Genomic DNA, 57,671 nt, shown 5'->3' with positions numbered 1-57,671 from the left:
TGGACCTGCTCGCAGACCTCGGCGATGACCTGCCGCGTTTCGAAGCTGTCGCTGCCATCGACGACCACATCCGCATCCGCCAGAAGGTCAGTCGCATTATCGCGTGACATTCGATTCGCGACCGGAACAATCTGAACTGTGTCGTTGATCGAGGAGAGTACTGAAGCGGCACTATGTACTTTGGGCTGACCGATAGCTTCACCATTGTGAATAATCTGGCGCTGCAGGTTGGATAGGGAGACCACATCATCGTCGACGATCACAATCGTCCCAACGCCTGCAGCGGCGAGGTACAGGAGACAGGGTGCCCCAAGACCGCCCGCACCGACCACCACGACCCGCGCGGCTCTCAGTTTCATCTGGCCCGGGCCGCCGATTTCCTTAATCACCAGGTGCCGCGCATACCGCTCTACCTCTTGAGGGCTGAAACTCACCCGCACCGCTCCTTGTTGTTGGGCGAACCCCATACGCTGACGCATCGCCGCACGAACAAACCTGAGGTTGCCGTGCAGCGCCCGCCCGTCTAGAGCATCGCCATGGATCGCCTGTCTGTCAAAATCTGTGGTTTATCGACACCCGAGACCGTTACAGCCGCGTTGAACGCAGGTGCTGACATGGTGGGGTTTGTCTATTTCCCAAAAAGCCCTCGGCACATTGACCTTGAGACCATGGCAGCGCTTGCAGATCAAGCGCGTAGCCGATCCTCAATCGTCGTCCTCACAGTCAATGCAGACCACGCCTTGATGAGGTCACTTGTAACGCGGGTGCGCCCCGACTGGGTCCAGATGCATGGCCATGAGGACGCTGGGCGGATCGAGGTGGTGAGAGCCCGTTTCGGCACGAAAATTATGAAGGCCGTGGGTATCGGCAGTGAAAGTGACGTGACACTGGCGAACTCGCTGGGACGGGTCGCAGACCGCTTATTGGTCGATGCGAAACCGGCAGAAGATGCAACACGCCCGGGCGGGTTGGGCGAAGTTTTCGATTGGGGGCTCCTGGACTCGCTTGACCGGACGCAACCCTTCATGCTTTCGGGTGGATTGACGGCAGCAAACGTTGCCCAGGCGATCGAACGGACGCGCGCACATGGCGTCGATGTATCATCAGGCGTCGAAAGCGCTCCAGGGATCAAAGACGCACTCGCGATAGAAGCATTCATCAAGGCTGCGCGCGGCGGGCAAAAGGTTTCGCCCCCAGACCCATCGTTTGCCGCATCCTAAGGGAGAACATCTGCGTGGACACACCGGTCAATTCCTATCGCACGGGCCCTGATGAGGGCGGGAATTTCGGCATATTTGGCGGCCGTTACGTTGCCGAAACACTTATGCCGCTCATCCTGGATCTGGAAAAGGCCTATGCGGATGCCCAGGCTGACCCGGCTTTTCAAGCCGAGCTCGACGCACTGAATGCGACCTACGCTGGCCGCCCGTCACCACTGTATTTCGCAGAGCGACTTACAGAGGAACTTGGCGGCGCGAAAATCTACTTCAAACGTGACGAGCTGAACCACACAGGCAGCCATAAGATCAACAATTGCCTGGGGCAGATCCTCCTGGCGCGGCGCATGGGCAAAACCCGAATTATCGCTGAAACCGGTGCTGGACAGCATGGCGTGGCAACAGCGACGGTTTGTGCGCGCTTTGGCCTGAAAGCGGTCATCTACATGGGCGCGACAGACGTCGAACGGCAGGCGCCGAACGTGTTCCGCATGAAGCTTCTGGGAGCAGAAGTCATCCCGGTTACCTCCGGTGCAGGCACGTTGAAGGACGCGATGAACGAGGCGCTGCGCGACTGGGTGGCGACGGTTGACGAGACGTATTACCTGATCGGTACCGCTGCAGGTCCCCATCCTTACCCAATGCTGGTGCGTGATTTCCAATCGGTCATCGGGCGTGAGTGCCGCGAACAGTTGCTCGAGGTGGAAGGTCGCCTGCCTAATAAAGCAGTGGCTTGCGTGGGCGGCGGATCAAATGCCATCGGGCTGTTTCACCCATTTCTCGACGATACCGACGTCGAGCTGATCGGTGTCGAGGCCGGTGGCCATGGTGTGTCCGTCGAGAATGGCCATGCGGCTTCGCTTTCAGGCGGCAAACCCGGCGTTCTACACGGTAACCGAACGTTCCTGCTGCAAGATGATGATGGTCAGATCCTTGAAGGCCACTCGATCTCAGCAGGGCTCGATTACCCGGGGATCGGTCCAGAGCATTCGTGGCTTAAAGACATTGGCCGTGTGCAGTACGTGCCCGTGACCGATACCGAAGCGCTTGAAGGGTTCAAACTCCTTGCGCGGACGGAGGGGATCCTGCCGGCACTGGAACCTGCCCACGCGTTGGCGCATGTGGCACTGATCGCGCCAGAGATGTCCCGCGACAGCATAATCGTCATGAACTTGTGTGGGCGTGGGGATAAGGATGTGCACACGGTCTCGCAAGCCCTAGAGGCGCAAGGAGCGGCGAGACAGTGACCGTCACCATCTACCACAACCCCAAATGCGGGACCTCGCGCAATGCGTTGGCGATGATCCGCCAGAGCGGGGTCGAACCGACGGTGATAGAATACCTCAAAACACCACCTTCACGGCGAGAGCTGGTCGATTTGCTTCGGGCTGCTGGCATGACGGTCCGCGACGTACTGCGCGAGAAGGGAACACCCTATCAGGAGCTCGGCCTTCACGATAAGACGCTCACCGAAGACGCCCTACTCGATGAGATTGAAAACCACCCGATCCTGATAAACCGGCCTATCGTCAAAGGACCAAAGGGGGTGGTGCTAGCACGGCCCTCAGAAAAGGTTCTGACAGTTCTTTCCGTACCCGGAACGACTTTCGCCTACACCAAAGAAGACGGCGAGATCGTCGAGTACAAGGTGCCCGTATGACCACGCGGATCGAGACACGTTTCGCCGCTCTGCGCGCAGAAGGGCGCCCAGCGCTCATGACCTACGTGATGGGTGGCGACCCTGATTACGAGGCATCGCTTGAGATCATGAAGGCACTTTCGAGCAACGGTGCCGATCTGATCGAACTCGGTATGCCCTTCTCCGACCCTATGGCCGATGGGCCGGCCATACAGGCGGCCGCTCGCCGCTCCTTGCAGGGCGGACAAACACTGCGCAAGACGCTGGACCTGATAACGGCCTTCCGTGAGCACGATGCCGACACACCCATCATCATGATGGGCTACTACAATCCGATCTACATTTATGGCGTGGACCGGTTCCTGAGCGATGCCCTTGCTGCCGGGGTCGATGGTTTAATTGTGGTCGACCTTCCGCCAGAGACAGACGCGGAGCTCTGCCTGCCCGCTCTTGAAGCAGGGTTAAATTTTATACGCCTTGCCACCCCGACAACCGACGCGGCCCGCCTGCCGGCGGTTTTGGGGAACACGTCCGGTTTTGTCTATTACGTCGCGATCAAGGGCATTACCGGCACGCGTAGCGCCGATCCGGCGGCCGTAGGTGAAGCCGTGGCGGCCATCCGCCGCTCGACAGGCCTGCCGGTAGCGGTCGGCTTCGGCATCAAAACGCCCGGTGATGCGGCGAGCATCGGTGCCGTGGCGGATGGCGTCGTGGTTGGCTCTGCCCTTGTCGGTGCGATCGAGGCAAGCCTTGATCGGGATGGCCGGGCGACAGATATGACGGTAAAACAGGTCGCAGCACTTACCGCTGACCTCGCCGCCGGGGTTCGCCGGGCTCGCAAGGCGGCCTGAACTATCGCGCCCACTACAGGGCTTTCAGAAAAAGGAGCGCGCGCCTCGTGAATTGGATCGACAATGTCGTGCGGCCAAGAATCCGTACGCTCTTCTCCTCCAGTCAAACCCCTGAGAACCTTTGGATCAAGTGTCCTGAGACGGGCGAGATGGTTTTCCATCGTGATCTCGAAAAGAATGACTGGGTGGTGCCGAATTCCGGCCATCATATGCGCATGCCGATCCGCGAGCGGTTGCACCGGCTGTTCGATGGCGGCCAGTTCGAGACGATCGGCACCCCCGACGTTGCCGCAGACCCGCTCCGGTTTCGCGATGAACGCCGCTACACTGATCGTATCAAGGATGCCCGCGCCAAGACCGGCGAACAAGATGCTTTCATCGTTGCGGCAGGAACCGTTGAAGGTCAAAGCGTCGTGGTCGCCGCACAAAACTTCGCTTTCATGGGCGGATCCTTGGGCATGGCGGCTGGCGAGGCGTTTATTAAGGCCTGCGAGGTTGCGGTTGACCGGGGACGGCCCTTGATCCTGTTTGCGGCCTCGGGTGGCGCACGCATGCAGGAGGGTATCCTCTCGCTTATGCAGTTGCCACGCACGACCGTCGCCGTGCAGCAGGTCAAGGAAGCCGGACTGCCCTACATCGTGGTCCTGACCAACCCGACCACCGGTGGCGTAACCGCATCCTACGCTATGCTGGGAGACATTCACATCGCCGAGCCGGGCGCGCTGATCGGCTTTGCCGGCCCGCGCGTCATTGAGCAGACGATCCGTGAAAAGCTGCCTGAAGGCTTTCAGCGCGCGGAATACCTGCTTGAACATGGCATGCTGGACATGGTGGTAGCGCGCAAAGACATGCGAACGACGCTTGCGCGGCTTGTCGATCTGATGACGAACCCGATCGCCCTGCCTATGAGCGATGGGCAGCCCGCCCCCATCCAGAACGAAGAGGACACAGTCGACCCGCCAGCAGATGCAGCCAATGGTTTTGACGAAGGGGCGGCTGCACAGGGCGACGCCGACCAACAGTCCAACGAACAGCCCATACCGCTCGCTGAGCCGGTCGCTGCGGGACAAACATCACATTCATGAACGATCCCCTGCATCCCCAGGTCCCGGCACCAGCGGTCGGCAAGAACGACGCGATTGCGCTCCTGGAGCGCTTCACAATGCTTCACCCGCGCGCGTGGGATTTGGGGCTTGAACGACTCAACCGCTTACTTGCTGAGATGGGCGATCCGCATCGGCGTTTGCCCCCGACGATCCACGTCGCAGGCACCAACGGCAAAGGCTCTACTATCGCGTTCGCCAGGGCGTTTCTCGAGGCCCAGGGCAAGTCGGTTCACGCCTACACATCGCCGCATCTCGTCCGCTTCAACGAACGCATCCGCATCGCGGGCAAGCTCGTTGATGATGAGGCTTTGGCCGACGCATTAGTCCGTTGCGAGCGCGTCAATGGCGGCCAGGCGATCACCTTTTTCGAAGCCACCACAGCGGTCGCGATGATGCTGTTTTCCGAAACACCCGCAGATGCATGTCTGCTTGAGGTTGGGTTGGGTGGGCGGCTCGACGCGACGAACGTGATCGAGGCACCTCACATCAGTGCGATCACGCCTATCTCAATGGATCATATGGGATTTCTCGGCGATACCATCGAGAAGATTGCCGCTGAGAAAGCTGGCATTCTCAAGCGGGATGTCCCATGTGTTGTCGCGCCTCAGGACCCCCGCGCCCTGCATGTCCTGCGGGCAGTTGCTGAGCGGGTCGGGGCACCATTGATCGAACACGGTCAGGACTTCATGGCCTATGAAGAACATGGCCGGCTCGTCTATCAAGACGGCTTTGGGCTTATGGACCTGCCGTTGCCCAAGCTGACAGGGCGGCATCAGATCATCAACGCCGGCACCGCCATTGCCTGCCTGCGCCACTGTGACCTCAACGGCTCGGACGAGAACTACGCGCGAGGCGTCACAGCTGCTTTTTGGCCCGGCCGGCTGCAAAAGCTCACTGGTGCGCTCGCGCAGCGTGCGCCATCGTGTGACGTGTGGCTCGACGGCGGCCACAACGCCGGCGGCGGACAGGCGTTAGCTGAAGCGATGGCTGATCTTGAGGATCGCGTGCAGCGACCACTCTACCTGGTCACGGGCATGATGCGCACAAAAGAAGCCACCGATTTCTTTCGCCCTTTCGAAGGGCTCGCCCGGCAGGTGATCGCTGTACCGATCCCCGATCATGTTAAGGCGCTCGACACGGTTGCTGTCGCGGCGTCTGCGTCAGAAACCGGCACCTTCGCCTCGGTTGCATCGAGTGTCGAGCAAGCGCTCGCGGAAATCGAAGAGAGTGCCCAGGAGCCTGCCCGGATACTGATTTGTGGCTCGCTATACCTTGCCGGTCATGCATTGCAGGCCGATGGCTTCAAACCCGTGTAGGGGCGCGCTGATAAACGTTGACGGACGAAGGTAATCGGGGGCCACATCCACCGCAAACTGGTGCACCGCTTAGCCCGCTTGCGAAATTGGTGCGGAGCTGTGCTGCAGGAGTTCACCCTGGGCCCAGCGGGCCGCTTCACGAACAATTCCGTTAGGATCGTTGAGCAGGTCTTCGACAGGCGCCAGAAGGTCGAGCCGATCGCTATTGCCGGCCGCAATCAAGCAATTGCGGATGAAGCGATCACGGCCAATCCGTTTGATCGGCGAGCCTGAGAACAAAGACCTGAACTGCTGATCATCAAGGCGCAGCAGCTGTTCAAGCTTTGGCGCGTTCAGCTCAGTTCGCGCGCGGAACTTAGCCTCGGACGAGGTTTGCGCAAACTTGTTCCAGGGGCAGACCGCCAGGCAATCATCGCAGCCATAGATGCGGTTTCCTATTGCCTTGCGAAACTCGACCGGGATCGGACCTTTGTGTTCGATCGTCAGGTAGGAGATGCAGCGCCGGGCATCGAGTTGGTAGGGCGCAGGAAAGGCATCTGTTGGACAGATATCAAGACAGCGGGTGCAGTTGCCGCAATGGTCGGTCTCAGCTTGTTGAGCGGCAATATCAAACGTTGTGAAAATCGCACCCAGGAACAACCACGACCCGTGCTCACGCGAAACCAGATTGGTATGCTTGCCCTGCCAACCCAGGCCAGCTGCCTGAGCGAGCGGCTTTTCCATGACAGGCGCTGTGTCAACAAACACCTTCACGGCGCCGCCGAGCCTGGAAACCAGCTTTGACGCTAGCGTCTTCAGCCGCCCCTTGATGACATCATGGTAGTCACGATTGCGCGCGTAGACGGAAATCGTTCCAACATCGGATTGCTCAAGCGTCACGGTGGGATCGCTGGGCGGCGCGTAGGACGCTCCCACCATGATGATCGCTTTAGCATCTGGCCATAAACGCCGGGGATGGCTCCGCCGGCTCGCGGTCTCGGCCATCCAACCCATCGAACCGTGCCGACCGAGCGCCACGAAGCGATTCAATCTCTCCCGCAGATCGTCAGCCTCATCGGCACGGGTTACGGCCCAGACATCAAAGCCGGTTTCGCGCGCCGCCTTGCCGATCAATCCGTGCGGGTCAGAAGTCGGGGTCTTCATAATGATCGGGCGGGATGACGCCCGTGACCCGTTCCGACAAGATCGGAGCGAATGAAGGCCTGGATTTGAGCTGTGCGTACCAGTCTTTGAGCGGTGGATGATCGGACCATGGCACTTCACCGAGATAGTCGAGCGAGGACATCGCAGCGCCAAACGCGAGATCAGCGAGGCTGAGACGCTCTGCCACCAGCCAATCATGGCTAGCCAACAAATGTGTCATGTAGCGCAGATGCCAGCCGAGGTTACCCCGGGCAATTCTCATTGCCTTGGTATCTGGGGCACCTCCACCGTGTTCATGTGGAATTTGCCGCTTTAGTGCTTTTTCCAGGACCAGTACCGAGGAGACATCGCTTTCAAGCAGAAGCAGCGCCCAATCGACTAACCGACGGACCTCGGCGCGATCGGCAGGGTCGGTGGGAAGCAGCGGTGCCCCTTGATCGTCGCGCGTTTCACAAACAAAACCCGTAATGGGTCCGGCGCCCACCAGATTGGCTTGGTCGACCACCAGCACGGGAACAGTCGCAGCTGGATTAAGCGACAGGAACTCCTTTCGCCGCGCCCAGACCTTCTCCACCTGCATTTCGGCCTGAACACCGTACTCGGCTAAAGTGAGACGAACATATCGGCTGGCGACGTCTAGCGATTGGTGGAAGAGCGTGGGCATTGAGACTTTCAAGCTTATGGTGCGGAACGCAAAAGACGTTGCACAGATGACCTTACTGGCTGTGCCTGCATACAGCCATTGTCAGGCTGGTGGGTATAGGCGCACACCCGTTGAGCGACAATGGGGCGGGGTGCAGGAAATCTTTACGCAATGCTGGTTTATCGAGCGCAGCTTAGGTGGAGCGATTAACGCTGCATCGGGAGCGGTCATATTTATTCCTCGTCCCGCGTTCAAAGGCCTGTCTAATGACCCTTGAGACATTTCTTGAGGCCCTTTTTCTGGGCCTGCTGGAAGGCCTGACCGAGTTCATCCCGGTTTCTTCGACCGGGCATATTCTGCTGGCGGGGCATTTCCTGGGCTTCGAGAACGAGGGGAAAATCTTCGAAGTTCTTATTCAGCTGGGCGCCATTTTGGCGGTCCTATCGGTCTACACTGTGAAGCTCCTGCAGATCGCCAAGGAGCTTCCGACAAATCCACGAGCGCGACGGTTCGTGGCAGGTATAGTCCTTGCGTTCTTGCCGGCAGCGTTTGCAGGCGTACTGATGCATGAATTCATCAAGACGATCTTGTTCGAAACGCCGGCACTGATCTGCACGACGCTGATTGTGGGCGGCATCATCTTGCTGCTGGTGGACAGGATGGAGCTCTCGCCTCGCTACAATGATGTGATGGATTACCCGCTTAAGCTTTGCTTGGGAATCGGCCTTTTCCAATGCTTGGCCCTGATACCTGGCGTATCACGCTCCGGCTCGACGATCGTCGGCTCACTGTTGATGGGGACCGACAAACGCTCAGCGGCGGAGTTCACCTTTTTCTTGGCCATGCCCACAATGTCCGGCGCCTTCGTTTATGATCTTTACGCTAACCGCGACATCGTCACGACGGATGGACTGATGGTGGTCGCCGTCGGGTTTGTTGCCGCGTTTTTCATGGCCGTGATCGTGGTGCGCTGGCTCCTCGATTATGTATCCAAGCATGGCTTTGCTCTATTCGCCTGGTGGCGAATTATTGTCGGCAGCTTGGGCTTTGTTGGGCTTGCGTTGCTGGGTTGAGGAAGCCCGAAGACGAAAGAGGAACATCATGCGCCAAGGCGCATGCCTTCGGCCCGTGGTCAGGGCTTGGAACCCAACGCGGCGTACTGACCATGCTTGCGATAACGCCAAAGATAGGTCGGCAGTATTGCATCCATCGCCGAAGCGGTGAGGCCTAGACCTTCAAGCGTACGGCTGTCATCAAGAGCCGCTTGCGAAACGACGTTGTCCTTCGCAAGGAGCTTGACCTGATCGACCGTCAGGACCGGTTTAGGCAGGAGCTCGAAAACGCGCGCCTGGAGCATCGCAACATTTCTAGGAAGCGCAATGATGGGCCGCCGACGTTCAATGACCTTGAGCATGCGCTCCATCAAGCCTTCGAAGGTGTCGATCTCCGGACCGCCCAGCTCGTAGATGGTTCCAGGCTTCGCGGCCCCATCGATTGCCAAGGCAACAGCATCGCCAACATCGCCCACATAGACGGGCTGAAACTTTGTTGTTGGCCCGACGACAGGGAGTATCGGCGAGAACCGCGCCATGTTGGCAAAGCGATTGAAGAATTCATCTTCCGGGCCAAACACGATTGAGGGACGCATGATTATGGCGTCAGGAACCGCCAGCAGGACTGCGTGCTCGCCGAGCGCTTTCGTTCGGGCATATCCGGCGTCCGAGGTCGCATCCGCGCCGATTGCTGACATGTGAACAAAGTTGGAGATGCCCGCCTTTGCGCATGCTTGCGCAATCAATGCAGGGCCGTCGGCTTGAATGGAACTGAAGCTCTGCTTACCGCTTTCAAACAGTATGCCGACCAGATTTACGACCGCATCGGCGCCTTCAATTGCCCGATCGACCGACCAGTCAAACCGCAGGTTTGCTTGCACCGCGTGAACCTGACCGACAGCGCCCATAGGCTGTAGATGCCCCGCGAGGTCCGGCCGGCGCACCGCGACGCGTACCCGGTAACCTTTCTTGGCCAGCTCACGGACGACATACCGCCCGAGAAATCCGGATCCACCAAAGACAGTCACCAACTTGCCGTTAAGGCCCGCATTGCCAGGCGCATCAATCATTTCCGAAGACCCTTTTCCGATCGTGGTCACGGTCTCACCTAGGGCGTAAACACCGCCATGTGAAGCGGCTGGCAGCACGGTATTAGGATGCTGGTTGATTAACGCCTGGCCACGTTGCTGTGAGCGTTGACAAGCGAACAGGGGCACCCTAAGCCGTGGTCGCTTTCTGCATGCCTTGCCCAGGTGGCGGAATTGGTAGACGCGCTGGCTTCAGGTGCCAGTGGCCGCAAGGCCGTGGAAGTTCGAGTCTTCTCCTGGGCACCATTTGGACGGTGTGAGGCAATCAAACTCGAAACCGAAGATGGGCCAGCGGAAGTTGCACGAGCTCGGCGTTGCCGGTCCAATTCCGATCAGCGTGATGCAGTACTTGTAGCTGTTTCGGCTATGCGGCAGTTGCTACTCACCACCTCTTCGACGCTAAAGACCACCGATCGTGCGAACAGCTCTTCAAAGTTGTTGGCTGCCCCTTCAACGCGAGGCGGCAAGACGTCGGACATCCAACCAGATCGAGCCCTGGTCATCTCGCCAAAGCTATTGAAGTGTCTGTACCGCCCAAAAACAGGTCCCAAATCATAGCTCCTCGATACGTCAACTTTGGAGCCAAACGTTTCTGCCAAGTCCATCAGCGGTTGAATCGCACGGACATACTGGTCAAGTGATACCGGATCACTGGATGGACGAGTAGCGACCAAAACCTTGTCAAGAACGCTGTTCGCGTTCGGAATCTCTTGCAAGGCGGCGGCCAAAGCCAGCAAAATCGCGGCTCTACGACCCTCGCCAAGGTGCCAGTTTAACTCATCGTCCGTTTCGCCCATTGGCGGGACTTGCCAGGATTCGCTCGCGTAACCACGAACCGCAATCTTGATCTCACCGCCGGTTTCTATGCAGGCGTGCAGCCCCCGCGCGACGTAATCAAAGTATGTTTCGGCTCCGTCAATGACCGGTGGCACGAGGCTGACCATCCCCCAAAAAAAAGCCTCGTTAGGATTATCGACCCCTGAATTCTCCATCGGTCGGGGAAAGAACGGCATAACAAGCGCGTTCAAGATTGCTTCGGGCTGAACCGCAACGCCGGGCACACTTATGTGCGTGAAGAAGGTGTTGGTAACGTTGGTCGTCGATCCGGCGCTTTCCGCAGGGAGGTTGACGATGGGCGAGACTGATACGGCAGAAAGCTGTGATCCCATCACGTCGATGGCGACAGGCGTCACGATCGCTGGGCTCGAGGGGGCAACGCCTTCGGTTTCGCGCTCCAAAGCGCTTGCGACGTTTTCGTTTGACGCCGCCACCAAAGCGACGATTTCGGCAAGCCTTGCTCGCAACTCTTCCAGCCGCTCGGTGTTATCCCCTTGGTCAATCTGCTCCTGGAGCGTACGCGAAAGGGAAGTCATCGCGCTTATGAATTGATCAACGGGAGCATGCAGTTCGGCAGGTAAATCGAGTTGAATATCTATGTCACCGATCCCGCCAAGGCCCGGACGTGGTGCTGAAAAGGGAGAGACGATCAGCTTTACGAGATCAGTTGTTGTCAGCACGCCGCCCACAGCGACCCCCAGCGCATCAACCGACTGCTGGAAGGCCGTCGTCTGATCTTGAGAGACCTCGGAATAATCAAGCAGGTTAACCAGAACACTCCGCGATTGGTCCACAACCGCAGTCCAAGCTTCGTCTCCATCAAATTGCGGCGGACGGTCAGCAATTGTCATGAATGCATCTGCAATTGTCTCCAGTTCATCCCCCTCATGGGTTACGCGCAGCGGTTGAGTATCGAGCGGTGTATCGCATGCCTCATCGGGCTTCCGCTTGTTTGGCGCAATCAGGAGAATTCTGTCGCGCGGTACCGGTGTCGCTGCCATCTCAGGGAGCACCGTATCGATAAGTCTGGCGGAGCCCCTTTCCGCCTGGTGGGGAGTAGGGTCAACATAGAAATTATCGGCATCCGAGTAGACGAGGCGACCGGACGCATAAACACAGAGACTTCCGTTATTGTGCGTTGCCACAAAGGCCTGATGCTCAGCATCAATCGGGGTGTAAACCATGAAAAATGTAGCTGCGGGAAGCGCGAGAGCAAGGAGGTTCCAACCTGCCAAACGCCAAGTGTGCGCGTCCAAGGCATGAGGTTGCGTTAAACCTAAGCCAGCGCCAAGGTACCGGAAGCTGGAGATATCCTCGCGGGTTTCACCGCTATGGTCGATGTCTGACAAACGCCTCGATGAAAATTGTATGTCCTCGCGATTGACGCCGAAGAGCCTATTAACGAGGCCCCATGCGGATGTGTCGACCGTCAGACCGAGCGTCCGCCTAAACGTGCTCCGCGCATGCTCCTCCAAACGCTCCATTCTGCGCTTGCGTTGACCACGTCCAATGAAAACAGAGATTGCGTATACGGTTACGAATGTGACACTGAGGATCTCTGTGGTGAACAGATGTATGATCTCCGACGTGCTGGTGGCCAGTGCCCCCTTCGTGAGAACTGTCACAAACACCGCCCAAAGCAGTGCGATCGGCCGGAGAAATTCAAGGCCCCGGGCCTGGCGCGCAACGCCCAGCGCTTCCGCCTTCTCTGCTTTAATGCGCGGTTCAATGCAGTATTTTCGATGGATGTCGCGCAGGACTGCCTCGCCATCTCCAAGGAAAGTCTCCACCTTTCGCGCGTAATCACGATATGCGGTTAGGCGTCTCTTGAACGCTGTAAGCTCGTCGTGGACGCACTGAACCTCTGCCTTCAGTTTCTCGCTTTCGAGGTCTTGGTTGATGACCGGAAGCAAGATCTCTTCGAGGGTCGCTGCCGCGTTGATCCCCATCTCGAAGATGGAAACAGCATCGGCGCTCTGACCATGAACTTCGTGGACCTTTTTCTCCTGCGTTTCAGCTTCCTGGCGCAGGCGGTTATAGGCTTGTTGAAAGCGCTGGATGTAAGTGTCGGGATCTCGCTCTTCGGTCACACTTCCGATCGTCATGCGCTCGAAGACTGACGCGGCTTTAGTTTCCACGTCTTTCTTGTTCATCCGCACATGGCGACTGAGCCACTCTGCGCCGTCATCCGCTTTAAGCGCCTCAATGAACTCGTCTTTTTTGAGCAAACGCCCAGTTTCGGTCTCAATAACGAACTGCCGGGGTTGCTGCGAGTCTTCATCGGGAACAATAGCGGCAAGCTCTTGATTGAACGGCTGCTCAAGGCTTTTCACGATTTCCTGCATCGTTGCCAGAAGCTTCTTCAGCGCGCCGTTGCGGTTCCTGATCGCTCTGGCTCTCCGGCCTTCAATTGCCCTCCGTTCGGCAGCACGCTGCGCCATGATGACGTCGGGTTCTTGGGAATTACCTTCACCGAAACCGCGTTGATTGATCAGATTGTCCTGCGCCATCTCCGAGCGAGAAGGAACGTCTGGCGCGCCGGTGCCTCCGCTACCGGCTGAGCCAGGCAGGTCTGAATCTCGGCTCCCGCTTTGGGCCGTATCCCCCGCTCGCTCTGTCGCCTGATCAGTAAGTGCAGGCTCACCGCTGTCCGGTTGTATCGTTTGCTGAAGAAGGCTTATCTCGGCGGAGAGCCTCGCCAGCTCGCCATCCAGTTCCTTTCGCTTCTTGTCGGCACGATCGAATTGGGCAGGGCTGTTGCCGAATTGCTTTTGGATGAAACCTCTGACTTTGGAGCTATCGAGCTTCGCATCACTGGTACGCGAAACTTTAGATGGCTTTTGGCTGCTTTGAGCCGAAGCGGATCGCCAATCCGTGTCGCGTCCGACCGCTTCCGTAAGCTCTTGAAAAAGATTCGCACTATCCTCAGGCATAGGACTTCCTTTCCCGTTTGGCATCGAGTTGATCGATCTTTTTGAAGAATCTCAGCGCAGCTTCGAGGCCGTGATTGAACAGCTTCTGCTTTTCACTGTCGTTCATAACGAAGTCGAGCCAATTGGCATCGCCTGGATCGACCGGCGCAATCTGGGTGGGGTAAATGCGCGGCTGCGGCCAGTGCCGCTCTTTGGCAAGGTTCGCCTCGACCAAGTTAAACTCCGCCTCTAAGTCGTCGTTCTGGGCGAGGACCTCTCGATCGCGTTGTCCGCGCACCGCTGTGAAGGCGGCAAACGCATCACTGAGCAAGTTTGCGTAGGTTCGGCGTCCACCTATCCTTTTTGGTTTGCTGCGGCTGACCAACGGAACGACAATGGTTGGAACCTCAGGCATCAAGGACCGATAGGAATCGCTTGGCAGGTTGGACATCATCCCGCCGTCAAGGAACCAAAGGTCTGCAAGATCGGCCAGAGAGTTGGCCTCTTTGTCGGACAGGACAGGTCCGAGCGAATTTTGGATGTGACGACCCCAACGCACACTGTTCGTCCGCATGACCACCGGTTCGAAGAAACCCGGTATAGACATGGACGTGCGGACCAATCGCGCCGGAGAGGCGTGTTGATACTCCGCCTGAAGCAGCGTCAGATCCTCCGGTAGGCTCAACTTCAGCCCTGCTGGCATTGCCATCGTCATCAACTTCAGGAGCGCAGCACCGGGCCTCGCCCCGTCTTTCCCATTGCCGGCATGGGGTTCGGTACGAAAGATCTCACGCGGCAGGCCATCAATGATGTTTTTGGCCTCGGCGCCGCGAAGCCCTTCCACATCGTGATAGATTGCATCGAGAGCATCGTAGAGCTGGTCGATTGTGCGGAAGCCGAGGCCCGCCAGAGCTGTCTCCAGCCACTCCTCGAACGCGTCTCCTTGATTGAGTCCCCGTTTATCCCGTAAGCGGCGCAACGCTGCGAGCGCCTGGACCCAGTAACTTGGGCTTGTGAGCGGCGCGCTGACTAAGGAACGCTTGAGGAACTTACGAACTGGGCGCGGGCCGTCGATGAACTCATCCATCGGAATGGATGCGACAAACGTTGATAATGCTGTGTGGGTCTCGGCGGTTAGGTCCTTTCCTCGAATAGCCGCCATGCCCATCGCAAGGATAGCGCCTGCGGATGTGCCCGCCAGACCGAGAAATCTGACGCCAGCCTTTTCGAGGCCGGTGATGAAGCCGACATGGGCGAGGCCCAGTGTGCCGCCTCCCTGAAGAACCAAGTTTGCCAATCGGTACTCGCCACGAGTTGAACATTCCGGTCGTTCCACCGTCGCGAAGAACTTTCGAGCGTGACCACCGACACCGTCTTTGGTCACACTGGTTCTCAGCCAGAAATATCGATCCACCGGAGATGGGGCGACGGCTTTATCGACCGGGAGCTCGCGGACACCATAGTTTTCGACGATGTCAGTTATGCTTTTCTTGGCTTCGTCGGCTCTATGAAGTTCCACAGCCATTCCTCCAAGTGCCGCGCAACAGCGCTGGATCACACAACATCGAACCTTTAAACGCCGTCAGCGCAGCTGGGCCCGTTTGAGGCGGTAATCGTTGGCGTCGTGCCCCGCGTTGTTGCGAGCCAGTCGTCGGGCACCCTGCCTTAATTGCTGGCTCGCTGGGGGTTGCTGAAACTGCCGTTTTGAGAGGCCTATCAACTCATCAGCATGCGCGCGTGCAGCTAGCGGAGCGGCAACGCTGGTGCCGTTGAGAACCCTCATGGAGCCGCTGACCGTCCCTGACGCGTAAAGACCTGGCATGGATGCACCGTGATCCACGACGGCAGATAAGTTCGGATCGGAGGACAATCCTTCAGCGGCGGCGGCCGTGTAATGGGCAGGCTGAGGCTGGACCGCCAGAACATCTTTGGCGGTAGCGCCAACAAGATCTGGAACGATTGCACCGTCATCGCTCGCTCCCACCACCCGAGGCTCCTTGCCTCCTGTCAGGGCTGAAAGCGTGTTTTCGCCGTTTATTGGAGAGCCTTCACGATCAAGGTATGCGCCCGTCCTTCTGGATTTTCGGTACCGCGACTGATGATCCAGAACAGATTGCCGGCCACCAGCTGCGTCGCCAGCCAAGGTATCATCGCGCTGCACCATCACCTGAATTGATACCGAATGGGTCGAGCGGTTTTGGATTTCGATAACCCAGCGGCCAGGCCGCAGTGGAGCGAGATGAGCAAGCCCAGAGTCGCGTGAATTGGTGCGGTTACAAGCGACCAAAAAGGATTGTCCTTGCTCCCCTCGTGGACCGCTGTCTTCGGAGGAAGAGGACGTGAAAGGGAATTCCTCAATGTAAACAGCCGCTAGCGGGAAACCACCTTTTGGATCAGTTGGGTCCGCAAATAGGACCTGAACATCCTGCTGGTCATGACCAAGCACAGTGTGGCGTGGCAAGTCATGCGGAGGCTTAAGAACAATAGCGACGTTTGGAGCAACACCTTCGGAACCGCGGGCGACAATCTGGAGAAAGCTTTCAGTGCGATCATCGGGCTGTATTTCCCATTCGACGGACATACCGAACCGACCAGTATCAGTCGGCAAGTCGAAACGGGCGTTTGTATCGGCAGCAAACGAGTTTCCTGCTGGCAAATACAGATAGGTCTCTTCGCCTTTGCGTTTCCGTTCATCGACAAGCCGATCGATTTCACGCTCAAGAAAGCTGCTGCCGTCCTTCAGACCAGCCTGAAACCCATAGCTCAGGTTGACGATCAGCGGAGCGCCCGGCTTAAGCGCGCTGGCTTGCTCGAATACAAACTCCAGGGCGTCAAGTGCGTAGTGTGCGAAGGCGCGCCCGGATGTTTCTTCCGTGATAACCGATGGAAGTTGCACACCGATAATGGGTCGATCAGACCGCTCATGCTCCGGATCGTATCCGCAGGCGACGTCAGCGACATGGGCGCCATGGGTTGCGCTTCGGTAGACGTTCATGGCCCTATGCGAACGGGCGTTAATTCCGGCACTTCGGTAAACCGCTCGCTCATTAACAGCCCCCGTGACGTCGTCCGAATGGGCTAAAAGCCAGCCGTCCAATTGCGCCTTGGTTACAAGGTAACCGTAGTCAACATCGCCGCTCGAGGCCGGACGCTGTTCCAAATCCTGCAGCCAGACTGCAAGGAAACGCGTCCTCCACAACTGGCCACCTTGGTGCTTGGTGCAGAACCGTGCGTTCGCAAACGCAATCCCGTCATCAATGACCGCAGTGATCACAGACCTTTCTTGACCATCGGCCGTTTCCCGGTCGCCTACGGCCTCGTCGAGCGGCCGCTGGGAAGACGAGGCTTGTCTTTGATCAGCACCCGTGCCGATCCAAAATGGCTGAAGAGCCTCGGGCGCCGCGAAGCGAAGCTCGAAGGGATAGTCCTCGCGATAGGCTCCCTGATCGAAGATATCATCCAGCCGCATCTGGCCCTTGATGAAATAGCCCTGGCTGAGGCTTGAAAGCGCATCCTCTTCGGTAGTGCTCTCAGGAAACGAAGAACTGAAACGATCCAAACCTTTTCGGCTTAGGAGCAGCTTGGGAAGAGTTATAGAGCGGGGTGGTTGGGGAACGATCATATCGCGAACGCGACCAAGGACCTCGCGCGCCGTACCTTCCCCGTCACCAAATTGCCTTGGGTGCTTAACGCGCAACCGAACAGCCACCCAATTGGCACCACTATCGGTTATGCCTTCGATCTCGTCGCCATCCCCGCCCTGCTCCTTGGAACGGGCGTTAAGCTTCAATCGCCAGTCTTCGTATGGATCGAGGTGCTTTCTAGCTCGAGCCTGCCATTCATGAGTAGCCATCGCGCATCACTCCCCTTCCCGGCTCTTCACGGACGAGCCCATTCGGAGACCGCATTGGCCCAAAGCCATTTGAGTGCCTTGGGCGCAGCAGCGCTGTCTATGGTTTGGCTGAAGGGAGATTCCGTCAGGACCTTTGGCCATCCTGGCCCGCCATTGTTGTTGATGATCTCGTAATCGAAGTCATCGTTCGCACCGAACTTCCCGGGCGAGCCTGTCTTATCGCTGATCTCAAGCCTGCGCTTTGTTATCGCGCTGCCGACGCCGAACATTGCCAGGAAGTACTCGCTTAGCGACTTGCCCAAGATCATGCCGGCAACATTATCGATCGGGAAATGGACCCCAGCCACCACCCGATTGGTGGCTATCCGCTCCGCATGCCGCAGCATTTGCTGTTCCACGTTCGGACCAACTTGAGAACTGCCGCTGACAAGTGCGCTGAGGACATAGGCGATCGCAAAGGACTCGGTGGCGTGGCCACTGGGATACGCAGAATGCCCAGGGACGTCGATCATGGGCTGGATTTGTTCCGAGAATTCGGACGGACGCCGGCATGCAAGTTCGTACTTGACCCGCATCTCGACGGAAACGGTTGCTGAGTGAATGAGGTCAATCAACTCATACGTATGCCTGTGCCTGTCGGGGTGCAGACCGATTGGGCTGCCGATGAAAGAGGTGATGTCATCAAGCTGGAGTTCGATTTCATCGAGGCGCTCGAGCCGCAGTGCTGAATAACCATGGACGTAATCAAGCTGCGTTTTGAACTGATCAGCGGTTGGCCTGACGAGTTCAACCAAGTCCGCGGCAGATGCTACGCCGGGCGCCTCAACCTTCACTTTTGCCGAATTCGCCGTGGTATCTGTACCCTCAAATCGGACGCCATCCAGCAGGAGCGTCAACAGCGTCGCGTGGCGAACGTTCAGGTCCCAGCGATCGAGATTGCTGTGCACGTCTTCGCCAGTGGGTAGAGCGACCGGCGCGCTGGTTGGCAGCGTCCAGTGACCGCTCACGCCGTCGCGAGCCGTTGTCAGCGCCGCTGCAAGCGCTGACGAAGAAACCGAACCGCCCGCACCGGAACGCGCTCCGCGTGCTCCTCGCGCTCCGCGAGCGCCCCTTGCACCACGAGCACCCCGTGCTCCACGCGCACCTTCCAAGACCAAGCCAGCCATCTTCGCCTCTGCATTTGATTGAACTTCAGCGAAGCAAACAAAGCACCGCAAATAAGGTCAATAAGCCGTCGGCTCGATCTGTCTTTTTTGACGCGTTTCTAACACCGTCCTCACAAATACGGAGTAAAACTTGACTTAACGGCATTGTATGGGTGTCTAATGCTTTGAATAATAGGCGAGCACACGTCATTCTGGGTGGGGGCGAATGTGACGACGCCAATGCGCATAAACATGTTCGGGCCCTTCCGCATAACGCTTGCGGACGGCACCGATGTCACGCCCGTATCGAAGCGATGTGCCGGCTTGTTCGGCCTGTTGTGCCGCGCGCCTGATTTTCGCCGCTCGCGGAGTTGGCTGGCAAGTAAACTGTGGTGTGCCAAAGACGAAGAGTCTGTTGATCGGAGCTTCCGACAGGAGCTGTATGTGATCCGGGAACGGCATGACGTTTTTCGTCAGCTGTTCGTTGCGACGCGCGGCTCACTGGAATTGGACAGCACTCTGTTTGAGATCGTCGAACCGGGAGCCGACGCGCACAAGCTGGAATTTCTTGAAGGCTTGCATATCAATGGAGAGATCGAGTTCCAAAACTGGTTGAGGGACGAGCGAGCTGAAATCGCCAAAGAGCAGGCGATGCGGCCCTGTCTTATCGATACGCCGATCGTCTCAGGTCAAAATGAGCGTCGACCCCGGCTGGTCATCTCAAGCCTGCGATCAGATGCAAATGGCGCGAGCGGGTTGCTCGCGGACGGCCTGGCCGGATTAATCAGTCGCACCATCAGCGATGGTGTGAAGGTCGATGTTCTGATGGGTTCACCGGCCGATGATGATAGCTCCTATGCGGACCCGGTGCGGACGGACATCGACTTGATCGCCACTACAAATCCGGAACGAACGCTTACGCATATCACTTTGCAAGAACGCACCACCAAACTGCAGATTTGGTCCGAGCTGGTTCACGTTACTCCGGAGATGCTGACCGACGACCTGCCTGAGGGTATCCTGAGGACCGTCAGCACGTCTTCGAACGTTGCACTTGGGTGGATGATCAACGAGCTCAGCACGCAGGGTTCTGAGATGGCAGCCTATCGGAGAGGCTTGGCCCATATGCGCCGGCACACCATGGCTGATTTCCGTAAAGCGGATGCGGAATTTGAGCGCGCTTTCATCATAGCCCCAAAAGCAGTGTACCTCGCATGGCGCGCCTACCTTCGTTCATTCCTCGCCGCGGAACTGGTGCCCACAAACCTTGATATCATCGAGGAAGAGGCCCGCAGTCTCATTATCCAAGCGCTTGAGGCGGAGCCAACCAATTCGCTGGTGCTTAGTCTATGCGCCCAGTGTGAGGCGTTTGTCTTCCTTTCGTTCGTCAATGCCCACGAACTTGCTCAACAGAGCGTTGACATCAATCCAGCCAATGCTCTGGGATGGGCTTGCCTTGGTGTGGCCGCAAGCCACCTTGGGGATCACCGGGCAGGCTTGGACCATTGCCGGAAGGCACGAGCGATAGCTGGGGCATCACCGTTTCGTGGACACATCGATCTGCTTTGCTGCGTTGTTGCAATCATGGCGGGCGACCTAAAAGACGCTCGCTATTTTGGTGAAGCAGCCCATGGACGGCTTCCACATCTCGCCGCTCCCCTGCGGTTTCTGACGGCGCTGTTGTTCCATCAGCGCGATGAAGATGCGGCTCAATCGGCGATGAACAAGCTGCAGGTCTTGGAACCTGGCTTCGAGATTTCGCATTTGCGCGATCCATCCTACCCGAGCCAGAGCCTTCAGAAATCGGCGATCATTGCGTCGCTGCCAGGCAAAATAATCTGACCCGACGAACGATTTAACGAACACTTGACGCTGATCTGACGCGCGGCTGACGCCGCTTCTGGCACCGTGCGAGCACAATCCCGATGGAGGCTCGCATGTGAACCGTGACCAGAAACCCGGCCGCCTTTGGCCACTCCACAAAGCCTGCAGAAACCTACTAGCCCACAGTCACTTGGCTGCGGTTTGCGATGAGGTTTTGCCCCAACCGTCTTTTCCGAGGTGTCACCATGACCCACACCCAAAACCCGCACGACGTGAAGCCCTTTCCCGACCCCGGCCGCAAGGAAAAAGCTGCGAAAGTGCGCGACGCGGCAACGCAATTATCAACTGCCGCAGACCACCCACAGCACAGAGCCAATCGGGTCCCTGTTCCACCTTACATATTCAATTTTACCAAGGGTCAGCAGCACACCAAACAAGGCTTGCTGGCCGACCCTGCAGATTATGACGCGTTTATCGAAGGCACCGAGCTTCACGATCCGCAAGCCTTCGCTTGCGTGCCCATCTACCAAGGGCCGTACCACACCGAAGATGAGGATCAGCTCAAGAACCCAGACGACCCGGAGTGTGGGCTGGGTGGTGTCTATCGCCAATGGGAGAGCCCGACGGCGGGCCATACGTACGTACTTCAAGGGCCAGATCCGTTCGCCATAACGATGCCGCCTGCCCCGCTGGAGGGATCAAACGAATTCGCCGCCGAGATGGCGGAAGTCTATCAGATGGCCCTCAGCCGCGATTGGCCCATCGCATCATTTATGGACGAGAGTCTGGTCACCGGTCTTACCAAAGTGGATGGGTCCGATGTCAGCAACAACCGAAAAAACCAAATCAGACAAGGCAACACGCATGTCGCGGCCGCCGCCGGGCGCCTGGGTGATATGCAATGGTTCCAGGGCATCGCAAGCGACGATACCGCGGTGCCCGAGGAACGGGAACGACGTCGCTTCGGATATGCCGTTCGGCCTGACAAAGGGATCAATCCTTCGACCCTATTCCGAGGCGTCGGTGAAGACGGATGGCATACTCCATTCCTGTCCCAGTTCATGGTGATGGGCACTGCCAAACGGACAAACAAATGCGATCCCGGTGCCAAGCTCCAGGATCGCGCCAGCGGCCAAATCGACTATGGCAGTCAACGCATCAGCCAAGAGGTGCGAGTCGCGGTACCTGAGAAAGACTACATGACGGCCTGGAAGGACTATATCGAAGTTCAGAATGGCCTGAATAAACGGCTGTTCGTTCGGGATGTCAGAGGTGAAGAATTCATCCCCGATGCCTACCGCTTCATGGCTCGCCTGCGCGACATGGCGACCTACGTTCACGATGATCAGCTTTACCAGGCCTACCTCAATGCAGCCTTGTTGATGTTGGGCGAAGAATTCGCGTTTGATCCGGGTATCCCGTACCATGATCGGACCGAAAACCCGGTGGAGAAATCCAACCGAGAGCCCTTTGCCCTCTTCGGCGGACCTCATCTCCTAACGCTGGTTACCGAAGTCTCAAGCCGGGCGCTTAAAGCCGTCAGGCTACAGAAGTTTGCCGTACATCGACGTCTGCGTCCCGAGGCAGCGGGCGCGCTCTTCCACATGATCTACAGTGGCTACAGGCCAGATCGGCAAGATAATCCAGAGGTCGTAGCGTTTGCAGCAACCGGCAACACGCCCGATGCGCAGGCGCGGCGGAAGCTCGGAGGCACCCTTGCAAAATACACCTTCCCTCAAGACCCGACCGTCCGTGGATCAGACCCGACCCTCGAGGCAATTCTAACAGATATCCGGCTGCACAACGCAAAGCAGAACGGAGAAGACGAAAACGACCTCGACATCGCCAAGTGGCTTCTCCCTATGGCGTTCCCTGAAGGGTCACCTATGCATCCGGCTTACGGAGCCGGGCACGCGACAGTGGCGGGAGCCTGCGTCACGTTGCTGAAGGCATTTTTCGCGATGTCGCGCTTCAACCCGAAAACGGGTCTGGTCGAACCGGTCTACTTGGTCAAACCGACTGAAGGAGCTCTTGTTCCCGATTGCGGCACCAATCTGGACGATACGGACATCGACTTGCTCAGCGTCGCTATTCCTGAAGGTCTGACCCTCGAAGGTGAGCTGAACAAGCTGATGTGGAACATCTCGAACGCTCGCAACATTGCCGGCGTCCATTACTACACCGACTACATCGAATCGGCCTTGCTTGGTGAGGCGATCACCATCGGGCTGCTGCGCGAACAAATGCTCACTTACCATGAAGACGAGCAGGTCACCATGACGGTGCCTTTGCTCGTAGAGCGAACGCTGCCGGCAGCGCTTCGGAATGGAAGCGTCATCGGTAAGCACCAAAAGGTCAGTGCGGTCGTGATCCGGTCAGACGGAACGCTTGAGGCCACTGGCCCGACCCCGGGCCGGTCTGCGGCCTGATCCTCCCGGCGGCAAACCGGTTCCAAGAGAATTTGTGGTCTTTTTCACATCAACTGGGATCGGTTTGTCCGCTGAAAGATCTGATCCCGCGCCCTTTTCTTATTCATCTGCAAAGCATCTGGAGACGACCATGCTCATCGCTAAAGGCTCCTTCAAGGGAGACTCAGGACACACTCTTGAAGGCACCTTCACCCTTATCCGCCAGGCAGATGGGACCATCGCCTTCGAGACAGACGAGGGCTTCAAGTTCGATGGTTCCCCAAATCCCGGATGGGCACTTTATACCGGTGTCCCGGGTAACGATCAGGACCCAGCCGTTCACGCTGACATGGTTCGTACCAGGTTCGGAAGCCTTCCAGGCGGAGCACTTGACGAACAGAACGAGGTCACTGGCAAGCAGTTCGCGACCATTCCGGCGGAGGCCGATCTAAGCGCCTACGACACAATCATCCTTTGGTGTTTCACTTTCCCTACGACCTTAGGACACGGAAAGATCGAGGCGGTCTGACCGATGGACGTGAAGCAGGATGAAGAGCTCTTTGTTGAACTTGGGAAAGAGCTTGCAACGCGGTTCATCGAAGCAATGGCCAGAATACTTCACGAGAGCCAACTCGTGGATTTCGACCTGGATGCGATCAGCCAGAGACAAAAAGATCTGCTGCAAGACTTGAGCTTTTTCGGCATCATCGAGTTCGAAGCTCGCGATGGGCTGTTCGTCGGACCACGTCGTTTCGATCCACAGCCTGCGTTCAAATCGCGATTAGCAAACGGCGCCGAGACCCTGTGCATCGGGAACGCCCAAATCCATGCTTTCGAGGATGATCAGCTTTGGGCGGCGATAGAACGCGCCCGCCGCAGCACCCGCGCGAGCGAACCATCGAACTGACAACGGCTAAGCTCGAAGCGTTGTCGTAGCGCTATCCACGGCCCAAAGAAGTTAAGGGAAAACCAGATGCCAATCTTTATTGAAATCGCACTTGGACTTGTCTTTTTCTATCTTTTGATGAGCCTGACTTGCACAACCTTCAACGAACTACTCGCCAATGTCCTGCGCTTACGCGCCAAGGTTTTGTACGAGGAGCTTCAGCGTTTGCTTGACGATCCTTCTGTTCGCACACGGTTTTGGAACAACGGGTTGATCCGTTCTTTGTGTCGCGAATGCGACACGGTCACCGGCCGACAAGCGCCAAGCTATCTGAGTGGAGAAACCTTCGCGCAAGCGTTAATTCAGGCATCCTCAAATGGGTCCCAGGCAGAAGGTGGCTCCGACCGCATCAGCGACACAATCGAAGAGGGTTCCCTTCTGAAAGAGGCAGTCACAAGCCTGGAAAACGCAGTCGTTTCCCAAGCACAGTCTTTGGAAAGCGCCATTGCAAATTGGTTTGACACCGTGATGGAACGAACCTCTGGGATCTATGTGCGACGCATGCAATGGGTTTCGTTTGGTGTCGCACTCACCATTGCGCTGGCGACAAACGCCAACACGTTCTCTGTGGCGCAGGCGCTTTGGCAAGACGACGCACTTCGTGCACAAGTCTCGCAGGCAGCTGAGCAGTACGTCGCGGCAGTGCCGCCCTTGGTTGAGGAACGCCTTGAGGAAAGCACCCTTACCGAGCTTGCTGCGGCTGTTGAGGCGGAGTTGGAGACAATCTCTGAGGACTTGCGACCGTTTCCCCTGGGGTGGACTGGAATTTGGGATGAGGACGATGGGTTCGGGACAAAGATTGGCAAGGTCATTGTGCAGGTTCCTGGCATTGTCATCACAGCATTGGCGATGACGCTCGGAGCGCCCTTTTGGTTCGACCTTCTCCAGAGGTTTATGCACCTGCGCTCTGCGGGACGTAAGCCGCAGAGCAGCGCCACTGGGACCTGACGCACGAGGTCTGCTTCCGTGACATCGTGGGCGCGCGGCCGCTCACCTTTGCGCCGCAACGGTTTCGGTCAACATCGCTGGGATCGGAGGCTAAGGCCCCGTTTACACTCTGGCACCACACAAGAGGCTGGTTACTGGGCCAAGTGGCATGGGGTCAGCCTGTCGACAGTTTGCGGCTCTCGCGACGGCCGTTTCTGCCCTGGTACCACCAAGTTGCGAAGCCTTCCGTGGTGGCTTTGTGAGGCCCACTACGCATAGAGACCAGCCGCACCATTCTGGGCAACGATCGCGTTATTATGGTCCGGTTTTACTCTAACGAAAGGTCACGGCGCTAAGATGAGAAAAAGTCTCGTCAGTGTGAGTAACCGATGTCACCCGCCAACACCGCCGCCCTTGATATTGTCAGCCTTCGCAAGAGTTTCAGCGAACCAGCCGTGAACGATCTATCGCTGAGGGTGCATGCGGGTGAATTTTACGCCCTGCTCGGGCCGAACGGCGCTGGAAAGACAACGACCCTGCGCATGGTCGCCGGCTTACTCGAGGCCGATGCTGGGTCAGTGACAATCTGCGGCATTACTGCTTTTGCCGAACCCATTGCGGCAAAGAAGATTCTGGCCTGGGTGCCTGATGAACCCATGGTCTATGACAAGCTCACACCGCTAGAGTACCTTGAGTTCGTAGCCGGCCTTTGGAGCATGGATGGGGATTTCGCCCGCTTCAAAGCTGATAGCCTGCTCGACGCCTTTGGTCTCAGCGCTCACGCGAACGATCGCTGTGGCGGCTTCTCGAAAGGCATGCGTCAGAAAGTGGCGCTTGCAGGTGCCTTGATCCATGAACCGCGCCTGATCATCCTCGACGAGCCACTCACCGGACTTGATGCAGGCTCAGCGCGACAGGTGAAGCAGGTGCTCTCCGGCCTGGTTGCTGACGGCGTGACGGTCATCATGACGACGCATATCCTTGAGGTTGCGGAGCGCATGGCCGACCGGATTGGAATTATCGCTCAAGGACAACTGATTGCGGAAGGAACACTGGAAGAGTTACGCGCGCGCGCGAGCGCTGATGGCAACTCGTTAGAAGATATATTTCTTGAGATCGTCGGCGGCGGGCACGACAACACGATAACATCCACAGATGCATTCCGCGGCGATGAGAAAGCGGCATGAGCGCGGCAACAGCACCCTGGGCGTTGAGCCGCTTTTCGCAGCATGAGTTGCGACTGGCTTGGCGTGACTGGGCCTGGATGTTTTCAGGCTGGCGGAACACCAGTTTAAGGCGGGCGCTTATCGGAATGGGCGTCTTCTACGCGGTTCTGCATGGGATCGCGTATGTTGTCCTCTCACCGCACATGGCCGAAGGGATCGTGCTTGACCAAACCGCGTTGGCGGTGATCTCGGTCACCGTTCTCCTTAGCTTTACCATGATGCTGTCGCAGGCCATGGAATCGGTGACGCGGGCATTCTACGCCCGTGATGACCTTGACCTAATCCTATCGTCACCCGCGCCCTCCCGTGACCTGTTTTTGGTCCGCATCTCCATGATGGCCGTGACCAGTTGGGCAATGTCGGCGTTGGTCATTTCACCGTTCTTGAATGTCGCAGCCGCCCTCGGCGGGGAACGTTGGCTTGCAGGCTATTTGGTACTTCTCGCGGTCTCTTTGACCGCGACCGGGGCAGGCGTGCTCATCACTCTCGCGCTTTTCAGAACGGTGGGGGCCCAGCGCACCAGGCTCATGGCGCAGGTTCTGGCGGCCGTCGTCGGCGCAGCTTTTCTTATTGGGATGCAGGTGGTTGCGATCCTATCCTTCGGGTCCATGTCCCGGTTCACACTTTTCGACGCCGAGTTCCTTGCTGACTATGCACCAGTTTCTGCATCTGCGTGGTGGCTCCCCGCTCATGCGGTGGCCGGACAAACATGGGCAGTTCTTGTGTTCGTAACTGTTGCATTGGCCTTTTTCGCCGGTGGCGCTTGGTGTGGGTCCGTTCAGTTTCGCCGTATTGCCGTGATGGCCCTCGGCGTCGCCGAAAAGACCCCACGTGGACGACAGCTGGAGCGGACGTTTCGCAGCTATACGGCACTTGGCGCACTTGTTCACAAAGAGTTGAAGCTTGTCGGCCGCGATCCGTGGCTCGTCTCCCAAACCCTGATGCAGGTGCTTTATCTGATTCCGCCCGCCGTGATGCTTTGGATCAGCTTTGGCCAGAACGCTGAGATATCGGTATTGGTAGCACCGGTCATTGTCATGGCCGTCGGGCAGCTTGCGGGCGGGTTGGCTTGGCTGACGATCAGCGGAGAAGATGCCCCCGATCTGATTGCGACAGCTCCCGTCTCTACCCTCACCAGATTGTGGGCAAAGGTTTTAGCAGTGCTGACGCTTATCGCCGCCGTACTGCTGCCAATTAGTATCGCACTATCAGTGATATCGATATGGGGCGCAGTGGTTACCTTCATCGGCGGTATGCTGGCTGCCGGCAGCGCGATCCTTATTCAGCTATGGTTCCGTGCACAGGCAAAACGCACAACCTTTCGCAGGCGGCAGGTCGCCTCGAAGGCCTCGACGCTCGCAGAAGCTGCAGCTTCTATAGCCTGCGCTGGTGGTACGGCACTCGTCGCGGCGGGGAGCCCACTGGTGCTTATTCCTACTGTCCTGCTCCTGCTTGTGCTCGGTGTGTCATGGAGCATGAGACCCAAGCGCGGCGCGAACGTGTAACAGGTTTGCGCGGCCGTCTAGTAGACACCCGAGTTCCACCGCATCGGGCATGAAGCATGCTGATGGCGAAATCCTTTGCACTGGACGCAATCCATTAAGCGCATGCTAATGCTAAGTTTATTCTGGCTCACCCGATAAACCAATCCTTGTCGCGAACGCACCTATGACCCTGCCATAATTCACGGGAGGACCTGATGTGCGTTTTGCGTGTACGGCGAAAAATAACCTTCGCCCTAGCAGCTTTGAGCCTCTGGTTGATACCAGCGGCTGCGACAGCCGAAACACTGGTGCTTGGCTCGGTCAACGAAAACATCCGTAAGCATCTGGAGCACTTCGCGCCACTTGCTGTCTATTTGGAAGAGGTCCTCGCTGAAGACGGGATCACGGATGTCGAGGTGTCGGTGCTTCCAGACTCCGATAGCATGGCCCTTGCGCTACAAAGCGGAGACGTTGACCTCTACTTCGATAGTCCGCTCGTTGCCGCACGCGTGGCAAGGCTTTCGGGTGCCGAGCCCTTCTTGCGGCGCTGGAAGGACGGCGTCGCCGAGTACCATGCGATGTTTGTGGTCCGAGCCGACAGTCCCTTCGAAACGCTCGATGATCTTCAAGGGGCGGTCGTTGGTTTTCAAGAGCCTGATTCAACGTCTGGATTCATGCTTCCAGCGGCGATGTTAAAGACCACAGGCTTACACATTCGCGATGTATCTGCCGATGAACACAGCGTCGACGAATCCGAGGTTGGTTACATCTTCACCGGACATGACCGTAACACCGTGGCCTCGCTAGCGCGCGGTACGATCGATGCAGGTGCCACTGACCCTCGGGGATTGGAATGGCTCGAAGCGGCCCGCCCTGGCGAGTACCGTGTTCTCGCACGCAGCATCAACGTGCCCCGGCAGATTGTCGTCCGTCGGGGAGACCTCAATCTAGTGATTGCGGGACGCGTCTCGTTCGTCCTGCAAGATATGGCCAACTCGGTCGCCGGCAAACAAACGATGATGCTGTTCAATGAAACCACGCGATTTGATCCGTTCCCGCTCGGCGTCGAGGCAACTTTTGGCCCAATCTATGAACGGCTCGACCAGCTTGAACAGCTGGGCGTCATGTGACCCTTCGAAGAGTCTGAGCTTAAGCCATGTCTAGTTATCGCTCGCAGTTCACCCGCGAGGCCAATTTTGGCCTTGCTCGCCGCCTCATGGTGGTTCTTTCGTCAGTCATTTTGCTCGGGGCGATTGCAGTTCTATCGATCAGCGTTTTCGTTCAAAAGCAGATGATCGAAGATCGGCTTAATATGAATGCGATCCATCTGGCATCTCTTATCAAGGAAGTCTCGATCCCTGCTATCTTACGGAACGACCCAGCCTCCCTCGATGTCTTTTTCGAAGAGCTCGAATCTCGCTCGGATATCGTATCGGTATCGATCGTCGATCCGGAGGGTTGGCTTTGGAAATCTGGAGGTGCCGAGGCCGCTGCATGGCTTGCACCCGTGGACGATCCGTTCCTGCGCGAAGCGATTGTGGCGCAAGAACCGCGGCAAACGCTTGGGGAAAACTACCTCCATCGCGCAGGACCGATCGCCGTAGCAGGCGACGTTATTGGCTTCCTCAACCTTCGCGTTGCGCGCGCGCCCATCGAACAGGAGCTTCGGGGTCTTTGGGTAAGTACGGCAGCCATCAGCATTGCTTGCGTCATAGTTGGTCCGCTCATCGCCTGGGTAATAGCGCGACGCCTGAGCGAACCTCTTCTCAGGCTTCAAGAGGCGAGTCGACGTGTTGCTAGTGGAGACTTTTCTCACCGTATAGAGAGCCACTCCAATGATGAGTTTGGCCTCGTCGCTCAATCGTTCAACAATATGCTCGACGAACTACATAGCTCGTTCCTTGAGACAAAACGTGTGGCTTACGAGGACAAGCTAACGGGGGTGCCCAACCGCAGCTGGCTAAGTTTGCAGATCGAGAACCTGACCAAAAGGACCGATCCAGAGGATCAGTTTGCCGCCCTTTTTCTCGATGTCGATAGGTTTAAGGAGGTTAACGACACGCACGGCCACCACGTGGGTGACATGCTCCTGCGGGCCTTTACCGAACGATTGCGCAATCAAATGCAGGAGCTAGGGCTGAAACCTACCGGCGTCCGAGTTCACAAGAAGCAAGGACTTCTTTTCGAGCAGGGTGAGGCGCTCCTTTCCCGGTTAGGTGGCGATGAGTTCACGATTCTGGTCGATGGTGGAAAATCTCAAGATCTTGCCAGGTCCATCGTTGCAGCAATGGAAAAGCCCTTCGCGCTTGATGGGCTAAACTTGAAGGTCTCAACAAGCATCGGGATCGCGCTGTTCCCCGACCACGCGACTTCGCGTGAACACCTGCTGAAGTGCGCGGATGTCGCAATGTACCAGGCAAAGAACGATGTGCGTGGCACGTTCGCTGTCTATGACCGCGATAAGCACAAAGAACTGCTCGCGCGAAGCCAGATGGAAAAGGACATTGACCGCGCCGTTGCCAACGATGAGTTCGAATTGTTTCTGCAGCCGAAGTTTGACGTTGCCAGCGAAGAACTGGTGGGTGTGGAGGCGTTGATCCGCTGGAACCATCCTGAGAGAGGGTTTGTGCGTCCGGACGACTTTCTACCAGTTACAGCTGCTATGGGTTTGATGCCGAGGGTCGGCCAAATAATGGTTGGCAAAGCAATTCGCGTTGCAGCAGAAATCAATCAAGGGCGCGGCAAACCCATCACAATGGCCGTCAACATTGCCAGCGAGGAGTTGCTTGCGCCAGGTTTTGCCGATCGCCTGAAGAGCCAACTGGAAGACAACAGCCTCGATCCAAGATTGCTCGAAGTGGAGATCACCGAGGGCACTGCCATGGAGCAGAACGACCTGGTTGAGCACAATATCGACCTGCTTCGGGAACTGGGTGTGAAGCTGGCCGTCGACGATTTTGGTGTGGGCTATTCCAACCTAGGCCGGCTCAAGACGCTCGCCTTCGATACGTTGAAGATCGATCGGGGCTTGATTATGGACGTCGCCACCGACGACGCTGCCCGAGGTCTGTTCCAGACGGTTGTCGATATGGCGAAGGTACTGCACGCAGACGTGGTCTCCGAAGGGGTTGAGACACCCGAGCAACTCGCTTTCCTTCAAGAGCGAGGGGTGCAGACCTATCAAGGGTACTATGGCGGAAGGCCCATGCCGCTTGGCGAATTCAAACAGCTGGTGGTGGAATCTGACTCGCAGAACAGGCCAGCCGAGGTGCTAAAACTGGTATCGTAAGCGCTCGCGTCTCACTACGTCGCCTTGGGCTGATCATGTTTGTTATGACGAGGTGACCGCACCAAGCGCGGATCATGCGTTAGTCGGTAGAACTTCCATAAGAATAGATCATCGTTTGCAGGTACTGGTTTGCCTAAGGATCTGGTTCCATGCGTCCTGGCCGATAATTTGCGGCTTCTCTAGCGCTGTTTCGGGAACCGGCGCCCACATGCCCAGCGCATGATACGAGCTGATCTGATTGTATTGGCGCAACCTAACGTTGATGACGATCTGGGCCTGTCTTAAGCCGGGTCCACGCACCAGATTTGGTTGGGTTATCGTGGCCTGAGACGGATCACTGAAGCATCAAGCTGATAGCGGCGTGGGCGTTCGCCATACAATCGATCCACTGGATCGATTACTTGCCTGTCTCATTATGCCGACGCGAAAGCTGCGAACGGCCTATCCTGAAAAAATTTTTGCGCCAGTTGTAGTAGGCCGTGTCGCCGACCCCAGCGCACTGACACGTCGATGGCACAGTTTTAGGGGGCCAAGACACGATTGGCCGTTGCGCAATGCAGCTGCGCCTATCGCCATTTCAAACTGGTCAAATTGGTCAGGTTCATTATTGTGCCGACTTAGGCTAGCTACCTCATTTATACTCAACAGCCTGAAGGCCCGGACCATCCCATGGAGGCAGCAAAGAGCCCCGAAAAAACGCCTGTCGAAATGATGGACGATTACCTTTGGCGCCGGATCAGGCGTACACATGGCAGTACCAAGGGCCATGCCTGGGAGTTGTATTTTGCAGCTGTAGATGCGGTGAAGGCAGAGACCGAAGCGCGCGGTCTGCAGTTTCTGAGTTTCTCCAGCTACGATTATCTTGGCTTGTCGCAGGACGCGTCGGTTCAGGCTGCCTCAGTCCACGCCATAGCCGATCACGGAACCGGCGTACTCGGTTCGCGTATTGTTGGTGGCGAGCGGTTGCTTCATCGCCAACTCGAAAGTTCGCTCGCCAACTTTGTTGGTAAAGAAGCCGCACTGGTCTTTGTCAGCGGCTACGTAACCAATGAAACGCTTTTAAGTACGCTGCTGCAAACCAAGGATCTCATCCTGTACGATGAACTGAGCCACGCCAGTATCATGGCGGGCATCAACGGCTCGCGGGCAACGTGCATGGCGTTCAGACACAATGACAATGCGCATTTGCGCAGCCTTCTGCGAACTGAGCGGGCGAGTTACAGGCGCTGTCTAATCGTCACCGAGGGCTTGTTCAGCATGGACGGCGACATCCCAGACTTGCCAGACATGATTGCTCTCAAGAGCGAATACGATGCGTGGTTGATGCTTGATGAATCCCACTCACATGGTGTTTTGGGGAATGCTGGGCGGGGAATCTGCGACCACTTTGGCATTCCAACCGATGACATCGATCTGGTGGTGGGTACACTTTCCAAGGCATTTGGATCATGCGGGGGTTTTATCGCAGCCGACCGGAGCGTCTGCGAGGCTCTGCGGCTTCTGCTTCCAGGGTTTGTCTACTCGGTTGGCCTACCGCCAGCCGTCGCTGCATCGGCAGATGCCGCCGTACGGAAAGCGATACAAGAACCCCATCGCGTTTGCCGTCTTGCCGAACTTACAAAGCGGCTGAAAAACGGCTTGCAAGAAAATGGGTTCGATACCGGCTCATCGTTTGGGCGTGGAATTGTCCCGGTGTATTTTCGGAACGATGCGGACACCATAGATGCATCTCGATACCTGATGAAGCACGGTATTTTTGCGCCGCCGGTTGTTCGCGTTTCGGTGCCGAACTCCCGTCCACGCATACGGTTCTTTGTGACAGCGCATCACACAGAGGCCGAGATTGATAGGGCGGTGCAGGCCCTTGCCAGTTCCGGGTTGGTGCCGAACCGGGCAAAGGTCGAGGCCATCTAAAGCTCGAAGCCATATCGCTGGGCATACTCGGCCCAATGGTCGCGGACGGCTTTCTTCTCATCGGGCGACAGACCATGGTCTGTTGGTGTGTATCCGCAAATACTCTCCAAAACCGCAGAATGTTTCGGATCGGCGGTGCGCGACCTTTCAAGCGAGAAGCAATCATACAACGTCCGCAACACGCCTTCCGGATCCCTTGCCAAATCGTGGTGCTTGACGATGTGCAGCCTGTCTTCCGCGATATGATGGCTTTCACTGTCGTAACGCCGGTAGAGCTCGGGCAGCGTGTGCAGAATTATCTGATCAATCTGCTGCTGATTTAGGGAATCTGATTGAAAGGCCTGAAAGCTCAACATGTGCGCCATCATGGTGCGCATTGAGCCAAATATCTCGTAAGGATGCCGCACCATGTGGACGAAGCGGGCCTTGGGAAACAGCGAGACAAGTGTCTTGATACGAGCCATATGCGTTGGGTTCTTGAGAACTAGGTTGCCGTCTTTCTGATCGGCCTGAACCTTCATCAATAATCTCAGCCAGGGCTGCACCCAACGGTTTTCACCCTCAGCAAACGCCCTCGAAAAGACATGCCTTCCATCACGTTTGTAGGCCTGCAGGGGAAAGCCAAAGAAAGCGTATGGAGATCCATCGCCAAGCGCGTTGATCGCAAACTCATCTTCTTGAGGTGCCTCAAGGTCAAACCGCATGGCGTCAAAGCCTCGGGTATCGGGGAATAAAGTTGCTAGCGGGGAGCGCAGCAGCCTGTACGACAGCCAAAAGTGGTTCGGCGCCATCACCTGATAGGTCGTTGCGCTGGAGTGCCGAGGGTCGGCTAAAAGTAGCTCGTGCATGGCTGTGGTCCCCGTCCGCCAGTGACCGATAACGAAAATGGGGTCTTGGGGCAGATTGGCAGCGTCAGAAATCGCGTCACCCGAAGACTTTGCGAGAAGCGTAAGGAGCGAGTTCATCGTTGCTATGGGGAACAGCAAAAGGGCACGGGGCAAACGATTTGCCGAAATGGCCCATTGGTTCTGTGAAAGCAGGCCCAACCAACGCCCCAGCGTTATGCCGTGCCATATCGTCGGCGTCGAAACCTTCCACGCTTTGTGCGGTTGATCATCAGATGGTGCGAGATGGCGGGACACTCAGGATCTATTGGCGCTGAACAAAAATTGTAGCTGACCTACCACAGTACAACAGAAATACACGCAACGAAGGCAGGGTCATACCCGCACCGCCGATGGCGCTACGCTTTTGTTTAATCATGCTAAAAGTCTCGTCGCCGCCACATATTGAGGGAAACTGAAGCCTGTGAACACACCGCTTCGCGTTTGATCTGGGAAGTCTATGGGAGTAGCAATCCTTGATTGAGTGTTAAGGAATCGAAGGGTGCCAATACAATGTCAATAAGCAGATTTTCAGCGGCTGCAGTCATCGCTCTTGGCACAGCCACCAGCGCTTACGCAGCCGACCCGGTTGTCGGGTTTGCACCTACCGGCTTCAGTTGGGAAGGCTTTTACGTCGGTGCTTTCGTCGGTCACACTTTCGGTAGTGACCTGGACGCAAATCCTCTTCATATCGCAGCGGAAGTCGATCGCGACATTGAGGGCTTCATCGCCGGTATCGGCGGCGGATATCGCTGGCATTTTGCCAATGACGTCGTGTTTGGTTTGGGGCTATCCATTCCTCTTTACGCGGAAGAGGGAACCCTTAGAACTGCGGCAGCAGGCGGCTTGAGTTATGCTGACCCGGAATTCGCTTACACCGTGAATGCGCACCTCGGCCTCGCCTATGGGCAGTTTCTTCCCTACATTCACGCTGGTATCGGGCAAACATTCGTCGAAGGTGGAAGCCGGACTTTGAACCAATCGACGGATGAAGCCCATCTGGTCGCAACGGTCGGTGCGGGACTTGGCTATAAATTCACGCAAAATTGGAACGCTCGTATCCAATACAACTACATTTTTGCATCTGATGAAGATTATACAATACCCGCCAGTGTCGGGTTCCCCGGCGGGAATGAGTTTGGATGGGACGGTAGCTCTGTTTTCGTGATGATTGAGTATCAATTCCCTACCGGAGGTCTGTTCTGACGGTCATTATCGGGCGCGCTCGTGCGCCCTTTATGACCGCTCTGCCTCAAGCATGTTCTGCTTGAGGTTCTCGTAGCACTTGGACCTGTGGCGCTCGGTTCTCTCAATCGGTATCCGCTTCAATACCCTCGTTCTGTTTTGGCGGCCGCACTGATCATCATGGTCGGTGCGGCCGTCTTGATTCCCAGGCTCGAATTTCGCAGCGAGTTGGTCGATTTCGTCGAGACGTCGGTGGGCGACAACAGTGATTACGCTTTCCGCCAGACTTTTGCCACGCTCGAAATCACTATCAGTTCTGACAGCTATGAAGCAGTTCCGATCGAACCCGCACGGCAGCTGCACACCGCGATGCTGCGCATGGATGGCGTCGTACAGATCATCTCGCCGTTTCGCTTTTTTTTCCCGACGCTTGATGGACAGTGGAAGCCCGTCCTGCCGCTCAACGTCGATGCGTCCAATCTAACCGGGGGTATGACCGAGGGTCAGCGAGCGTTGTTGGGGCCTCTTCTGCAGCCCGACCGCAACCTTGTTCGCCTGCTCGCCGTTATCGATCAGACAAACTACCAATCCATCGCAGATGCGGTCTCTGATCTCTCAAGCCAGCTTCGCGCCGACGGACCAGTTGAGATCTTCGTTGGCGGCCTCGCACCTGCATTTGAAGATCTTCCTGACCTTATTGCACGCGATCAGACCAAAACCCTCCTTCTCAGTCTGTTGTTTGGCTTCACGGCGGCGCTTTGTTTGCTGCGCGATATCCGTATTGCAGCACTCATCGTTGCCCCACCCCTATTCACTCTCACGGTGGTTCTCGGGGTCTTGGCGCTTTTTCAAGTCCCCATCACTGTTCTGACCATCTCCGTCACCACTCTGTTGCTTGTCGTAGGGGTAGCCGATGCGCTGCACCTGTATGTGAGTTGGGTCCGCGATTCATATGACCGCACCGATCCGGTTTCAGCAATGACACAAACCTTGTCGACAATGACGCCGGTTATTGCGCTTACGACGGGCACGACTGGTGTCTGCTTCCTTGCAGTTGGTTTTGTCGGCTCCGACGAGTTATCGCGACTTGGCTTTATCGGCGCGCTAGGATGCTTGCTGCAGTTTTTTTCACTGTCCACACTCTGGCCCGCGATCCTGTTAACCGTTGGGAAACGCTCCCGGGGCCAGCAAAATCTGAGCGCACTTTTCCATAACTACTCGCCATTTCTGTTCGGACGCGGCCGATCAATGGTATTCGTTATGGTAAGCCTCTTGATCTTGGCTGGCTTGGTACTCGGACAGTCTCAGCTGCACGCGCGGCTCGCATTTTCCGATATCCTGCCGCAAAATGATGGAACTTCTTTTTTGCCTTCGGGTTCCGATGATCATATCGAACCGCTGATACCGATCCAATTGGCGTTGGAGTTTGATCATGAAGTGACGTTGCTCAACGCTTCAGGTTGGGAAGCATTAGTGGCACTCGAGCGCCGAGTTCGGACTGCAGGACTTGTTGTCCTGTCGCCCAATCTTTCTTTAGATGCCCTATCCGAAAGCCAGAGGAACAGTGCGCTAACGTTGGCTGGCCGCGCGAACCCCTTCTCTGGTTCAGACGCCTTAATCAATGTGAACCGGCCAGCACTGGTATTGATGGTACCGTCAACCACCGACATCGTGAGCCTGACCGATCAGCTGTTCGAAATTGCGGAGACCTTAAAGTCGACCCATCCGATCGCCGGTATAGATTTCAATCCGTTCATCTTAAGCCTATCCGAACGCACGCAAGCTGTGGTGTTTGATCTTCGCAACAACGCCGTTCTCGCGATGTTGTTCGCTGTCCTTACCTTGACCATGCGGCTGAAAAGTTGGCGATTTGGCTTGTGCCTCCTGGTGTGTAATGCCTTGCCGGTCATGGCCGTATTGGCCCTTGCACATTGGTGTTTCGACGGGGTTGGGATCGAAGTCGCAATGGCCGCGACGATCGCGTTCGGCGTGGCTCTCGATGACTCCATTCACACGGTAAGTGCCCTCAAGCGCATTGAAGGTACCTGGGACGAACGGAACTTGAAAGCGGCACTTAAACAGGTCGGCCCGGTTTTGATAACAACAACGGGCATCCTAACAGCGGGGATGTGTGCAATGTTCTTCAGCGACTTCCCGCCGGTTGAGCGCTACGGTCTTGCAATCATCGGTGCTCTTTTGATCGCACTGTTTTGCGACCTGATCCTCTTTCCGGCGCTGGTGCGTAGCGTCTTCTGGTTGCGGAAGCGAGATCATGAACGAGCTTGAGATCCGCCCGGTTCGTTCGGATCGCGAGTTCCGGACTTTTCTCCAGCTTCCAAGGCGTTTGTACAAAAAGTTCCCTCACTACTGTCCGCCGCTGGATTATGATCGGCGGCAAATTTTCGACCGGAGGCACAATCCATTTTTCACGCATGGGACCGCCGAGTATTGGATCGCCTACAGGGGGAGAAATGCGGTGGGCCGAATAAGTGCACAGATAGATGACCTACACGCCCAGGTTGGCGAAGCTGATCTTGGTATGTTTGGTGCCTTCGATGCGACCGACGACACCACCGCGACAGCATCCTTGCTTGATGCAGCTTGCAGGTGGCTAGCACAGCAGGGCAAAACGAGAGTTCGCGGTCCGTTTAATCTGTCGATCTCCGCAGAGAGCGGCTTGTTGGTGGAGGGCCAATCTGAACCGGCGATGGTTCTGTATCCATGGCACCCACCCTATTTACGCGACCATCTTGTCGCCGCGGGTTGGGAGGTTGAGCGACAGTTGCTTTCCTACTGTTTGGATCGCAGCGACGAAGCACGACAGAAGAAGAAAATGGTTCGGCAACAAGCCTCTCTTCCGGCAGGCTTCAAGATGCGCCCACTGAACCCGTCTCGGGGCCTCGATGAGTTCTTGGAACTCGGCACCATTTACAACAGCGCGTGGCGTGGCAATTGGGGGTTCGTGCCGATGAACGAAGCGGACATTGCGGGCCTAAGGGATGCCATGCGGCCTGTACTCAGGCCCGATAATGGCATCGTCGTTGAGAAAGATGGGCGCCCTGTTGCGTTCACCATCATTCTTCCAAACATCATGGAATACGTTACGAGCTTTGGCGGCCAACTATCTGTTCTTAAAGCGCTTAAACTGCTGTGGCGTATCAAGCTTGGGCAGCCTCAATATGGTCGAACCGTATTGGCCGGTATAGAGCCAGAGTTTCAAGGTGGGTCTACCGGTGCGGCCATCGTGATGTCGATGATGGGAGAGTTCTTGCGGCTCGCTAAAAAATATAACGGCAGCGGAATTGAGTTTGGATGGATTGTGGAGGACAACCGACGGACCTTGGCGGCCATGTCCTATTTCGGAGGGCGCCTTACGAGACGTTTTGAAGTCTTTCAGCGGGAGATCGGCGAGGCCGTTCCGCGGCAACATCCAAATGCTCAGGTTCCGACATGACTAAGACCGACAAGGCCGACGCATCTTCGCAATTATCGCGTGAGGACGTACAGTCGGCTGTGGTGGAAACCATCATCTCTGAGGGTATGGTCGAAGCCAGCAAGGTCACACCCGACGCAACAATTGAGAGCCTGGAGATCGAATCGATCGAGTTCGTTATGATCCTCAATGGGCTCGAAGAGCGCTTCGATATCTATGTTCCGGTCGATGAAGACCTTACCGCGATCAAAACCGTGGAGGGCCTTGCCGCCGAAATTCATCGCCGTCTGAATGAAAACGATGCCTCAGAAACCTGAGCCGATTGCGGTTCTAGGCTTCGGATGCATAAGCGCTCTAGGGCTTGAAATCGATCAGATGCGCGCTGCGCTCCGTGCAGGTCGCGACGGTGTGTCTGAGGTTGATTTCAAGTTGCTGAGGGGTGGCCACGTTTCAATAGCGGCACAAATCACTGACTTCTTACCTGATGAACATTTCAGCAAAAGAGAGCTCAATACACTCGACAGGTTTGCAGCACTTGCGCTGGTTGCAGCACAGCAGGCCGTTGAAGACGCGAATATCGACGCAGGTCAGCTAAAGGGGCCAAAGACCGCGGTTATAGTCGGCTCAGGCATTGGGGGACAAACAGCCCTGGATCAGGGCTATGAGGCTGCTTTTTCCGACAAGCCACAGCGGTTTGATCCGACATTGGTTCCAAGGATCATGGTCAACGCCGCCGCGTCGAACATCGGTATGCGGTATGGCTGCACCGGACCGGTCTTGGCGCTCTCAACCGCGTGCGCCTCGGCAACCCAATGTGTTGGTCTCGGTCTTGAGATGCTCCGGTCTGGCCAGGTAGATTTGGCTGTCGTGGGTGGGGCAGAGGCGATGGCAACGGCCTACAGCTTGCGCACCTGGGAAGCATTACGTGTCCTCACTCCAGACCGATGCCGTCCATTTTCCCGCAAGCGCAATGGAATGGTCCTCGGCGAGGGAGCAGGCATTTTCGTCCTGCAACGCCTGAGCAACGCTGTCGAACAAGGCTTCGAGCCAAAAGCCCTTTTGACCGGCTACGGCACATCAAGTGATGCAGTTGATTTGCTGCGCCCCGATGCTGAAGGAGCAGCTCGCGCAATGACATCGGCTCTGACGTCGGCCGCGTGCAAGGCTGAGCAGATTGATTATATCAATGCTCACGGAACCGGGACGCTGGCGAACGATGCCAACGAGACCTCGGCGATCAAGTTGGCGTTTGGTGACCATGCGGCGAAGCTTGCTGTGTCGTCCACCAAAGCGATGCATGGGCATGCGATCGGCGCAGCGGGGGCCATCGAACTTGCTGCGACCCTCATCGCGTTGCAGGACCAGTTCGCGCCCCCTACCATCAACTGGGTTGAACGGGACCCGACCTGCGATCTCGACTACGTCCCCAATCAAAGTCGCGACATGTCTATAGAGCGCGCTCTATCGAACAGTTTCGCATTCGGCGGCATCAACGCCTGTCTCGTCGCCGAACGCTGGAAAGCGTAGGCTGTGTCCGGCCACGTTATCCCGGCGCACATGCCAAACGGTCAGTCGGAAGTCACGATAACCGCTGACGATCGCAAGGCCCTCGAGATCATCTGTGCAAGTGGAGACGACACCTCATCATTGACCGTGATTGTCCTTTCGCGCGCTCTTGCCCCGGCACTTCACGCCTATGCCCGGGCAAGCGGCGCATTCGTGTACCTAAGCGGATACGCGTTTCAGTTTGACGGCGGAGCAATTGAAGACCGTCTGAGCATTCTATGGAAAGCTGAACCAACAACCCGTTCTGACGAACTAAACCTCAAGGTCAGTGGCAAGCTAAAAAATGGACAACCGTTTGTCAGGGGTAAGATGACATTCGGCTTTTTCTCAACGGAACGTCCAGCCGAACGATGAACCTTGGGTCGACTTTACGCCAGACGTTGGAAGTCACCGGAGATCAGGTGGAAGCCTACTTGGCGCTATCGGACGATCAGAACCCTATCCACATTGATCAGGGCCTGGCCGAGAGGTTCGGATTTTCAGGCATCGTTGTTCCCGGTGGCTTGATTGCGATACTGGTTGGGGACTTTGTGCATGCCGCGTTCAAACCAACGGCGATACAGGCCTTCAAAGCCCGATTTGTTCATCCACTGGTTCTGGGAACAGCGATCGAAGTCTACAGTCGGGTGGTTAAACAGAGCAAACAGGCTGACGGCTGCAACCTTACGATAGTACGCCTGAAAGTTTTGTCGGACGGCAGAGTCATACATGCTTTGTTCGATGCCGAACTGTCGGTGCGGGCTTGAGAGACCGCTCATCGGTATTTGAGACCAATTAAGGCACCAACGGAGCCATATTTTACTCATGCTGCAGTCAACTCGCGTTGCGTTTTCGGTCGCTAGGGGCCGGCTCGGTTCTTTCTCGGAAAGCGCTTATCGCTCTGACCTGCAGATATTCTCAGCTTTCGGAAATCACCAGGTCACAGTTTTTCGCCCAAACCTGATAAAACGTGTCTTAAGCGAACACGCCGAGCATTATGCCAAGCATGATAGCTACCTTGAGCCAATCCGAATGCTTGTTGGCGAGGGGCTGCTCGTTTCGAGTGGAGAGCACTGGGCCAACTCAAGGCGCGCATTCCATGCCTGGCTAGACGGGCCGGCCCTCCGCGCGATCTACTCCCAAATGCAAGCTGCAACGCGTGACTTTCTGGCGAGGCTCGAGGGCACTTCGCTCAATGCCGTTGATGTTGGGAACCAGATGAATGCGGTGACGGCTGACATCATCTATCGAAGTCTGTTCGACGAACCCCTTGATGCTGACTTTCGAAGAACCTTGGAAGCCGAATTTCCGATATTTCGACACGGCGCCCAAGCGCACGCAGTGTTCCAAACCTTTGGCCTACCAAGACTTCTTTCACATGGTCTGCGCCGGAAGCTTGCGGCGACATGCGCATCTATGCGGGGCCCTGCGAGGGAGGCGATCCGACGGCGCACTCAATCGACCAGTAAGAAGCATCATTTGATCTGGCTTTTGCAGCAGGAACGTCAACGAGCGCACAAGCCACTTTTGACCGAAGAGCAACTGCTTGATGAGGTTATGACGGTTTTGCTCGCTGGCCATGAGACGACCTCCGCGTCTCTATCGTGGGCACTTAACCTGCTGGCGGCGAACCCCGAATGGCAGGCGGTGGTTCGAAACGAAATCACGACGACCTTGACGTCCAGCGAGGTTCCTCTGAGCGCACTCGTGAAGCTAACGGCAACCCGAGATACTTTCCGCGAGACAATGCGGCTTTATCCTGCCGTTCCCGTCATTCCCAGACTTGCTTCGCGAGCGAGCCGATGGGCCGGTCGATCATTCCCTGCCGGCATAGCGGTTGTCACGTGCCCTTGGGTTATGCATCGCAGGGAGCAGCTATGGGCCGATGCACATCAATTTAGACCTACACGCTTCTCTGACGGAAGCCATCGCCCGGCAATTTCAAGTGCTTACATGCCGTTCGGTAGCGGACCCCGGGCCTGCCCCGGCGCGGGCTTTGCCATGCAGGAAGCCACGTTGATACTGGCAGAGATTTTGCGACGATACGAGATCCTGCCAACAAGCTCTGCCGACCTCGAACCGCGTGTCCACATAACGCTCCGACCGCCACAGAACTTCCGGCTTCGCTTTCGTCCGTTGTGAACGATTGATCGTGCCGCCCGCATAATCGTCGTTAGCAGTGATAGCGCTGTACCCAATTTACCGCATCATCAAGGGTCTGAGCCAACGGCCTGTTGGTGTAACCGAGTTCCGTTTTCGCTCGCGTGCTGTCGTACCAATGGAACTGGGTGCCCATGGTGCAAGAGGCGCTATTGATGAACGGTTCGTGACCTCGGACGTGGCCGGTGAGATTGCCGAACTGTCCCACCATGCGTTGTGCCCACAGCGGCGCAACTCCAATCGGAGGCTTTCTCCCAAGGCGGTCGGCAATCGCAACGAGCAGCGCAAGGTAGGTTACATTGAACCCCGCCAAAACGAAGGAGCGTCCCGGCTCAACGTCTGCGTCCAACGCACCAACAATCGCTTTCGCGACATCGCGACTATCGCATACGCTGCACCCCCCAGATGGTGCGAGCAGAAGGCTCCGTCTCGCGATTTCATGGATCATTTGGCCGCTACTTGGCCGCCAATCCCATGGCCCGAGCATAAATCCAGGGTGAACGGTAATGGCCTTTAAGCCCTTTGCAGTGGCGGCTTCGACCGCCGCCACTGCTGCAGCCTTTGACACCGTGTAGGCGCATTGGGTCTGAGCGTTTCGTGCTGTGACCGGTGTGCTTTCGTTGGCGGGATTGTCGCGACTACCGAGCGCGAGAGTGTTGACGGTAGCGACGTTCACCAGCGGCCGTTGAGCGAGCAGACACGCCGTTGCAATCGCCTGGGTGCCTCGGTGATTCACAGCAAGCGATCGCTGTACTTGGGTCGACCCAATATGAATATGGGCCGCGCAGTGGATAACTGCCGCCGATCGCGAAACTGCTTCCGACAGCCAGTTGGGACATTTACCAAGTCCAGTGTCGGCCAAATCACCACGAGCGACTTCAACATCCAAACCAGCAAAGACTTCAGGCTTCGGTATGCGTCTTGTGAGGGCGATTACACGATCGCCTTGGTCCGTTAGGGCGCGAACAACAGCTGCCCCTAGCAGCCCGGTTGCCCCGGTGACCAAGACAGATCGGTTCATGCTCTCATCTCGCATAACTTATTTGTCTTCGCCAAGCTGTCGCGGCGACCTGCCAGACTGTCCGCTGCCCCCATCCCGCGAGAAGACCATTTAAATCAGCAAAGATGTGTTGTGCAGACAAGTCGAGGACAGACGACGCATTTGCAGCCCGCAACGGGTGGAAAACGGTGCTTAGCATCCCATTTCTTGCACGCGCGGATCACCACACGGAAAGTCCAGTTTATTGTGGGATTTTACCGCGAACAGGCGGTTCGGTAACGATCACAGAGCCTCACGTCACCCAGTACGCCCAGTCTGTTGACATGCCCGGAACCAAACTGAGCAATTCCAGCCTCTGTCAGCCGCCTAGGCAGGGCGCAATTCAAAGCGGACTGTGCCGATGGGAAAACCAAACCTCGTCACGACCGCTTCGTTAATGACCACCCCATCGGCGCGGCGGTATATGATGTCAGAGAATCCCAAACGAGTGGTCTCGCCGCGCGACACAACATCGGCCGTGTAGTCGAGGCGAATTTCGGTTCCTGTCTCCACGACGGTCGCCCGGCCGACCGTATCATCGCGGACCCCGCTCCACTCGAATGGGCCGGTCCGCGTAAACACCCATGTCAGCCGGTCAGTCTCGCCATCGTCAAAAAAGAAGTCTTCAACAACTGTGAGTGTGTTGCCTGAAATACGACCGTCAAGGCGTGCGTCGAACCCGCGCTCTACCCCCGCGATTGGAACAGAAAACAAACCCCTTCCAACGGTTTGACCGCGGAATGCGTCCACGAGTGTTATAGGCAAAGTGTTCGTGACCGGCCCCGTGGGCCGCGTAGCACAACCGGCAAGTGAGAGTGGGAGAGCAGCTAGAACGATCCGCCGATTGATCATGCTCACGCCTCCGTTACCAATGGCTGACGTGTCCCAAACGTATTCCAGGCTAAATACGACCGCCGATGCGGGCTGTCCCGCTCTCGCCGTTATCGCGCACCCAGCGTAACGTTCTGTCGCCTGTACGGGTCAGTTCGAAACACATTGGCGAGCCGTTGTACCACTCGCGAAATTGCTGGCAGAGCCGATTTCCATCGATCCACCAACGCCCCGTATCTTTAGGTTGCGCCATTCGTCCCACGAAGCCCGTTGCGGTTCCATCGCCGTCTACTTGACCGCCAGAGCGGTAGTTAAGCGGAAACTCACCGCCGAAAGGGGCAGCAAGGTAAACGCGGTGACCGATAATGTCGGAGCGGATTTCTTGTGCCGTGAAACCAGACGCCTCAGCATCGCCAGCCATTCCAACGATGATGGCGGGTACGAGGGTCAACAGGGTCGTGAGAAGGATGAACAAACGCATGCTTTTTTCCATAGCTCTAACAAGTCTGCGAGGCTTCTTGCCGAAGTGCATGGCGAAAATACGCTACGCCAACGTTTTGGTTCACCAGAAAATCCATTTTGTGGGATTTTTTCCCATTACTTTTCATACTGTGGCCTTCACAGGATTAGAAGGCTCTCCGAACCAGCCAATATCGGCAATCGCGGCCTCACCCAGACTGCGACCCTGGAAAATCGACTGCTTGATAAGCGGCCAAGTAGCTGGCGTCATGAGAATGAAGGGAAGTGGGTCGCGCCAGCCCCAGCTGACATCGCGCGTTGTCAGCAAAGCCTTGCCAACCTGCCGATAGCGGCTCCAACGGCCCAAAGACCCCCAAAGTAAGGTCAGCGTTGGGTAAGCCTGCTGAAGCCTCGTACTCTTGCGTAGAGGCACCGGTTCGCCTGCTGACTTAATCGCTGGTGCGATCGCTGCCGTCTCAATAAAGTGAATACCGGAGTTCGCGCGCGGGTTACACTCAAAGGCAACCACCTCACCGGGACCGGTCGCCATAAGGTCGAATGATAGGAAACCAGTATGTCCGGACGTCGCTGCCACCGACGCGGCGAGCTCGCAAGCGCCACGGGCGTCGGGGTCAGTATCGACAATGCGCTGAAAGACCGTGGCGACAGTTCCATCGCGGATAACGGGCTCGTAGACCACCGTTTGCGAAACCTTACCGGCATGAACAATGGAAAAAGTGCTGATCTCGCGACCCAATAACCGCTCTTGGACAATGGCGTTCGGACGGTCTTTCGGCAATGCGTCGCCCTGCTTAAGGAACTGAATGCGCGATCCAGAAGCGCCGAAGCGGTCTTTGACGATATAGCCGCCTGCCTCTGCAATCGCCAGGGCCTCAGGGCTTGTCAGCGTAGCCGTTAGTGGCGCTCGCAAACCGGTATCTTGCAGAGAAGTCGCAAATGCCAGTTTGTCGTGGAGTTTCAGCAGTGCATCGTGGTTGCCGCAGAAGATCTTCGGCTTGTCGGGCAGCTGCCCCTTCAAGGCAGAAACGTGAAGGGTCTCCTCGGAGATCGGAACAATCAGATCAATGTGCTCGCGGCGAACGATGTCGCGCATTGCATCGTAATAGCCATCGATGTCGGTGTTCGGCGCGGGAACCGCATAGCTTTTCGAAACCGACTTTGACAGCGCGCACAGGTTCCAATCGAATGGTTCTGCTACAATTACGCGCCAACCGAGCGCGTCAAAGCTGCGCGCGATATCCAAGCCTTTTGGCAAACGTCCAAGCGTCAGCAGGACGGTACCCGCCATTGAAACATCCTCTCAGCCGAGCTGGCCGCCCAACTTTTTTCAGCGGAAAGTTCCCTTTACGGTGTCCATTGCCGCCACCCACCCTACCTGATAACGTCAAATAAATCTGACATACAAGAGGGTCCATATGCTTGACAGGTCTCACGACCCGCGGCCGCGGGCAGTTGTTATAGGTTCAGGCTTTGGCGGGCTGGCTGCCGCGGTAAGGTTGGGAGCGAGAGGTTACAAGGTTACGGTTTTTGAAGCGCTCGATAAACCCGGCGGACGTGCCTACACCTACAAGCAAGATGGTTTCACCTTCGACGCCGGGCCCACGATCATAACCGCCCCGTTTTTCTTGTCGGAGCTTTGGGAGCTGTGTGGAAAACGTTTTGAGGATCATATCGATTTGCGTGCATCCAATCCGTTCTACGATATACGCTTCGATGATGGCCGCGTATTTCGTTACAGCGGCGATGATGACGCTATGCGTGCCGAAGTTGAGAGGTTCAGCCTGGGAGATGTTCAAGGGTATGAACGCTTCAAGAAAGTTAGTGAGGCGATCTACAGCGTGGCGTTCGACGAGCTGGTCGACGTCCCTTTTCACAGCCTTTGGTTCACGGCCAAGTGTGCGCCCGACCTTATCCGTCTTGGCGGCTACAAGTCGGTTTTCGGAACGGTATCGGAGTACTTCCAGGACCCTGCATTGCGGATTGTTTTCTCGTTTCACCCGTTGCTCATCGGCGGAAACCCCCTGACGACGACCGCCTACTACTGCCTGATCGCTCATCTGGAACGTAAGTTCGGCGTCCACTACGCGATGGGTGGAACCGGGGCACTGGTTCGCGGTCTCGTTGATCTGATCGAAAGCCAGGGTGGTGAAGTCATCTGCGATGCGCCAGTCGATCGCATACGCGTTGAAGATGGGACGGCCAACGGCGTGGTTTTAGAGAGCGGTGAAGTCATCCCGGCATCGATCGTGGTGTCTAACGCGGATGCGGCACGCACGTATTCCCACCTCATGCGCCATCACCCGCGTAAGACGTGGACAGATGCAAAAATCGCAAGGCGTGATTTCTCAATGAGCCTGTTCGTTTGGTATTTTGGAACCAATCGCCGCTTCGAGGAATGCCAACACCATACGATGGTGCTTGGACCCCGCTATGAGGAGCTGCTGAACGACATCTTCAAGCGCAAGGTGCTGGCTAAGGATTTCTCATTGTACCTGCACAGGCCAACGGCAAATGATCCTTCCCTCGCGCCCGAAGGCTGCGATAGCTTTTACGTGCTGTCGCCGGTCCCCAATCTGCAAAGTGGAACAGACTGGAGTGTCGAGGCCGAGCCCTACCGAAAAGCAATAGAGAAACGCTTGGAGGAAACGGTTCTGCCAGGGTTAAGCGACAGCATCGTCACCCAGCGCATTCTGACGCCTCAAGACTTTCAAGACCGGTTATCGTCAATCAATGGTGCGGCCTTCTCGATCGAACCCAAACTGTTTCAAAGTGCGTGGTTCCGGCCGCATAATCGCTCCCCGGAAGCCAAGAACCTATTCCTCGTCGGTGCTGGCACGCATCCCGGCGCTGGGGTGCCGGGCGTACTGCCATCTGCCAAGGTGATGGATAAGCTCGTGCCCGATGCGAGCGTTTTTGCGTAACGCAAACACGCTGCACGTGCGCGACCGTCGCCTAAACGTTTGACCGTGCTTGGATCGCTTGACCATTGATGCCGCTTGCTCGCATTTGCGCTGGGCTCCTTGCGTCGCTTACCGCGGCAACTCTTTTTCTTGCCATCACAGTCAGTGCCGCCGATCATGGCGGGTTCATTGGTGGTATCTGGTTTCTCGCCCATTTCTTCACCATCCTCACCACAGCCTTGATCCTGGCCGCCATGGTAACGATAGCGTTCGGGATGTCAGTTTCACCAAGCCTCCTGATTGCCCTAACCGTGTCGAGTGTGATGGTCGGTCTGGTGTACCATATCGCTCTGTCCCATTTGGTCAGCCTATCCGGGTTTGCACACTTGGCGAACCAGAGCCTTCACACGCTCATACCCCTCGCCACCTTGTCATGGTGGTTCCTGTTCGCCCCAAAACCGCGACTATCACCCACAGCCCCCATCGTTTGGATCAGTTGGCCGCTACTCTACACCGCCTACTATCTCGTTCGCTCATCACGGTCGGGCTTCTACCCCTATCCGTTCCTCGATGTTCCGCAGATTGGATGGCTCATAGTCGCAACCAACATAGCGTTCCTGAGCGTGGCTTTCGCCGGGATCGGGTTTCTCTTGACGCTGGTTCCCAGGATGGGCAACCGGCGACCAGCTCCTCGGACAAAGCTCTAAAAGCCTGGAAAAGACAGTGAGGGGCTATCCGGCGCTGACGGACTCAACGGCACTCAATCCATCGCCCAACTCTACCGCGCCACCAGTACACGCAAACGATGCAGAGCGGTGAACCCAGCGCTCGTCGACGCAGCGAGCATTTCGCCCGCCTCATAACCGGCAATCGGGAGGCTTGGATACAAAGCAGAAGCGACTTGTGACGCGTCAGCAAACGCAGCGTCCGTATCAGATACGCAGAAGAAGTTGGACAAACCAACCACGTCTTCGGAATGGCTCAACAAGCAACCAGCTTCGATCTCCGAGCCGTTCCAACACGCTATGAAATGGAGCTTCGGCTCACTTAGCAGTGCGGCCGGATACACAGTCTCATCGGTCGGCGAGCCACCCTTGCGCCAAGCGGTATGCCAAGCTGCCAGCTCATCATGGTCTCGCACGATCCGCCAATTAGCCGGAAAGCGGGCCTCGACGCTCTCACGCCAAATCCACGAGGCTTCAAAGAGGACACTCATTCCAAGAGATGTATATGCAGTGTCGCCAAAGCTGTCCTTGATCGCAGGGAGGTGAGCGCCTTTTTTCAACCGTTTGCGAATGTGTGCCGAGACCGCGCCGCGAACGTCTGGTTGAAGCGTCACCAAAGCTGGAAAATAAGGAGGGGGTTCGCCACCGGCTTCAAGGACCAGATTACCTCGGCCGCAGCTTACACCGTGCGCTTGCAAGACCGTTTCGCACAGCTCGGCATTGTTTCTTGCGCTCGCCTGAACCTTCTCCAGCAACGCTGTGGGACGCCAAAGCTGCGCAGGCATACGGTTCGTTCCCACCTCAGCTCTACTCTGCAGGTTGGACAGGTCTTGGCTTTCGTGGTCGGCGTGGCGAGCGAAGTTTGTACCACTGGTAGAAGATAATCGATAAGCCCACAATCAACGGTACCGACCACAGTGCGGGCGTGAGTGCAGCCTCGGGCAAAAGCCTGACAGCGCCGAAGGCGAAGAACGCGGTGTAAACGGATATGCCTGTTCCAACCAAAGCCTTGAGATGCTCGCGCAGCCAGTCGCGAGGATCAACGTTCGGCTTATACAAGAACCACATGTTGGTCGCGACGGTCGCAAAGCCGATGGTGGAGATGCCGATCATAAGCACTTGACCGTCTACCAAACCGAGCCAGGCGCAATTGATTGCGGCAACGAGCAGCGCCGCTTGGAGAAACAGGTTCAAAGGCGTTCGATTGGCCGCACGGTTCGCTTTATTTTTAACTGTCGTCCAGCCGTACCAGGCTAAGTTAAGCGTCAGGATAGCCAGATAGAGCATCATCCAGCCAAAAATATCGGAGATGACGGTCTCGCTCCCGAAATCTGGATGGACCATCAAATGCGGATGAGTTCCGGCGGGATCATAGAGCGTCGTCAAGCTTATCAGCGTCGCGAAACCCGCCGTCGCCAACATGGCCACAGTGAAGAACCGGCCCACCCAAATGTGCCACTTGCCACCCTTCTTACCGGCCACTGGAACCCAGAACGCAATCAAGCCCGCAGCACCGAACAGGATGTGGCCCCAGACCAGCGCGTGAAACACATCAATCGACGGAATACCGAAAACAGTTTCCGTTGGAACAGGCGGCGCAGGATGAGACAGCAGGCTCATGTCAATAGTATGCGACACTTTTGAGTGTCAAAGCTAGCAGCGATATGCTCTTTTGGGCTGATCAAAAGAGAGCCCCCATGCACCACGCAGCGCCCATCAGCCCCGATCCTCGCGTCTACATTCCCCCGCGGCCGGTCTCGCTGCCGGCGGTCGTGTCGTTGATACGGGTTCTAAGGCAAGGCGACGGCGATCTGCTAAGCCTCCTACCCAACACGGCCTATCGCGATCCCATTGGGCCGCTGGGATACTCGAGGCGTTCAATTGTGATCGTCAACGAACCATCCGCCGTGCGGCAGGTGCTCAGCGAACAAACCGACTGCTTTCCGAAGTCCGATCTGATGGTCAATGCGACAGAGGCACTGATCGGTGATTCGATCTTCACCTCGTCGGGCACGACCTGGCGGCGGCAGCGCGCGATGGTCGACCCCGCCTTCACAGCCCTTCGCATCAACCAGGCATTTCCCGCTATGAGTGCTGGCGTTGACGAAGCCGAAGCGCAATTCGATGCCGCCATCGAGAAGGGCCGTCCGCTTTCGCTTGACAAGGCGATGGGTCATCTGGCGGCAGACATTATTTGCCGAACGGTCTTTTCGTCGTCCCTTCAAAGCGAAATTGCACATCAGGTGTTCGATGATTTCGCTGTCTTTGAACGGTCTGTCGCGCAGGTTGAAGTGCTGCGGCTCATTTGGGACAAAGCTTGGACAAAGGTGCCCCAGAAGCCGGACGTCCTTGCAGCATGTGCGCGCATACGCGGCCATCTTGGTACGTGGATAGACGATCACCTGAACGCGCCGGAAGGTCATTATGATGACATCGCGACGGCCGTCATTGCGGCGCAAGATCCGGACTCGGGCGAACGGTTTACCAGAGAAGAGCTGATTGACCAGTTGGGTGTGTTCTTTCTGGCCGGGCATGAAACGACCGCCAGCGCTCTGACGTGGGCGGTCTACCTGCTGGCAATGCACGAGCCAACGCGCGCGCGCATGCGTGCAGAGGTCGAGGCGATTGCGGGCGACGGGCCGATCAGCATCGAGCAGCTCAAAAAGCTCACCTTCACGCGGGCAATGTTCCGGGAGACGTTACGGCTGTATCCGCCCATCACATTCCTGCCGCGTGTGGCACTTGAGCCGACCATTGTGGCCGGACGCAAAATCAAGCGTGGTGCGCTTGTCATGATCGCGCCATGGGTGCTGCACCGGCATCAACTCTACTGGGAACAGCCCGACCATTTTGACCCTGACCGCTTTCTACCCCCGCGGGACAGCGAGCAGACCGCAGGAAGCTATATACCCTTCGGTCAGGGTGCCCGATTGTGTTCGGGTGCGGCGTTCGCAACTATCGAAAGCACGCTGTTTTTGGCGCGTCTGGTACGAGGATACGACATTGAAGTTGCCGATGCGGACCGCGTCCGGCCGGTCGCTCGGATGACGACCCGACCGGCCAAGCAGATCATGATCCAGATGACCCGGCGACCAGCACCGAGTTGCTAAGCAACAGGGCCTGCGACAGCCTCTATTTCAACCACCGCGCCGAGTGGCAATGCGGCCACCGCAATACAAGAGCGCGCCGGTTTATGATCCCCGAAAAACTCCGCGTAGACGGCGTTGACGGCGGCAAAATCGGCCATGTCTGTGAGGAAGACCACCGCCTTTGCAACATCAGCGGGGCCTAGCCCTTGAGAACCCAGAACCGTTCCAAGGTTCGAGAGCGCCTGCTTGGCTTGCGCCGCCGCGTCACCGCCAAGAAAGGTGCCCGTTTCATCAAGTGCGAGGCAGCCTGAGATGTATAACACGCCATCAAGCTTTGCTGCGTGGCTGTAAGGACCGACCGCGGGAGGGGCGCCTTCAGCGCGAACTGTTTCGACTGTCATTATCTGCCATTCTCACCAAGGCTAAGGGACGTAAGCGTCTGAAAAGTCTTGCCCGGTTTCAGTCCTCTATGAAAGCGCGCTGCAGATGATCGGTCAGCGGCTTCATAAGATAGGATAAAACTGTGCGCTGTTCGGTCTGCATGAAGACATCTACGGGCATACCGGGGATCAGGCTAAGGTCGTCGCCAAGGCGCTGCTTTTCCTCATCATTAACCTGGAGCCGCGCCGTGTACCACGATGCGCCGGTCTGCTGATCATCAGAGCGATCGGCGCTTAAGTGGGTCACGGTGCCGAAGATCTCCGGTGTTGTTCTTTGGTTGAACGCGGAAAAACGCAACGTCGCTTCGTCGCCGACGCGGATCTGGTCGATATCTTGCGGCTGAATGCGCGCCTCGACGATCAACCTGTTTTGCACGGGGACCAGCTTCAGCACCGTTCGTTCCGCAGCGACCAATGCGCCAGGCGACGTGAGCGCAAGTTCGTGTACTACGCCAGCGAGAGGTGCTCGAACGTCAAGACGCCCCAGCCGGGCGCGCACATCTGAAAGCTGCTCGTTCAGCTGGGCGAGCTCGCTGCGCACAGTGGTCAGCTCTTCCAACGCGCGTGTGCGAAAGTCATTTCGGATCTGCAAAATCTGCATTTCGATCTGAGAAATTTCCGCGCCGGCCTGACCGATGGAGGCGACCAACGCGCCCTCTTCGCCCGCCAGTCTTGCTTTGGTGCGGTCTAAGGCGAGAACACGCGAGCTTTCAACGAGCCCTTGTCCGAACAGAACATCAAGGCTCTCGCGCTCCTCGGCAATCAAACGCAGCTCCTCGCGTTTGGCCTCAACCTGCGCGCGCAGCCCGACAATTTGACCGTTTGTCTGTCGGATGCGTTCACGCAACTGATTGGTCTGGCCGTCGATTGTGGTGGCACGCGCGTGCAGATTCTCTGCCTCCTGGCGCATAAGCTGCGCAACAAAGGGCTCATCGAATCGATCCATGAGCGCGTCGGGGAAAACGAGCTCTCCGTCAGCTGAAAGTTCTGCGTCCAGCCTTGCCCGGCGCGCCAGACGCTCGACAATCTGGTTATCGACAATGGCAAACGACGCTTCTAGTTCGGCCGGGTCCATCGAGAAAAGCGGATCGCCGGCCTGCACCAAATCTCCATCACGGACGCGCATCTCGAGCACAATACCACCATCGCGATGCTGAACCTCGTGGCTACGGCCATCGAGAATAAGCTCGCCGATGGCATAGACCGCACCGGAAATCTGAGCATTGGCAGCCCAGCCGCCAATCCCCCCAACCAGCAGCACCATGGCGATGGCCGCCGCAAGCCCATAACCACGGATGGACTTCTGGATTGACGGCGCTTGGGCGATTTTAGCCTTCGGTGCAGCAGGCGTCTTTTTCGTCATGCTGCACCTCCTATTGGGACTACATTGCCTTTCAAGACTTCATCCTTTGGCCCGAAAGAGGCTTGAGCTCCGTTACTCATGACAACGACCTTGTCAGCATGAAGGATGGCACTTGGACGGTGTGCGATAATCACACAGACCGTGCCGCGTTGCTTAAGCTGTTCGATTGCATTGTTGAGGGCTTGATCGCCTTGCGAATCGAGATTGGCATTCGGTTCGTCAAGGACAACAAGAAAGGGGTCGCCGTAGACGGCGCGGGCGAGCCCGACCCGCTGCGTCTGCCCCGCGGAAAGCTGTACTGCATCGACGCCCAGCATGGTGTTGTAACCATCAGGCAGCGACAAGACAAAATCATGAATACCCGCAATACGGGCCGCATCGATGACAGCATCCATATCCATATCTGCTTCGAACCGGGCGATGTTTTCGGCGACGGAGCCGCTGAACAGATCCACATCCTGCGGCAGGTAGCCAACGAAAGCACCCCGCGTCTCCGCGTCCCATTGATCGAGTTCGGCACCATCCAGTCGAACGGAACCTCGAACTGGAGGCCATATGCCAACAAGTGCCCGCCCCAGGGTTGACTTGCCGGAGCCCGATGGTCCGATGACCCCCAAAACTTCTCCCGCATCGATGCCGAAGTCCGCATGACGTACAAGAGGTGTTTGTCCCCCGGGTGCGGCGATAGCCAGTTGTGCAACGGTCAGGCTTTGCTTCGGTGCGGGAAGCGGCACGCGTTCTTCGTCCACTTTCGCAACAGCATCAAGAAACGCGTTCAGCCTGCGGAATGCTTGCCGCGCACCAAGAAATGGGCGCCACTGACCGATGGCTTGCTCCATCGGAGCCAAGGCCCGCGCGGAGATGATCGATGCAGCAATCATAACACCTGGCGTTATTTCCTGGAGAATTACGAGGTAAGCGCCCAAAGCGAGCACAGCAGACTGAAGAAACAGCCGGAAGACTTTGGTCGTCGACCGAACGACGGTGGTGTGGTCACCCACATTTCTCTGGATCCCCAAAAGTGATCCGTGCCGGTCCGACCAGCGATCTGCGTAGCGCTTTTGCATCCCCAGCGCATAAAGCGTTTGACTTGCCGACTCACCTTCTTTGAGCACGTGATCGCGCTGCGCTGCGAGCCCCGCGGACTGCTCCAAAGGCTTCTTCAAGACCCACTCACCCATCAGTGTGATCAGCAGAAGAACCAGAGCGCCAGCACTTGCAAGCCATCCAAGCCAAGGATGAAACAGAAACACGACGCCCAAATAGAGCGGCAGCCAAGGTAGATCGAAAACGGCAATCGGTCCCATACCGGCAAAGAATTGCCTGATCTGGTCAAGGTCCCGCACAGGCACTATGCGTCCCTGCTGCGCCGGCTGCGCGCGTGGAAGATCAAGCGAAACACCAACCGCGGCCTTGTTGACGTCCGCATCGATTTTTTCGCCGGCGCGGTGCAGCATACGTGCCCGAATGACTTCGAACAGCCCCATGAAGGTGTACAGCGCAATGACCAAACCGGTTAGAACGAGAAGAGTGGGCACACTTCGGCTTGCCAGGACCCGGTCGTAGATCTGTAGCATGAAGATCGGACCGGTCAGCATCAGCAGGTTGGTGACGGCGCTGACAAGGCCAACAGACCACAGCGTGCTACGCAGGGATTTGAATGCATCTGCGAGCGGATTGCTGTTCATACGCATACACTCCGAAGTGGCTTAGCAGGTATGATAACGCCGTCGGGTGATCGCCCCGGCTTTTCCAATTTGCTTACAGCATGAACCATCGCTTCGCAAACCGTCACGCGGCTCAGCTAGCCTTGACGGACGCCAAGGTAAACCTTCTCGTGACCTCCTTCAGGAGCCGCGTTTTCAACGTCCATAACCGGCGGTCGCAATCGGTGCGTGCAACAGCAGGATCCAGTGTTTCGCTTTGGGCGTGATGTGGCGTATGCCAAGCCGTAAGCCGCAATCATGATTGCAGCCATTGCGGTAAGAAACTCGAGGTTTATGCCATGAGCCTGCCTTTAAATGGCATCCGTGTGCTTGATCTGACCAACGTCCTGGCGGGACCGTTCTGCTGTCATCAGCTGGTCCATATGGGAGCCGACGTGATCAAGGTTGAAGTGCCCAAGAGCGGAGACCTTGCTCGACAACTGGGTGCGGATGGCGACCGCAACGAGGCACTTATGGGTGTTTCATTCTTGGCGCAAAATCCTGGCAAACGCTCAATCACAGTCAACCTCAAAGAACCAGAAGGCGTTGAATTGCTAAAGCGATTGGTTGCAACCGCCGATGTGGTCGTCGAGAATTTCAGGCCTGGGGTGATGAACCGGCTTGGTGTTGGCTACCAAGCGCTCAAAGCCGTACAACCAAGCCTGATCTACTGCGCCATATCTGGCTTCGGACAAGACGGGCCACTCGCGCGACAACCCGCCTATGATCAGATCATACAAGGCATGGCTGGCGTCATGGCGATCACCGGCAACCGACAAACCGTGCCAAATCGCGTGGGCTATCCGATGGCCGATACAATCGGTGGCATGACTGCCGCTTTCGCGGTAGCTGCAGCGCTCGCCGAACCCGCTGAAAGGCGCGGGCGCTTTATTGACGTGTCGATGCTCGAGTCCGTTATAGCAACAATGGGTTGGGTCGTTTCCAACCATCTGGTGGCGGGCCAGCCACCACAATTGATGGGCAATGATAATTTCACTGCCAGCCCGTCCGGCACGTTCGCGACCGCTGACGCGCCGATCAACATTGCTGCCAACAAACAGGAACAGTTTGAGGCGGTCTGCGCTGTTGTCGGACGCCCAGAGATTGCGGCGGATGCGCGTTTCGCCAAGCGCGCAGATCGGCTTGCCAATCGAGCAGAGCTCACAGGTTTGCTTGAGCAAGCGCTGACTGAAAAGGGCGCTGACGATTGGATTGATGCGTTCAACACCGCTGGCGTGCCGGCTGGGCATGTGCTGAGTGTGCAGAGCGCCCTTGCGCATCCCCAAATTGCTCAGCGGGGTTTGCTGCAAACCTATGCGCTTGACGGTGAGGAGTTGCAGCTTGTGGGAGCCGCAGTCAAGCTAGACGGCCAAGCACTGAAGGCGCCATCACCCCCACCGCACTTGGGGGCAAATACGGCCGAATTGCTTGATGAGTTAGGGTACAGCAAAACGGACCAAGCAAAGTTGGCAGACCAAGGGATTGTATGAGCATTTCAGCGAGCCGCGCCGAGGCGGAGGAATGGTGGCAAACGGCCATCATTCGGATGGAGCCAAATGTCATTGAGATCCGTGGCCGGCCGATTGAGGAGCTGATCGGCTCGGTTTCCTTCGCCCAGATGATCTGGCTGATGGTTCGCGGCGATCTGCCAACTTCCGGTCAGGCAGTCTTGCTGGAAGCCGCACTGACGGCCGCCGTCGACCACGGGCCACAAGCACCATCGATCGCTGCTGCGCGCATGGCGGCTACCTGCGGGGTGGGCCTCAATAATGCAATGGCGACGGGTCTCAACATGTTGGGGGATGTGCACGGCGGGGCAGGCGAGCAAGCTGTTGAACTATTCCAACTCATCCACGAAGCTGGAACGGAGCCGGCTTCGGTTCGAAGAACGATCGACGACTGGAAAACGCGGCGCGGAAAATACCTCCCCGGCTTCGGGCACAGGTTTCATACCCGGGACCCACGCGCCCCAAGGCTTATGGACCTTGTTGAATGCGCCGTACGCGACGGCCATGTCGATGGGCATATGCGTCAAGCTGCGGCGCAGGTTGAGGGCTATTTAGCCGAAAGCGGAAAACCGGTACCGATGAACATCGATGGCGCAACGGCAGTCATATACGCGGAACTCGGGTTCCCCGCACCGCTCGCACGGGGTCTGTTCTGCCTCTCACGCGGGGTCGGCATTCTCGCCCATGCGTGGGAGCAAACCGAGCAGGGCGGGCGCAACAAGGGGCCCCTTCCAAAGGGATATCTCTGGCGATACGTCGACAACAGACGATAGCTTGTTATCGCACGACCCAACGCTCTATCGAAGGGTACTAACTCTCGTCTTGAACACGCTGTTACGGGAACAACTCGGGACCAGTGAAGCCTGCAGTCCCCAATGGGATGAGCGAGAGCATTCTGCGCTCGCTCATAGAGCTTATCAGCCTTAGATCAGGATATCATTTGCGAGCTGTGCTTCGGTGGTGTTCTCGATCGTGAAGGTGCTGGCACCGAAGGTAAAGACAACGTCGCCAGCCACCTCACTGGCGAATGACAGCGCGCCATTGACGGTCGCGAAGTTGAAGTCGGTCAGGTCGAGCTGATCGATATTGTCCTGAAAGTCCGTGACCGTGTCGTTGCCGAAGCCCGAAGCGAACACAAACGTATCCGCACCTGTGCCACCGATGAGCGTGTCATTGCCGGTACCGCCATTGAGAAGGTCGTTGTCCTCGCGCCCTTCAAGCGTGTCATTGCCCGACCCACCGAACAGCGAGTCGTTGCTGGCGCCTGCCTGAAGGAAGTCATTGCCCGCCTCGCCGAGCAGTGTGTCCATACCGAAGCCGCCAAACAGGCTGTCATTATCAGCCCCGCCTTCGAGGGTGTCGTTGCCTGAGCCCGACGAGATGAAATCATCGCCTGCCTGGCCGCGAGAGATGTCATCGCCAGCCCCACCGAACAGCCGGTCGTTGCCGCCGCCACCGTTCAGCGTGTCATTGTCGGCACCGCCCGCCATAACATCGTTGCCGGCATTACCCGACAGCACATCGATGCCCCCGCCGCCATTGAGATTGTCGTTGCCATCACCG

The 57,671-nt window shown here is 57.1% G+C and carries 49 protein-coding genes and 1 tRNA gene (1 of these 50 running past the window's edge); 31 read left to right on the top strand and 19 right to left on the bottom strand.

Annotation, left to right across the window (positions count from 1 at the left end):
- Positions 1-434 carry the 5' portion of a molybdopterin-synthase adenylyltransferase MoeB gene (moeB, locus tag AAF739_16315; GenBank protein MEM6384238.1) on the bottom strand. The gene continues 304 nt to the left of window position 1, outside the view, so only the first 434 of its 738 coding nucleotides appear in the window; it begins with the start codon at positions 432-434; its stop codon lies off the left edge, out of view.
- A 102-nt stretch (positions 435-536) separates the two neighbouring features.
- Here moeB and AAF739_16310 point away from each other — a divergent pair, with 102 nt between their 5' ends.
- Genes AAF739_16310 through AAF739_16285 form a run of 6 tightly spaced genes read left to right on the top strand, consistent with a single transcriptional unit; the run spans position 537 to position 6,129 of the window.
- Positions 537-1,220 carry a phosphoribosylanthranilate isomerase gene (locus AAF739_16310; protein ID MEM6384237.1) on the top strand — a complete coding sequence of 228 codons (684 nt, stop codon included), beginning with the start codon at positions 537-539 and terminating at the stop codon, positions 1,218-1,220.
- A 14-nt stretch (positions 1,221-1,234) separates the two neighbouring features.
- A complete protein-coding gene (trpB, locus tag AAF739_16305; protein MEM6384236.1) occupies positions 1,235-2,464 on the top strand; it encodes a tryptophan synthase subunit beta in 1,230 nt (409 codons plus the stop codon).
- On the top strand, positions 2,461-2,877 hold the full coding sequence (gene arsC / locus AAF739_16300; protein MEM6384235.1) for an arsenate reductase (glutaredoxin): 417 nt from the start codon (positions 2,461-2,463) through the stop codon (positions 2,875-2,877). Before trpB ends, arsC begins: the two co-directional genes overlap by 4 nt.
- The gene (gene trpA / locus AAF739_16295; protein MEM6384234.1) at positions 2,874-3,707 is read left to right on the top strand and encodes a tryptophan synthase subunit alpha; all 834 of its coding nucleotides are present in this window, start codon (positions 2,874-2,876) and stop codon (positions 3,705-3,707) included. Before arsC ends, trpA begins: the two co-directional genes overlap by 4 nt.
- A 47-nt stretch (positions 3,708-3,754) precedes the next feature.
- A complete protein-coding gene (gene accD, locus AAF739_16290) occupies positions 3,755-4,792 on the top strand; it encodes an acetyl-CoA carboxylase, carboxyltransferase subunit beta (protein MEM6384233.1) in 1,038 nt (345 codons plus the stop codon).
- The gene (locus AAF739_16285; GenBank protein MEM6384232.1) at positions 4,789-6,129 is read left to right on the top strand and encodes a folylpolyglutamate synthase/dihydrofolate synthase family protein; all 1,341 of its coding nucleotides are present in this window, start codon (positions 4,789-4,791) and stop codon (positions 6,127-6,129) included. Before accD ends, AAF739_16285 begins: the two co-directional genes overlap by 4 nt.
- 69 nt (positions 6,130-6,198) lie before the next feature.
- Here the strand turns inward: AAF739_16285 and queG are convergent, their stop codons facing one another.
- Both queG and AAF739_16275 read right to left on the bottom strand, forming a co-directional pair.
- The gene (gene queG, locus AAF739_16280) at positions 6,199-7,272 is read right to left on the bottom strand and encodes a tRNA epoxyqueuosine(34) reductase QueG (GenBank protein MEM6384231.1); all 1,074 of its coding nucleotides are present in this window, start codon (positions 7,270-7,272) and stop codon (positions 6,199-6,201) included.
- Positions 7,253-7,936 carry a glutathione S-transferase family protein gene (locus tag AAF739_16275; GenBank protein ID MEM6384230.1) on the bottom strand — a complete coding sequence of 228 codons (684 nt, stop codon included), beginning with the start codon at positions 7,934-7,936 and terminating at the stop codon, positions 7,253-7,255. The genes queG and AAF739_16275 overlap by 20 nt, the downstream gene beginning before the upstream one ends.
- A gap of 245 nt (positions 7,937-8,181) precedes the next feature.
- On the opposite strand from AAF739_16275, the gene AAF739_16270 reads away from it, so the two are divergent.
- Positions 8,182-8,988, top strand: coding sequence for an undecaprenyl-diphosphate phosphatase (locus AAF739_16270; protein MEM6384229.1), 807 nt, complete (start codon positions 8,182-8,184; stop codon positions 8,986-8,988).
- Positions 8,989-9,047: 59 nt separating this feature from the next.
- Here AAF739_16270 and AAF739_16265 read toward each other — a convergent pair whose 3' ends face one another.
- Positions 9,048-10,037 carry a complex I NDUFA9 subunit family protein gene (locus AAF739_16265; GenBank protein MEM6384228.1) on the bottom strand — a complete coding sequence of 330 codons (990 nt, stop codon included), beginning with the start codon at positions 10,035-10,037 and terminating at the stop codon, positions 9,048-9,050.
- 177 nt (positions 10,038-10,214) lie between these two features.
- On the opposite strand from AAF739_16265, the gene AAF739_16260 reads away from it, so the two are divergent.
- Positions 10,215-10,301, top strand: a tRNA-Leu gene (locus AAF739_16260).
- 86 nt (positions 10,302-10,387) lie between these two features.
- Here the strand turns inward: AAF739_16260 and AAF739_16255 are convergent.
- The 4 genes from AAF739_16255 to AAF739_16240 all read right to left on the bottom strand — a co-directional run bounded on the left by AAF739_16255 (position 10,388) and on the right by AAF739_16240 (position 18,823).
- Positions 10,388-13,825, bottom strand: a complete 3,438-nt coding sequence (locus AAF739_16255; GenBank protein ID MEM6384227.1) for a hypothetical protein — start codon at positions 13,823-13,825, stop codon at positions 10,388-10,390.
- Positions 13,818-15,323: a patatin-like phospholipase family protein gene (locus AAF739_16250; GenBank protein ID MEM6384226.1), complete on the bottom strand. Its 1,506-nt coding sequence runs from the start codon at positions 15,321-15,323 to the stop codon at positions 13,818-13,820. The genes AAF739_16255 and AAF739_16250 overlap by 8 nt, the downstream gene beginning before the upstream one ends.
- A 63-nt stretch (positions 15,324-15,386) precedes the next feature.
- Positions 15,387-17,657 (bottom strand): hypothetical protein, encoded by a 2,271-nt coding sequence (locus AAF739_16245; GenBank protein MEM6384225.1) that lies wholly within the window; start codon positions 17,655-17,657, stop codon positions 15,387-15,389.
- Positions 17,658-17,683: 26 nt separating this feature from the next.
- Positions 17,684-18,823 carry a phosphatase PAP2 family protein gene (locus AAF739_16240; protein ID MEM6384224.1) on the bottom strand — a complete coding sequence of 380 codons (1,140 nt, stop codon included), beginning with the start codon at positions 18,821-18,823 and terminating at the stop codon, positions 17,684-17,686.
- A 423-nt stretch (positions 18,824-19,246) separates the two neighbouring features.
- Between AAF739_16240 and AAF739_16235 the strand changes: the two genes are divergently transcribed.
- The 10 genes from AAF739_16235 (at position 19,247) to AAF739_16190 (ending at position 32,820) form a co-directional block, all read left to right on the top strand.
- Positions 19,247-20,644, top strand: a complete 1,398-nt coding sequence (locus AAF739_16235) for a hypothetical protein (protein MEM6384223.1) — start codon at positions 19,247-19,249, stop codon at positions 20,642-20,644.
- A gap of 227 nt (positions 20,645-20,871) precedes the next feature.
- The gene (locus AAF739_16230) at positions 20,872-23,055 is read left to right on the top strand and encodes a hypothetical protein (GenBank protein MEM6384222.1); all 2,184 of its coding nucleotides are present in this window, start codon (positions 20,872-20,874) and stop codon (positions 23,053-23,055) included.
- A 130-nt stretch (positions 23,056-23,185) separates the two neighbouring features.
- Positions 23,186-23,563, top strand: coding sequence for a DM13 domain-containing protein (locus AAF739_16225; protein MEM6384221.1), 378 nt, complete (start codon positions 23,186-23,188; stop codon positions 23,561-23,563).
- A gap of 3 nt (positions 23,564-23,566) precedes the next feature.
- Positions 23,567-23,941, top strand: coding sequence for a hypothetical protein (locus AAF739_16220; GenBank protein MEM6384220.1), 375 nt, complete (start codon positions 23,567-23,569; stop codon positions 23,939-23,941).
- A 66-nt stretch (positions 23,942-24,007) separates the two neighbouring features.
- A complete protein-coding gene (locus tag AAF739_16215) occupies positions 24,008-24,928 on the top strand; it encodes a hypothetical protein (protein ID MEM6384219.1) in 921 nt (306 codons plus the stop codon).
- Positions 24,929-25,296: 368 nt separating this feature from the next.
- Positions 25,297-26,094, top strand: a complete 798-nt coding sequence (locus AAF739_16210; protein ID MEM6384218.1) for an ABC transporter ATP-binding protein — start codon at positions 25,297-25,299, stop codon at positions 26,092-26,094.
- The gene (locus AAF739_16205; GenBank protein ID MEM6384217.1) at positions 26,091-27,638 is read left to right on the top strand and encodes a permease; all 1,548 of its coding nucleotides are present in this window, start codon (positions 26,091-26,093) and stop codon (positions 27,636-27,638) included. Before AAF739_16210 ends, AAF739_16205 begins: the two co-directional genes overlap by 4 nt.
- 194 nt (positions 27,639-27,832) lie before the next feature.
- Positions 27,833-28,747: a phosphate/phosphite/phosphonate ABC transporter substrate-binding protein gene (locus tag AAF739_16200; protein ID MEM6384216.1), complete on the top strand. Its 915-nt coding sequence runs from the start codon at positions 27,833-27,835 to the stop codon at positions 28,745-28,747.
- A 26-nt stretch (positions 28,748-28,773) separates the two neighbouring features.
- A complete protein-coding gene (locus AAF739_16195) occupies positions 28,774-30,906 on the top strand; it encodes an EAL domain-containing protein (protein MEM6384215.1) in 2,133 nt (710 codons plus the stop codon).
- Positions 30,907-31,575: 669 nt separating this feature from the next.
- Positions 31,576-32,820 carry an aminotransferase class I/II-fold pyridoxal phosphate-dependent enzyme gene (locus AAF739_16190; GenBank protein ID MEM6384214.1) on the top strand — a complete coding sequence of 415 codons (1,245 nt, stop codon included), beginning with the start codon at positions 31,576-31,578 and terminating at the stop codon, positions 32,818-32,820.
- Here AAF739_16190 and AAF739_16185 read toward each other — a convergent pair.
- Positions 32,817-33,785 (bottom strand): sulfotransferase, encoded by a 969-nt coding sequence (locus AAF739_16185; protein MEM6384213.1) that lies wholly within the window; start codon positions 33,783-33,785, stop codon positions 32,817-32,819. The genes AAF739_16190 and AAF739_16185 overlap by 4 nt on opposite strands.
- 432 nt (positions 33,786-34,217) lie before the next feature.
- Between AAF739_16185 and AAF739_16180 the strand changes: the two genes are divergently transcribed.
- The 8 genes from AAF739_16180 to AAF739_16145 all read left to right on the top strand — a co-directional run bounded on the left by AAF739_16180 (position 34,218) and on the right by AAF739_16145 (position 42,009).
- Positions 34,218-34,910, top strand: coding sequence for an acyloxyacyl hydrolase (locus AAF739_16180; GenBank protein MEM6384212.1), 693 nt, complete (start codon positions 34,218-34,220; stop codon positions 34,908-34,910).
- 87 nt (positions 34,911-34,997) lie between these two features.
- Positions 34,998-37,175, top strand: a complete 2,178-nt coding sequence (locus AAF739_16175; protein ID MEM6384211.1) for an MMPL family transporter — start codon at positions 34,998-35,000, stop codon at positions 37,173-37,175.
- On the top strand, positions 37,162-38,343 hold the full coding sequence (locus AAF739_16170; protein ID MEM6384210.1) for a hypothetical protein: 1,182 nt from the start codon (positions 37,162-37,164) through the stop codon (positions 38,341-38,343). Before AAF739_16175 ends, AAF739_16170 begins: the two co-directional genes overlap by 14 nt.
- Positions 38,340-38,639 carry a phosphopantetheine-binding protein gene (locus AAF739_16165; protein MEM6384209.1) on the top strand — a complete coding sequence of 100 codons (300 nt, stop codon included), beginning with the start codon at positions 38,340-38,342 and terminating at the stop codon, positions 38,637-38,639. Before AAF739_16170 ends, AAF739_16165 begins: the two co-directional genes overlap by 4 nt.
- The gene (locus AAF739_16160; GenBank protein ID MEM6384208.1) at positions 38,623-39,849 is read left to right on the top strand and encodes a beta-ketoacyl-[acyl-carrier-protein] synthase family protein; all 1,227 of its coding nucleotides are present in this window, start codon (positions 38,623-38,625) and stop codon (positions 39,847-39,849) included. Before AAF739_16165 ends, AAF739_16160 begins: the two co-directional genes overlap by 17 nt.
- Positions 39,850-39,852: 3 nt before the next feature.
- Positions 39,853-40,242, top strand: a complete 390-nt coding sequence (locus AAF739_16155) for a hypothetical protein (protein ID MEM6384207.1) — start codon at positions 39,853-39,855, stop codon at positions 40,240-40,242.
- Entirely contained in the window at positions 40,239-40,634 is a 396-nt protein-coding gene (locus AAF739_16150; protein MEM6384206.1) for a MaoC/PaaZ C-terminal domain-containing protein, read from the top strand. The genes AAF739_16155 and AAF739_16150 overlap by 4 nt, the downstream gene beginning before the upstream one ends.
- Before the next feature lie 58 nt (positions 40,635-40,692).
- Positions 40,693-42,009 carry a cytochrome P450 gene (locus AAF739_16145; GenBank protein ID MEM6384205.1) on the top strand — a complete coding sequence of 439 codons (1,317 nt, stop codon included), beginning with the start codon at positions 40,693-40,695 and terminating at the stop codon, positions 42,007-42,009.
- 31 nt (positions 42,010-42,040) lie between these two features.
- Here the strand turns inward: AAF739_16145 and AAF739_16140 are convergent, their stop codons facing one another.
- The 4 genes from AAF739_16140 to AAF739_16125 all read right to left on the bottom strand — a co-directional run bounded on the left by AAF739_16140 (position 42,041) and on the right by AAF739_16125 (position 45,665).
- Positions 42,041-43,048 (bottom strand): NAD-dependent epimerase/dehydratase family protein, encoded by a 1,008-nt coding sequence (locus AAF739_16140; GenBank protein MEM6384204.1) that lies wholly within the window; start codon positions 43,046-43,048, stop codon positions 42,041-42,043.
- Between the two features lie 345 nt (positions 43,049-43,393).
- The gene (locus AAF739_16135; protein ID MEM6384203.1) at positions 43,394-43,918 is read right to left on the bottom strand and encodes a DUF3833 family protein; all 525 of its coding nucleotides are present in this window, start codon (positions 43,916-43,918) and stop codon (positions 43,394-43,396) included.
- 49 nt (positions 43,919-43,967) lie between these two features.
- The gene (locus AAF739_16130; GenBank protein MEM6384202.1) at positions 43,968-44,378 is read right to left on the bottom strand and encodes a hypothetical protein; all 411 of its coding nucleotides are present in this window, start codon (positions 44,376-44,378) and stop codon (positions 43,968-43,970) included.
- Between the two features lie 123 nt (positions 44,379-44,501).
- Entirely contained in the window at positions 44,502-45,665 is a 1,164-nt protein-coding gene (locus tag AAF739_16125) for an ATP-grasp domain-containing protein (protein MEM6384201.1), read from the bottom strand.
- Between the two features lie 127 nt (positions 45,666-45,792).
- Between AAF739_16125 and AAF739_16120 the strand changes: the two genes are divergently transcribed.
- Complete coding sequence (locus AAF739_16120) at positions 45,793-47,298, top strand: phytoene desaturase (GenBank protein ID MEM6384200.1); 1,506 nt, start codon at positions 45,793-45,795, stop codon at positions 47,296-47,298.
- Between the two features lie 68 nt (positions 47,299-47,366).
- The gene (locus tag AAF739_16115; GenBank protein ID MEM6384199.1) at positions 47,367-47,984 is read left to right on the top strand and encodes a Pr6Pr family membrane protein; all 618 of its coding nucleotides are present in this window, start codon (positions 47,367-47,369) and stop codon (positions 47,982-47,984) included.
- Between the two features lie 71 nt (positions 47,985-48,055).
- Here the strand turns inward: AAF739_16115 and AAF739_16110 are convergent, their stop codons facing one another.
- Both AAF739_16110 and AAF739_16105 read right to left on the bottom strand, forming a co-directional pair.
- On the bottom strand, positions 48,056-48,787 hold the full coding sequence (locus tag AAF739_16110; GenBank protein MEM6384198.1) for a hypothetical protein: 732 nt from the start codon (positions 48,785-48,787) through the stop codon (positions 48,056-48,058).
- A 22-nt stretch (positions 48,788-48,809) separates the two neighbouring features.
- Positions 48,810-49,622 carry a hypothetical protein gene (locus AAF739_16105; protein MEM6384197.1) on the bottom strand — a complete coding sequence of 271 codons (813 nt, stop codon included), beginning with the start codon at positions 49,620-49,622 and terminating at the stop codon, positions 48,810-48,812.
- A 77-nt stretch (positions 49,623-49,699) separates the two neighbouring features.
- On the opposite strand from AAF739_16105, the gene AAF739_16100 reads away from it, so the two are divergent.
- Complete coding sequence (locus AAF739_16100) at positions 49,700-51,112, top strand: cytochrome P450 (protein ID MEM6384196.1); 1,413 nt, start codon at positions 49,700-49,702, stop codon at positions 51,110-51,112.
- On the opposite strand, the gene AAF739_16095 is transcribed toward AAF739_16100, so the two are convergent.
- The 3 genes from AAF739_16095 to AAF739_16085 are packed head-to-tail and all read right to left on the bottom strand — an operon-like array spanning position 51,109 to position 54,582.
- Positions 51,109-51,492, bottom strand: coding sequence for a Rid family detoxifying hydrolase (locus AAF739_16095; protein ID MEM6384195.1), 384 nt, complete (start codon positions 51,490-51,492; stop codon positions 51,109-51,111). The two genes, AAF739_16100 and AAF739_16095, sit on opposite strands and share 4 nt — an antisense overlap.
- Positions 51,493-51,550: 58 nt before the next feature.
- Positions 51,551-52,894 carry an HlyD family type I secretion periplasmic adaptor subunit gene (locus AAF739_16090; GenBank protein MEM6384194.1) on the bottom strand — a complete coding sequence of 448 codons (1,344 nt, stop codon included), beginning with the start codon at positions 52,892-52,894 and terminating at the stop codon, positions 51,551-51,553.
- Positions 52,891-54,582, bottom strand: a complete 1,692-nt coding sequence (locus tag AAF739_16085; protein MEM6384193.1) for a type I secretion system permease/ATPase — start codon at positions 54,580-54,582, stop codon at positions 52,891-52,893. Before AAF739_16085 ends, AAF739_16090 begins: the two co-directional genes overlap by 4 nt.
- A gap of 317 nt (positions 54,583-54,899) precedes the next feature.
- Between AAF739_16085 and AAF739_16080 the strand changes: the two genes are divergently transcribed.
- Complete coding sequence (locus AAF739_16080; protein ID MEM6384192.1) at positions 54,900-56,090, top strand: CaiB/BaiF CoA-transferase family protein; 1,191 nt, start codon at positions 54,900-54,902, stop codon at positions 56,088-56,090.
- On the top strand, positions 56,087-56,881 hold the full coding sequence (locus tag AAF739_16075; GenBank protein MEM6384191.1) for a citryl-CoA lyase: 795 nt from the start codon (positions 56,087-56,089) through the stop codon (positions 56,879-56,881). The genes AAF739_16080 and AAF739_16075 overlap by 4 nt, the downstream gene beginning before the upstream one ends.
- A 150-nt stretch (positions 56,882-57,031) precedes the next feature.
- On the opposite strand, the gene AAF739_16070 is transcribed toward AAF739_16075, so the two are convergent.
- A partial coding sequence (locus tag AAF739_16070) for a calcium-binding protein (GenBank protein ID MEM6384190.1) occupies positions 57,032-57,671 on the bottom strand: 640 nt, incomplete at its 5' end.

This window comes from Pseudomonadota bacterium (assembly GCA_039024915.1).
Classification (GTDB): domain Bacteria; phylum Pseudomonadota; class Alphaproteobacteria; order Rhizobiales; family MH13; genus MH13.
Note: the sequence above shows the minus strand (reverse complement) of the source record. Positions and strands in the feature narration are given on the sequence as shown.

Bases quoted from the DNA above. Each gene is read 5' to 3' on its own strand.
- AAF739_16310 (MEM6384237.1), top strand. From the start codon at position 537: ATGGATCGCCTGTCTGTCAAAATCTGTGGTTTATCGACACCCGAGACC.
- trpA (MEM6384234.1), top strand. From the start codon at position 2,874: ATGACCACGCGGATCGAGACACGTTTCGCCGCTCTGCGCGCAGAAGGG.
- AAF739_16285 (MEM6384232.1), top strand. From the start codon at position 4,789: ATGAACGATCCCCTGCATCCCCAGGTCCCGGCACCAGCGGTCGGCAAG.
- queG (MEM6384231.1), bottom strand. From the start codon at position 7,272: ATGAAGACCCCGACTTCTGACCCGCACGGATTGATCGGCAAGGCGGCG.
- AAF739_16275 (MEM6384230.1), bottom strand. From the start codon at position 7,936: ATGCCCACGCTCTTCCACCAATCGCTAGACGTCGCCAGCCGATATGTT.
- AAF739_16270 (MEM6384229.1), top strand. From the start codon at position 8,182: ATGACCCTTGAGACATTTCTTGAGGCCCTTTTTCTGGGCCTGCTGGAA.
- AAF739_16265 (MEM6384228.1), bottom strand. From the start codon at position 10,037: ATGATTGATGCGCCTGGCAATGCGGGCCTTAACGGCAAGTTGGTGACT.
- AAF739_16255 (MEM6384227.1), bottom strand. From the start codon at position 13,825: ATGCCTGAGGATAGTGCGAATCTTTTTCAAGAGCTTACGGAAGCGGTC.
- AAF739_16245 (MEM6384225.1), bottom strand. From the start codon at position 17,657: ATGGCTACTCATGAATGGCAGGCTCGAGCTAGAAAGCACCTCGATCCA.
- AAF739_16240 (MEM6384224.1), bottom strand. From the start codon at position 18,823: ATGGCTGGCTTGGTCTTGGAAGGTGCGCGTGGAGCACGGGGTGCTCGT.
- AAF739_16230 (MEM6384222.1), top strand. From the start codon at position 20,872: ATGACCCACACCCAAAACCCGCACGACGTGAAGCCCTTTCCCGACCCC.
- AAF739_16225 (MEM6384221.1), top strand. From the start codon at position 23,186: ATGCTCATCGCTAAAGGCTCCTTCAAGGGAGACTCAGGACACACTCTT.
- AAF739_16220 (MEM6384220.1), top strand. From the start codon at position 23,567: ATGGACGTGAAGCAGGATGAAGAGCTCTTTGTTGAACTTGGGAAAGAG.
- AAF739_16215 (MEM6384219.1), top strand. From the start codon at position 24,008: ATGCCAATCTTTATTGAAATCGCACTTGGACTTGTCTTTTTCTATCTT.
- AAF739_16210 (MEM6384218.1), top strand. From the start codon at position 25,297: ATGTCACCCGCCAACACCGCCGCCCTTGATATTGTCAGCCTTCGCAAG.
- AAF739_16205 (MEM6384217.1), top strand. From the start codon at position 26,091: ATGAGCGCGGCAACAGCACCCTGGGCGTTGAGCCGCTTTTCGCAGCAT.
- AAF739_16200 (MEM6384216.1), top strand. From the start codon at position 27,833: ATGTGCGTTTTGCGTGTACGGCGAAAAATAACCTTCGCCCTAGCAGCT.
- AAF739_16195 (MEM6384215.1), top strand. From the start codon at position 28,774: ATGTCTAGTTATCGCTCGCAGTTCACCCGCGAGGCCAATTTTGGCCTT.
- AAF739_16190 (MEM6384214.1), top strand. From the start codon at position 31,576: ATGGAGGCAGCAAAGAGCCCCGAAAAAACGCCTGTCGAAATGATGGAC.
- AAF739_16185 (MEM6384213.1), bottom strand. From the start codon at position 33,785: ATGAACTCGCTCCTTACGCTTCTCGCAAAGTCTTCGGGTGACGCGATT.
- AAF739_16180 (MEM6384212.1), top strand. From the start codon at position 34,218: ATGTCAATAAGCAGATTTTCAGCGGCTGCAGTCATCGCTCTTGGCACA.
- AAF739_16170 (MEM6384210.1), top strand. From the start codon at position 37,162: ATGAACGAGCTTGAGATCCGCCCGGTTCGTTCGGATCGCGAGTTCCGG.
- AAF739_16165 (MEM6384209.1), top strand. From the start codon at position 38,340: ATGACTAAGACCGACAAGGCCGACGCATCTTCGCAATTATCGCGTGAG.
- AAF739_16160 (MEM6384208.1), top strand. From the start codon at position 38,623: ATGCCTCAGAAACCTGAGCCGATTGCGGTTCTAGGCTTCGGATGCATA.
- AAF739_16150 (MEM6384206.1), top strand. From the start codon at position 40,239: ATGAACCTTGGGTCGACTTTACGCCAGACGTTGGAAGTCACCGGAGAT.
- AAF739_16145 (MEM6384205.1), top strand. From the start codon at position 40,693: ATGCTGCAGTCAACTCGCGTTGCGTTTTCGGTCGCTAGGGGCCGGCTC.
- AAF739_16140 (MEM6384204.1), bottom strand. From the start codon at position 43,048: ATGAACCGATCTGTCTTGGTCACCGGGGCAACCGGGCTGCTAGGGGCA.
- AAF739_16135 (MEM6384203.1), bottom strand. From the start codon at position 43,918: ATGATCAATCGGCGGATCGTTCTAGCTGCTCTCCCACTCTCACTTGCC.
- AAF739_16130 (MEM6384202.1), bottom strand. From the start codon at position 44,378: ATGCGTTTGTTCATCCTTCTCACGACCCTGTTGACCCTCGTACCCGCC.
- AAF739_16125 (MEM6384201.1), bottom strand. From the start codon at position 45,665: ATGGCGGGTACCGTCCTGCTGACGCTTGGACGTTTGCCAAAAGGCTTG.
- AAF739_16120 (MEM6384200.1), top strand. From the start codon at position 45,793: ATGCTTGACAGGTCTCACGACCCGCGGCCGCGGGCAGTTGTTATAGGT.
- AAF739_16115 (MEM6384199.1), top strand. From the start codon at position 47,367: ATGCCGCTTGCTCGCATTTGCGCTGGGCTCCTTGCGTCGCTTACCGCG.
- AAF739_16110 (MEM6384198.1), bottom strand. From the start codon at position 48,787: ATGCCTGCGCAGCTTTGGCGTCCCACAGCGTTGCTGGAGAAGGTTCAG.
- AAF739_16105 (MEM6384197.1), bottom strand. From the start codon at position 49,622: ATGAGCCTGCTGTCTCATCCTGCGCCGCCTGTTCCAACGGAAACTGTT.
- AAF739_16100 (MEM6384196.1), top strand. From the start codon at position 49,700: ATGCACCACGCAGCGCCCATCAGCCCCGATCCTCGCGTCTACATTCCC.
- AAF739_16095 (MEM6384195.1), bottom strand. From the start codon at position 51,492: ATGACAGTCGAAACAGTTCGCGCTGAAGGCGCCCCTCCCGCGGTCGGT.
- AAF739_16090 (MEM6384194.1), bottom strand. From the start codon at position 52,894: ATGACGAAAAAGACGCCTGCTGCACCGAAGGCTAAAATCGCCCAAGCG.
- AAF739_16085 (MEM6384193.1), bottom strand. From the start codon at position 54,582: ATGAACAGCAATCCGCTCGCAGATGCATTCAAATCCCTGCGTAGCACG.
- AAF739_16080 (MEM6384192.1), top strand. From the start codon at position 54,900: ATGAGCCTGCCTTTAAATGGCATCCGTGTGCTTGATCTGACCAACGTC.
- AAF739_16075 (MEM6384191.1), top strand. From the start codon at position 56,087: ATGAGCATTTCAGCGAGCCGCGCCGAGGCGGAGGAATGGTGGCAAACG.